This window comes from Candidatus Limnocylindria bacterium (assembly GCA_036523395.1).
Taxonomy (GTDB): Bacteria; Chloroflexota; Limnocylindria; order P2-11E; family P2-11E; genus CF-39.
Window position 1 is genome coordinate 1 of the sequence record DATDEH010000046.1, and the last position, 55,208, is coordinate 55,208.

63 protein-coding genes are annotated in these 55,208 nt (G+C 66.9%); 18 read left to right on the forward strand and 45 right to left on the reverse strand.

Going from position 1 to position 55,208, the window contains the following annotated elements; all coding sequences use genetic code 11:
* Together VI056_05870 and VI056_05875 are read right to left on the reverse strand one after the other, a co-directional pair.
* On the reverse strand, positions 1-930 hold a 930-nt coding region (locus VI056_05870; GenBank protein HEY6202551.1), incomplete at its 3' end, for an NAD(P)H-binding protein.
* The gene (locus tag VI056_05875; GenBank protein HEY6202552.1) at positions 927-1,298 is read right to left on the reverse strand and encodes a pyrimidine dimer DNA glycosylase/endonuclease V; all 372 of its coding nucleotides are present in this window, start codon (positions 1,296-1,298) and stop codon (positions 927-929) included. The genes VI056_05875 and VI056_05870, both read right to left, overlap by 4 nt.
* Positions 1,299-1,404: 106 nt before the next feature.
* Here VI056_05875 and VI056_05880 point away from each other — a divergent pair, with 106 nt between their 5' ends.
* Positions 1,405-2,277 (forward strand): cobalamin B12-binding domain-containing protein, encoded by an 873-nt coding sequence (locus VI056_05880; protein ID HEY6202553.1) that lies wholly within the window; start codon positions 1,405-1,407, stop codon positions 2,275-2,277.
* A gap of 82 nt (positions 2,278-2,359) precedes the next feature.
* Here the strand turns inward: VI056_05880 and VI056_05885 are convergent, their stop codons facing one another.
* The 10 genes from VI056_05885 to VI056_05930 form a co-directional block, all read right to left on the reverse strand.
* Positions 2,360-3,301 (reverse strand): fasciclin domain-containing protein, encoded by a 942-nt coding sequence (locus VI056_05885; protein HEY6202554.1) that lies wholly within the window; start codon positions 3,299-3,301, stop codon positions 2,360-2,362.
* A 244-nt stretch (positions 3,302-3,545) separates the two neighbouring features.
* On the reverse strand, positions 3,546-5,195 hold the full coding sequence (locus tag VI056_05890) for a DHA2 family efflux MFS transporter permease subunit (GenBank protein ID HEY6202555.1): 1,650 nt from the start codon (positions 5,193-5,195) through the stop codon (positions 3,546-3,548).
* Positions 5,196-5,258: 63 nt separating this feature from the next.
* The gene (locus VI056_05895; protein HEY6202556.1) at positions 5,259-5,483 is read right to left on the reverse strand and encodes a DUF378 domain-containing protein; all 225 of its coding nucleotides are present in this window, start codon (positions 5,481-5,483) and stop codon (positions 5,259-5,261) included.
* 100 nt (positions 5,484-5,583) lie between these two features.
* A complete protein-coding gene (locus VI056_05900; protein HEY6202557.1) occupies positions 5,584-5,835 on the reverse strand; it encodes a hypothetical protein in 252 nt (83 codons plus the stop codon).
* Between the two features lie 216 nt (positions 5,836-6,051).
* On the reverse strand, positions 6,052-6,489 hold the full coding sequence (locus tag VI056_05905) for an OsmC family protein (protein HEY6202558.1): 438 nt from the start codon (positions 6,487-6,489) through the stop codon (positions 6,052-6,054).
* 3 nt (positions 6,490-6,492) lie between these two features.
* Entirely contained in the window at positions 6,493-7,032 is a 540-nt protein-coding gene (locus tag VI056_05910; protein HEY6202559.1) for a DsrE/DsrF/DrsH-like family protein, read from the reverse strand.
* Positions 7,029-7,274: a sulfurtransferase TusA family protein gene (locus VI056_05915; protein HEY6202560.1), complete on the reverse strand. Its 246-nt coding sequence runs from the start codon at positions 7,272-7,274 to the stop codon at positions 7,029-7,031. Before VI056_05915 ends, VI056_05910 begins: the two co-directional genes overlap by 4 nt.
* A gap of 10 nt (positions 7,275-7,284) precedes the next feature.
* Entirely contained in the window at positions 7,285-8,418 is a 1,134-nt protein-coding gene (locus VI056_05920) for an FAD/NAD(P)-binding oxidoreductase (GenBank protein HEY6202561.1), read from the reverse strand.
* Positions 8,418-8,663, reverse strand: coding sequence for a sulfurtransferase TusA family protein (locus tag VI056_05925; GenBank protein ID HEY6202562.1), 246 nt, complete (start codon positions 8,661-8,663; stop codon positions 8,418-8,420). The genes VI056_05920 and VI056_05925 overlap by 1 nt, the downstream gene beginning before the upstream one ends.
* Positions 8,664-8,674: 11 nt before the next feature.
* Positions 8,675-9,088, reverse strand: coding sequence for a DsrE/DsrF/DrsH-like family protein (locus VI056_05930; protein ID HEY6202563.1), 414 nt, complete (start codon positions 9,086-9,088; stop codon positions 8,675-8,677).
* Positions 9,089-9,209: 121 nt separating this feature from the next.
* On the opposite strand from VI056_05930, the gene VI056_05935 reads away from it, so the two are divergent.
* Complete coding sequence (locus VI056_05935; protein ID HEY6202564.1) at positions 9,210-9,575, forward strand: metalloregulator ArsR/SmtB family transcription factor; 366 nt, start codon at positions 9,210-9,212, stop codon at positions 9,573-9,575.
* A gap of 204 nt (positions 9,576-9,779) precedes the next feature.
* Here the strand turns inward: VI056_05935 and VI056_05940 are convergent, their stop codons facing one another.
* The 7 genes from VI056_05940 to VI056_05970 form a co-directional block, all read right to left on the reverse strand.
* Positions 9,780-12,104 (reverse strand): copper-translocating P-type ATPase, encoded by a 2,325-nt coding sequence (locus VI056_05940; protein HEY6202565.1) that lies wholly within the window; start codon positions 12,102-12,104, stop codon positions 9,780-9,782.
* Between the two features lie 25 nt (positions 12,105-12,129).
* Positions 12,130-12,531, reverse strand: coding sequence for a hypothetical protein (locus VI056_05945; GenBank protein HEY6202566.1), 402 nt, complete (start codon positions 12,529-12,531; stop codon positions 12,130-12,132).
* A gap of 15 nt (positions 12,532-12,546) precedes the next feature.
* On the reverse strand, positions 12,547-14,841 hold the full coding sequence (locus VI056_05950) for a heavy metal translocating P-type ATPase (protein ID HEY6202567.1): 2,295 nt from the start codon (positions 14,839-14,841) through the stop codon (positions 12,547-12,549).
* Positions 14,838-15,101 carry a metal-sensitive transcriptional regulator gene (locus tag VI056_05955; protein HEY6202568.1) on the reverse strand — a complete coding sequence of 88 codons (264 nt, stop codon included), beginning with the start codon at positions 15,099-15,101 and terminating at the stop codon, positions 14,838-14,840. The genes VI056_05950 and VI056_05955 overlap by 4 nt, the downstream gene beginning before the upstream one ends.
* A gap of 126 nt (positions 15,102-15,227) precedes the next feature.
* Positions 15,228-15,365, reverse strand: a complete 138-nt coding sequence (locus VI056_05960) for a hypothetical protein (protein ID HEY6202569.1) — start codon at positions 15,363-15,365, stop codon at positions 15,228-15,230.
* 92 nt (positions 15,366-15,457) lie between these two features.
* Complete coding sequence (locus VI056_05965) at positions 15,458-16,585, reverse strand: hypothetical protein (protein ID HEY6202570.1); 1,128 nt, start codon at positions 16,583-16,585, stop codon at positions 15,458-15,460.
* Between the two features lie 168 nt (positions 16,586-16,753).
* On the reverse strand, positions 16,754-17,131 hold the full coding sequence (locus VI056_05970) for a hypothetical protein (GenBank protein HEY6202571.1): 378 nt from the start codon (positions 17,129-17,131) through the stop codon (positions 16,754-16,756).
* 64 nt (positions 17,132-17,195) lie between these two features.
* Here VI056_05970 and VI056_05975 point away from each other — a divergent pair, with 64 nt between their 5' ends.
* The gene (locus tag VI056_05975; GenBank protein HEY6202572.1) at positions 17,196-17,603 is read left to right on the forward strand and encodes a nitroreductase family deazaflavin-dependent oxidoreductase; all 408 of its coding nucleotides are present in this window, start codon (positions 17,196-17,198) and stop codon (positions 17,601-17,603) included.
* 9 nt (positions 17,604-17,612) lie between these two features.
* Here the strand turns inward: VI056_05975 and VI056_05980 are convergent, their stop codons facing one another.
* Positions 17,613-18,542: a Ku protein gene (locus VI056_05980; protein HEY6202573.1), complete on the reverse strand. Its 930-nt coding sequence runs from the start codon at positions 18,540-18,542 to the stop codon at positions 17,613-17,615.
* 37 nt (positions 18,543-18,579) lie between these two features.
* The gene (locus VI056_05985) at positions 18,580-19,119 is read right to left on the reverse strand and encodes a hypothetical protein (protein HEY6202574.1); all 540 of its coding nucleotides are present in this window, start codon (positions 19,117-19,119) and stop codon (positions 18,580-18,582) included.
* Positions 19,120-19,131: 12 nt separating this feature from the next.
* On the opposite strand from VI056_05985, the gene VI056_05990 reads away from it, so the two are divergent.
* Positions 19,132-19,581, forward strand: a complete 450-nt coding sequence (locus VI056_05990; protein ID HEY6202575.1) for a CoA-binding protein — start codon at positions 19,132-19,134, stop codon at positions 19,579-19,581.
* Positions 19,582-19,584: 3 nt separating this feature from the next.
* On the opposite strand, the gene VI056_05995 is transcribed toward VI056_05990, so the two are convergent.
* Genes VI056_05995 through VI056_06005 form a run of 3 tightly spaced genes read right to left on the reverse strand, consistent with a single transcriptional unit; the run spans position 19,585 to position 22,316 of the window.
* The gene (locus tag VI056_05995) at positions 19,585-20,292 is read right to left on the reverse strand and encodes an FHA domain-containing protein (GenBank protein HEY6202576.1); all 708 of its coding nucleotides are present in this window, start codon (positions 20,290-20,292) and stop codon (positions 19,585-19,587) included.
* Positions 20,293-20,339: 47 nt separating this feature from the next.
* Positions 20,340-21,002: an endonuclease III gene (gene nth, locus VI056_06000; protein ID HEY6202577.1), complete on the reverse strand. Its 663-nt coding sequence runs from the start codon at positions 21,000-21,002 to the stop codon at positions 20,340-20,342.
* Between the two features lie 18 nt (positions 21,003-21,020).
* Complete coding sequence (locus VI056_06005; GenBank protein HEY6202578.1) at positions 21,021-22,316, reverse strand: hypothetical protein; 1,296 nt, start codon at positions 22,314-22,316, stop codon at positions 21,021-21,023.
* Positions 22,317-22,481: 165 nt separating this feature from the next.
* Here VI056_06005 and VI056_06010 point away from each other — a divergent pair, with 165 nt between their 5' ends.
* From VI056_06010 to VI056_06020, 3 genes are all read left to right on the forward strand, one after another.
* The gene (locus VI056_06010; protein HEY6202579.1) at positions 22,482-23,651 is read left to right on the forward strand and encodes an ABC transporter substrate-binding protein; all 1,170 of its coding nucleotides are present in this window, start codon (positions 22,482-22,484) and stop codon (positions 23,649-23,651) included.
* 74 nt (positions 23,652-23,725) lie between these two features.
* Positions 23,726-24,703, forward strand: a complete 978-nt coding sequence (locus VI056_06015) for a sugar ABC transporter permease (protein HEY6202580.1) — start codon at positions 23,726-23,728, stop codon at positions 24,701-24,703.
* The gene (locus tag VI056_06020) at positions 24,700-25,593 is read left to right on the forward strand and encodes a carbohydrate ABC transporter permease (protein HEY6202581.1); all 894 of its coding nucleotides are present in this window, start codon (positions 24,700-24,702) and stop codon (positions 25,591-25,593) included. The genes VI056_06015 and VI056_06020 overlap by 4 nt, the downstream gene beginning before the upstream one ends.
* A 50-nt stretch (positions 25,594-25,643) precedes the next feature.
* Here the strand turns inward: VI056_06020 and VI056_06025 are convergent, their stop codons facing one another.
* Both VI056_06025 and VI056_06030 read right to left on the reverse strand, forming a co-directional pair.
* The gene (locus VI056_06025; GenBank protein HEY6202582.1) at positions 25,644-26,534 is read right to left on the reverse strand and encodes a hypothetical protein; all 891 of its coding nucleotides are present in this window, start codon (positions 26,532-26,534) and stop codon (positions 25,644-25,646) included.
* Complete coding sequence (locus VI056_06030; protein HEY6202583.1) at positions 26,521-27,150, reverse strand: metallophosphoesterase; 630 nt, start codon at positions 27,148-27,150, stop codon at positions 26,521-26,523. Before VI056_06030 ends, VI056_06025 begins: the two co-directional genes overlap by 14 nt.
* A gap of 9 nt (positions 27,151-27,159) precedes the next feature.
* Between VI056_06030 and VI056_06035 the strand changes: the two genes are divergently transcribed.
* Positions 27,160-27,360 (forward strand): hypothetical protein, encoded by a 201-nt coding sequence (locus VI056_06035; GenBank protein ID HEY6202584.1) that lies wholly within the window; start codon positions 27,160-27,162, stop codon positions 27,358-27,360.
* 55 nt (positions 27,361-27,415) lie between these two features.
* Here the strand turns inward: VI056_06035 and VI056_06040 are convergent, their stop codons facing one another.
* Positions 27,416-27,856: a hypothetical protein gene (locus tag VI056_06040; GenBank protein HEY6202585.1), complete on the reverse strand. Its 441-nt coding sequence runs from the start codon at positions 27,854-27,856 to the stop codon at positions 27,416-27,418.
* A 57-nt stretch (positions 27,857-27,913) separates the two neighbouring features.
* Here VI056_06040 and VI056_06045 point away from each other — a divergent pair, with 57 nt between their 5' ends.
* Both VI056_06045 and rsrA read left to right on the forward strand, forming a co-directional pair.
* On the forward strand, positions 27,914-28,489 hold the full coding sequence (locus VI056_06045; GenBank protein HEY6202586.1) for a sigma-70 family RNA polymerase sigma factor: 576 nt from the start codon (positions 27,914-27,916) through the stop codon (positions 28,487-28,489).
* Between the two features lie 9 nt (positions 28,490-28,498).
* A complete protein-coding gene (gene rsrA, locus VI056_06050) occupies positions 28,499-28,738 on the forward strand; it encodes a mycothiol system anti-sigma-R factor (GenBank protein ID HEY6202587.1) in 240 nt (79 codons plus the stop codon).
* 571 nt (positions 28,739-29,309) lie between these two features.
* Here the strand turns inward: rsrA and nth (VI056_06055) are convergent.
* Together nth (VI056_06055) and VI056_06060 are read right to left on the reverse strand one after the other, a co-directional pair.
* Complete coding sequence (gene nth / locus VI056_06055; protein ID HEY6202588.1) at positions 29,310-30,020, reverse strand: endonuclease III; 711 nt, start codon at positions 30,018-30,020, stop codon at positions 29,310-29,312.
* A gap of 28 nt (positions 30,021-30,048) precedes the next feature.
* A complete protein-coding gene (locus VI056_06060; protein ID HEY6202589.1) occupies positions 30,049-31,230 on the reverse strand; it encodes a hypothetical protein in 1,182 nt (393 codons plus the stop codon).
* Between the two features lie 148 nt (positions 31,231-31,378).
* On the opposite strand from VI056_06060, the gene VI056_06065 reads away from it, so the two are divergent.
* From VI056_06065 to VI056_06095, 7 genes are all read left to right on the forward strand, one after another.
* A complete protein-coding gene (locus VI056_06065) occupies positions 31,379-32,611 on the forward strand; it encodes a branched-chain amino acid ABC transporter substrate-binding protein (protein ID HEY6202590.1) in 1,233 nt (410 codons plus the stop codon).
* 109 nt (positions 32,612-32,720) lie between these two features.
* Positions 32,721-33,629 carry a branched-chain amino acid ABC transporter permease gene (locus tag VI056_06070; GenBank protein ID HEY6202591.1) on the forward strand — a complete coding sequence of 303 codons (909 nt, stop codon included), beginning with the start codon at positions 32,721-32,723 and terminating at the stop codon, positions 33,627-33,629.
* The gene (locus tag VI056_06075; GenBank protein ID HEY6202592.1) at positions 33,626-34,807 is read left to right on the forward strand and encodes a branched-chain amino acid ABC transporter permease; all 1,182 of its coding nucleotides are present in this window, start codon (positions 33,626-33,628) and stop codon (positions 34,805-34,807) included. Before VI056_06070 ends, VI056_06075 begins: the two co-directional genes overlap by 4 nt.
* Positions 34,804-35,580 (forward strand): ABC transporter ATP-binding protein, encoded by a 777-nt coding sequence (locus VI056_06080; GenBank protein HEY6202593.1) that lies wholly within the window; start codon positions 34,804-34,806, stop codon positions 35,578-35,580. Before VI056_06075 ends, VI056_06080 begins: the two co-directional genes overlap by 4 nt.
* Positions 35,580-36,296, forward strand: a complete 717-nt coding sequence (locus VI056_06085; GenBank protein HEY6202594.1) for an ABC transporter ATP-binding protein — start codon at positions 35,580-35,582, stop codon at positions 36,294-36,296. The genes VI056_06080 and VI056_06085 overlap by 1 nt, the downstream gene beginning before the upstream one ends.
* 22 nt (positions 36,297-36,318) lie before the next feature.
* Positions 36,319-37,662 carry a CCA tRNA nucleotidyltransferase gene (locus VI056_06090; protein HEY6202595.1) on the forward strand — a complete coding sequence of 448 codons (1,344 nt, stop codon included), beginning with the start codon at positions 36,319-36,321 and terminating at the stop codon, positions 37,660-37,662.
* Between the two features lie 4 nt (positions 37,663-37,666).
* Complete coding sequence (locus VI056_06095; GenBank protein ID HEY6202596.1) at positions 37,667-38,152, forward strand: DUF6624 domain-containing protein; 486 nt, start codon at positions 37,667-37,669, stop codon at positions 38,150-38,152.
* Here VI056_06095 and VI056_06100 read toward each other — a convergent pair.
* From VI056_06100 to VI056_06125, 6 genes are all read right to left on the reverse strand, one after another.
* Positions 38,149-38,544: a YtxH domain-containing protein gene (locus VI056_06100; GenBank protein HEY6202597.1), complete on the reverse strand. Its 396-nt coding sequence runs from the start codon at positions 38,542-38,544 to the stop codon at positions 38,149-38,151. The two genes, VI056_06095 and VI056_06100, sit on opposite strands and share 4 nt — an antisense overlap.
* A 52-nt stretch (positions 38,545-38,596) precedes the next feature.
* Positions 38,597-39,650 (reverse strand): peptide chain release factor 2 gene (prfB, locus tag VI056_06105; GenBank protein HEY6202598.1). Its coding sequence is split into 2 segments (ribosomal slippage): positions 38,597-39,634 and positions 39,636-39,650, totalling 1,053 coding nucleotides; the frame shifts between segments, so codons are not numbered across the junction.
* A 300-nt stretch (positions 39,651-39,950) separates the two neighbouring features.
* Positions 39,951-40,904: a prolipoprotein diacylglyceryl transferase family protein gene (locus tag VI056_06110; GenBank protein HEY6202599.1), complete on the reverse strand. Its 954-nt coding sequence runs from the start codon at positions 40,902-40,904 to the stop codon at positions 39,951-39,953.
* Positions 40,787-41,575, reverse strand: coding sequence for a prolipoprotein diacylglyceryl transferase (locus VI056_06115; GenBank protein HEY6202600.1), 789 nt, complete (start codon positions 41,573-41,575; stop codon positions 40,787-40,789). The genes VI056_06110 and VI056_06115 overlap by 118 nt, the downstream gene beginning before the upstream one ends.
* Before the next feature lie 165 nt (positions 41,576-41,740).
* Positions 41,741-44,371: a preprotein translocase subunit SecA gene (secA, locus tag VI056_06120; protein HEY6202601.1), complete on the reverse strand. Its 2,631-nt coding sequence runs from the start codon at positions 44,369-44,371 to the stop codon at positions 41,741-41,743.
* Positions 44,372-44,380: 9 nt separating this feature from the next.
* Positions 44,381-45,370, reverse strand: coding sequence for a ribose-phosphate diphosphokinase (locus tag VI056_06125; protein ID HEY6202602.1), 990 nt, complete (start codon positions 45,368-45,370; stop codon positions 44,381-44,383).
* 72 nt (positions 45,371-45,442) lie between these two features.
* On the opposite strand from VI056_06125, the gene VI056_06130 reads away from it, so the two are divergent.
* Complete coding sequence (locus VI056_06130) at positions 45,443-45,610, forward strand: hypothetical protein (GenBank protein ID HEY6202603.1); 168 nt, start codon at positions 45,443-45,445, stop codon at positions 45,608-45,610.
* A gap of 10 nt (positions 45,611-45,620) precedes the next feature.
* On the opposite strand, the gene VI056_06135 is transcribed toward VI056_06130, so the two are convergent.
* From VI056_06135 to VI056_06180, 10 genes are all read right to left on the reverse strand, one after another.
* Complete coding sequence (locus tag VI056_06135; GenBank protein HEY6202604.1) at positions 45,621-46,385, reverse strand: hypothetical protein; 765 nt, start codon at positions 46,383-46,385, stop codon at positions 45,621-45,623.
* The gene (locus VI056_06140; protein ID HEY6202605.1) at positions 46,382-47,488 is read right to left on the reverse strand and encodes a hypothetical protein; all 1,107 of its coding nucleotides are present in this window, start codon (positions 47,486-47,488) and stop codon (positions 46,382-46,384) included. The genes VI056_06135 and VI056_06140 overlap by 4 nt, the downstream gene beginning before the upstream one ends.
* Positions 47,485-48,936, reverse strand: a complete 1,452-nt coding sequence (locus VI056_06145) for a hypothetical protein (GenBank protein ID HEY6202606.1) — start codon at positions 48,934-48,936, stop codon at positions 47,485-47,487. Before VI056_06145 ends, VI056_06140 begins: the two co-directional genes overlap by 4 nt.
* Positions 48,933-49,553 carry a phosphoribosyltransferase family protein gene (locus VI056_06150; GenBank protein HEY6202607.1) on the reverse strand — a complete coding sequence of 207 codons (621 nt, stop codon included), beginning with the start codon at positions 49,551-49,553 and terminating at the stop codon, positions 48,933-48,935. The genes VI056_06145 and VI056_06150 overlap by 4 nt, the downstream gene beginning before the upstream one ends.
* Positions 49,550-49,846, reverse strand: a complete 297-nt coding sequence (locus VI056_06155; protein ID HEY6202608.1) for a DUF192 domain-containing protein — start codon at positions 49,844-49,846, stop codon at positions 49,550-49,552. Before VI056_06155 ends, VI056_06150 begins: the two co-directional genes overlap by 4 nt.
* A 66-nt stretch (positions 49,847-49,912) precedes the next feature.
* Positions 49,913-50,827 carry a type II secretion system F family protein gene (locus tag VI056_06160; protein HEY6202609.1) on the reverse strand — a complete coding sequence of 305 codons (915 nt, stop codon included), beginning with the start codon at positions 50,825-50,827 and terminating at the stop codon, positions 49,913-49,915.
* Positions 50,828-50,830: 3 nt separating this feature from the next.
* Positions 50,831-51,799: a type II secretion system F family protein gene (locus VI056_06165; GenBank protein ID HEY6202610.1), complete on the reverse strand. Its 969-nt coding sequence runs from the start codon at positions 51,797-51,799 to the stop codon at positions 50,831-50,833.
* Positions 51,800-53,215 (reverse strand): CpaF family protein, encoded by a 1,416-nt coding sequence (locus tag VI056_06170; protein ID HEY6202611.1) that lies wholly within the window; start codon positions 53,213-53,215, stop codon positions 51,800-51,802.
* Between the two features lie 140 nt (positions 53,216-53,355).
* Positions 53,356-54,621, reverse strand: a complete 1,266-nt coding sequence (locus VI056_06175) for a response regulator (protein HEY6202612.1) — start codon at positions 54,619-54,621, stop codon at positions 53,356-53,358.
* 35 nt (positions 54,622-54,656) lie between these two features.
* Entirely contained in the window at positions 54,657-55,181 is a 525-nt protein-coding gene (locus VI056_06180; protein HEY6202613.1) for a prepilin peptidase, read from the reverse strand.
* Positions 55,182-55,208 lie beyond the last annotated feature (27 nt).

Below are 55,208 nucleotides of genomic sequence, written 5' to 3' on the forward strand. Positions count from 1 at the left end.
GATGATCGTGTACGCGATGCCCGACTCGCGCACGGCCCGCTCGGCGCGCCACTTGGCGCGAAACCACGAGCGCGGCGAGTCGGAAGCGGCGCCGGCGCCCGAGATGTAGACGATCCGGCGCACGCCGGCAGCGGCTGCCGCGGCGACGAGCCGCTCGGTCCCCGCAGCGTCGACCGCCTCGAAGGTGTGTCCCAGGCGCGGCGACTCCATCGGGGAATTGGGGAACGCGAGGCTGATCACGAGCGCGTCGACCCCATCGAGCGCGCGCTCGAGGGAGCGAGGGTCGGCCACGTCGGCCCTCCGCGTCTCGACACCGTCGGGCTGCTCGGCAGCGGCGCGATCGGGACGGTGCGACAGGACGATGACCCTCTCGCCCCGCATGTGGAGCTCGCGCGCGATCGCACCGCCAACGAAACCGGAGCCTCCGACGACCGCGATGCGGAGCGGTGCGTCCTGTGCCCGGACCAGCGGGAGGAGACGCTCAATGGCTCGACGCCGGTGTTCGAAGATCGCGGCGAGCCGGCGCCGGACCACGAGTGCGTTCACGAGATCGCCGAGCGGTCCGAAGGGCAGCTCGTACGTGACCGAGTCGGTGATGCGCGTCCCGATCACGTCGCCGATGCGCGCCGCGTCGAACGTGTGGGTGTGCTCCCACCGCGCGTATGGTCCACGCACCTGCACGTCCACAAAAGCGTCTGGCGCGTCGTAACGCGTGATCTCACTGACCCACGTCGTGGGGATGGCGAGCAGCGTACGGAGGCGATACGCCACACGCAGGCCTGCGCGCATGACACGGTCCGGGCTGGTGAGCTCGAAGCGCATATCGGCCGGCGTGATGCGCCCCAGGTTTTCGGGTCGAGAGAAGAATGCGAAGACCTCGGCTTTGGAGCTCGGGACGAACTGCTCAGCCGAGAGTTGATGCACGCTCATCGCGGGCTCCCCGTTCGCATCGCCGCCTTCGTTCGCGAGCCGCTCAGCTGCGGACACTGACAGGGCTTCGCGGCCAAGCGCGCGGACTGCGCGTCGAGCGACAGAAGCCGCGCACGCTGGATCCGCGATCCGCGCCAGGCTCGCATCGGGCTGGCGTGACGGTAGCCACGCCGGCGCATCTCGTCCACGACACGCTGGTGCCGGGTCGCCAGCGCCGGAAGCTTCCCCACCCAGCGCTTCGTCTCCGGATGCTCCCGGTAGCCGGCGCTGCCGCGAGCGATCACCGCGAACACCGCGTGGCCCTCGCGATGCTCGCCCAGCAGATGAGAGCGACACAGCGTTTGCGGCGCCACATCCCAGATACGCATTTCCCTCGGTGCCCTCCCTCATTTCCCCGCTGTCGAGACTCTGTAGAGAGTCTTGCAGAGGCCCACCCGACTTGTCAAGAGTCTGTATAAGATGTCTACTCACGACGTGAATGAGCCAGGGCCAGCACTTCTGCGCATCGGCGAGCTGAGCCGGCGCAGCGGCGTGAGCGTCGAGCTCCTCCGCGCCTGGGAGGCACGCTACCGGCTGTTGCGACCGCGGCGCACCTCGGGACACTTCCGCCTGTACTCCGACCTCGACGCGGCGCGCATCCGCCGCATGCGGTCGCTCCTCGAGTCCGGGTTGTCGGCGGCTCAGGCGGCGCGCGCGGTCCTCCAGGAGGAGGCCGCCGGCGCGCACGCGACTACGGTCCCCGTCGGTCTGGTGGAGGAGCTCGACCGGGTCCTCTTGGCATTCGACGAGCCGGGTTCCCATGCGACGCTGGACCGACTCTTCTCCAGCGTCGTCCTGGAGACGGCGCTCGTCGAGGCGATCCTGCCAGAGCTCCGCTCGATCGGCGATCGCTGGGCCGCCGGAACGGTCACGGTGGCGCAGGAGCACTTCGCCTCGACGCTCATCCGCGGCCGGCTGCTGGGGCTCGCGCGGGGGTGGGACGAAGGACGCGGCCGTCGGGTCGTGCTCGCCTGCGTGCCGGGGGAACTCCATGACATCGGACTCGTCTGTTTCGGACTCGTGCTGCGCCGAAAGGGATGGCGGATCCTCTATCTCGGCCAGGACACGCCGATCGAGACCGCCGCCTCGGCGCTCAAACGCTCGCGCGCCGGCGTGTTCGTCGCCCTGTCGACAGACCGGCGGCGCTTCACCGCCGTCGCCGACGAGCTCGCCGACCTCGCCCATCGCGTGACGCTCGCCATCGGCGGAGCAGGCGCGACCGATGAGCACGCGCGGCGGATGCGCGCCACGCTCCTGGGTCCCGACCTGATCACCGGTGCGACGCAGCTCACCACCAAAGCACGCTGATCGACGACGCTCTAGACAGCCGAACGCCGGGCGATGCACGCATCGCCCGGCGTCGTCGGGCTAGACCGAAGGCGGGCCTGCCCTAGAGCTTGGGGAGGAGGACGGTGTCGATGACGTGGATGACGCCATTCGAGGCGAGCACGTCGGTCTTGATGACCTTGGCGTTGTTGACCATCACCACCCCACCCTGGGTGGCGATGGTGATCGGCTGATCGGCAACGGTCTGGGCCGCTCCTGCCTTGACGTCAGCGGCGAGCACGCGGCCGGCGATGACGTGATAGGTGAGTACGGCCTTGAGCTTCGCGGGATCGCCCGCGATGGCGTCGAGGGTCGCCTTGTCGATCTTGGAAAAGGCCTCGTCCGTCGGTGCGAAGACCGTGAATGGGCCGGCGCCCTTGAGCGTGTTGATAAGACCCGCGGAGGTGAGCAGCTTGGCGAGGGTCGTGAATCCGCCGGCGGCGACCGCCGTGTCGACGATGTCCTTCTGAGACAGTGACGCGGGGATGAGGACGCTGTCGATCACGTGGATGACGCCGTTCGAGGCCAGCACGTCGGTCTTGATGAGCTTCGCGTTGTCGATCATGACCGAGGTCCCGTTGATCGAGACGGTGAACGGTGAGCCGGCGACCGTCTGAACCAGGCCGGACTTCACGTCAGCGGCGAGCACCTTGCCCGACACGACGTGATATGTGAGCACGGCCTTCAGTTTCGCCGGGTCCATGGCGAGCGAGTCGAGGGTTGCCTTGTCCAGCTTGGCGAACGCGTCGTCCGTCGGCGCGAACACGGTGAACGGCCCAGTGCCCTTGAGCGTTGCGACCAGGCCAGCCGAGCCGAGGAGCTTCGCGAGCGTCGTGAACGACCCGTTTGCGACGGCCGTGTCCACGATGTCCATCTGGGCACGGGCGGTCGCCGTCGGCGCCGCGGGACTCGCGGTCGTCGTGCTTGCCGCGGGGGTGGTCGAGCAGCCCACGAGCAGGGCTGCCGTGATGCCGAGCGATACGAGGAGTGAGATGCGACGATCCATGCAGGTGTGTCCTTTCGGTCATCTTCGATGACGAGGTTCTTACTGCCGACTGTATAGATATCGTCTAGAGATTGTCAATAGTCTGTACGAGTAGAGCCAAAAAAAGGCTCTCTCCAGGTCGAGAGGGATCATCGGCGGACAGCAGGGGATGAGCAGCTTCAAGCGGGCGATCTGACGGGGTCCCAGGCGCGGTCGGGCTCGTTGGCCTGACGCGATGGTGTCAGCGACGGTCGGTCTGTCTTGTCTAGATCCGCCCTGAGGCTGGCCCGGCCGTCGCGGCCCCATCGGCGGCGATGGCCGCCCTTGCCGGTTCGGCCACGGGAATGAGGAACGACATGAAAAGACCGAGCATCACGAACGCGAACGCGACCTCTCCCGCCCCGCGGGCAGCCGCGACGAACGCGTCCTCGACGGCCGGCACGATAGCGAAGCCGCGCGGATCCTCGCGGAGAGCGACGAGGGCCTGGCCGGCTGATGCGTCGAGGGCCTGGACGATGGCGTCGCGCGCCGGCGCGGGGACGCTCCCTGTGACGGCGAGCCGTTCGCGGGTGCCGTCCGCCAGACCGCTGAACAGGACGGTGCCGAGGATCGCGATGCCCAGCGCCGATCCGAGCTGGCGCATCGTCGAGTTGGTCCCCGAGGCGAGGCCGGAGCGGGCCTGCGGGATATCAGACAGGACGATGTTGGTCAGCTGAGCCGTCGCGAAACCGACACCCACGCCGTACACGAAGAGCGGCGCGGCGAGGGTCAGTCCGGCAACGGAGGGCGAGATCAGCAGTGTCGTGGCGAGGATGCCGACCGCTTCGAGGGCCATGCCGATGCTGACGACACGGCGCGGGCCGAACCGCGCGGTGAGCACGCTCGCCGCGCCGGCCGAGGCGAATGAGCCCAGCGCGAGCGCGAGGAAGGTCAGGCCCGTCTCGAACGCGGAGTAGCCGACGACCGCCTGTAAGAAGAGCGGGAGGACGAAGAGCAGACCGAATTCTCCCAGCGACACGATCGTGCCAGCGAGGTTGCCGAAGCGGAACGCCGGGTAGCGCCACAGGTCGAAGTCGAAGAGGAAGAAGCGACCGGCGCGCTGGCGCCGGAGCTCGACCCACGCGAACGCGACCACGGCAAGCAGCCCGCCGACGATCGCGACCGGGATGATCGAGATCTCGGTCGAGGGCCAGGTCCAACCGAACGCTGCGAAGGGCTTCGTTGGAGCGAGCCAGCCGTAGAGGCGTCCTTCAACGAGCCCGAACACGAAGGACGAAAGCCCGAGCGTGACGAGCACGAAGCCGAGCGGATCCCACCCGCGCCGAGCGTTCTCATCGCGCGACTCCTTCACATAGAGGAGCGTGCCGGCGATCGCGACGAGCGCGATCGGCAGATTGACGTAGAAGGCCCAGCGCCAGGAGAGGTTCGTCGTGAGCCAGCCTCCGAGGAGCGGACCCACTGCGGCCACTCCTCCGATCGTCGCGCCCCAGATGCCGAACGCCAGAGCTCGGTCACGGCCGCGGAAGGTCGTGTTGATGATCGACTGCGTCGCCGGCAGGATCGCGGCGCCGGCCAGACCCTGGCCGAGGCGAGCCGCGATCAGCAGCTCCCCCGTCGGCGCCACACCTGCGGCGACGGATGCAAGGGCGAAAAGCGCAGTGCCCGCCAGGTACGTGACGCGGCGGCCGATGAGATCACCGGCGCGGCCGAGGGTGACCAAGAAGGCGGCGAAGACCAACGCGTAAGTGGTGTTCACCCACTCCGCCTGCGTGCTGTCCAACCCCAGGTCCTTCACGAGCGACGGTACGGCGACGTTCACGATCGTGGCGTCGACGATGATCATGGCGACCCCGAGGCTGAGCGCGGATAGGCCGAGCCAGCGCGAGCGTCCCTCTTGTGCCTGTGCGTAGGTCACTTCGGCTCCTTTGGAAGTTCGGCGCGGCCGGCCGGCTGCCGGCCGCGCCGTGGTCGGAAGGGGCTAGGCGAGCGCGGTACGGGCGCTGCGCACGGTGACGAGCCGGACCGCTTCGAAGACCGCCGCGGCGCCGACCATGCCATAGATGACACGAGTGATCGCGTTCGTGTTGCCGAAGGTGAGGCCAACGAGTGCGGCGACGAGATCGAAGTTGGCGATGGCTACGAGGCCCCAGTTGAGTCCGCCGACGATGAGCAGGATCGACGCGAGGATCTGAGCTGCGCGCATGACATTCCTCCGGTGCCAGGTCTCTTGTAGAGACTCTGTATAGATTATGTGCCGAAGGTAGCTCAGCCACGGAGGCTTGTCAAGAGTCTGTATAAGGTGTCTACTTCGCGAGATGGATGCGGCGCTTTTTCGCATCGGCGAGGTAAGCTGACGCACCGGCGTGAGCGTCGAGCTCCTTCGCGCCTGAGAGGCGCGCTACCGGCTCCTCCGACCCAAGCGCACCGATGTGGCGGTGATCGATCCGTTCACCGCCCCGTTTAACGGTGACCTGGCGGCCGAAGACCACCAGATCCCCGTCGACGGTCCCATCCACCGTGGCGGTACGAGCGAAGATGTACAGGTCACCGCGCACGGTTTCGCCGTAAGCAACACCACAGCGTCGCCGGTGCGCACCTTTCCCCCGAGGTAGTCGGTGCCCTGCGCGAGCGCGGCTCCCCCGAGAACCACGATGGCCACCACCAGTGTGACAATCATCTCGAGGAACAGTTTCCTCCGCGCATCAAGCCGGCGGCGATTCACAGAAGTCGTTCCTTCAACCGGGTCGCGACCGACCCAAGCACGCAACGTCTTACAAGGCTAAGCGGCTCAGAACGCCCGCGCCACGAGCGACTCGCGTGCCGAGCTCGATCCGCACGTCGGGCGCCGCGGCGATCGAGTTGTGCACCGTGCAGTGCTGGGCGACGGCAAGGAGCGGCGCGCGCAGCGCGTCGGGTAGCTCACCTCCGAGCTCGATGGTGATCTCGACCACATCGACGCGCGAAGGATGCTGCGCCATCGAGAAGTCGGCAGCGACGGAGAGCCCGTCCGCGGACAGGCCGTGGCGCTCGAGGAACCGCTCGACGTAGTACGCAGCGCAGCCCGCCAGGCTCGCGACGAACGACTCGGTCGGCGTTGGCCCCGCGTCGGTTCCGCCGGCCTCGATCGGCTGGTCGTACGTGACACGGTGCCCGCGGACATCCGCGGTGAAGCGCACGCCTGCTTCGCGCACGACCAAGATCCGTCCCATGCTCTAGATGAAGAGGGTCGTCGCGCCATCGGCGGCGGCGAGCGCGGTCGCGGCGCCGGCGGGCTCCTCGATGCCCTCGATGAGGTCGTCCTTCGTGAGACCCATCAGGTCCATGGTCATCTGGCAGGGCACGAGCCGGACGCCCATGTCGCGTGCTGTCTCGAGGAGCTCCTGCGGACTCGCGACGTTGTACTGCTTGGCGAGCGTCCGCATCATCGCCGAGCCCATGCCTGCGAAGTTCAGCTTCGACAGCTTCATGTGCGCGGTCCCGCCCTTGTTCATGACCGAGAGCATCTTCTGCATCCACTTCTTGCCGGTGATGCCGCGGTCGTTGCGCACGAGTGGGAAGAGTCCCCAGAAGGTGAAGAACACCGTTACGGGCTTTCCGAGCGCGGCCGCACTGTTCGCGAGGATGAGCGTCGGCCACACGCGGTCGAGGTCGCCGCTCCAGGCGAAGATGACGAGGCCACCCGTCTCTTTCGCCGTCGTTTCGTCGGGCGCGGGGAGCGGAAGCGCGGTCGGTCGATCGAGCGTGAGCGTCATGGGGTCACCCCTTTCTTCATGAGCACGAAGCGCAAGACGCCAGCGTCGCTCGTCGCTTCGACGAGCGGGTTACCGGTGGCCTTCGCCCACGCGGCGAAGTCCTTCGTGGCGCCCGGATCGGTGGCGAGTACCTCGATGACGTCGCCGGCACCGAGGAGCTTCATCGCCTGCGCCGTCTTCACGATCGGCAGCGGACACGCAAGGCCTTTGCAGTCGAGTGTCTTCGCGATCACGAGCGTCACGTGCGCCTCCTCATCCGATCCGTCCCTGCGGAACGGTCACCCAGTACGCGCGGTTGAAGACCCATTTCGCCCAGTGCCAGAGGCGCGAGGGCTTCGGTGGGGCAGGCGGATGCGTGTAGTCGAAGCGCAAGGATGTCGCCCGCCCTCCACCAGTCTCGAGGAAGCACATCACGCGGCCGCCGTACGCGACCCTCGGAGCGGTGCCTCGGACGAACGACGCGATGCGGCTCGCGACGATCGGCGCCTCGAAGTGCGCGGTCGAGCCACTCTTCGAGATGGGCAAGTCGGTCGCGTCGCCGATGGCGAAGATGCGCTGGTATTCCTTGTGCGCGAGTGTGCTTCGGTCGGTCGGCATCCAGCCGCCGGCGTCGCCGAGCCCGGAGTCGATCACCACGGCCGAGCCCTTGTGCGGCGGGACGAGCACGAGGAGGTCGTACTCGGCGGTCTCGCCCTCGATCGAGGACACCGTGCGCTTTTCCGCGTCGACCGATTCGACGTTGAAGAACGTGCCGAGCCCGATGCCGCGCTGGTCGAAGATCGGTTGCACGAGCTTCGATGCGGATTCGATGGTGAACGCGCGGTTCAGTGGCGAGAGCAGCGTGACCGAGCTCTTCTCGCGGATGCCACGCTTTCGCAGGTACTCCTCGGTCATCAGGACGAATTCGACCGGCGCCGGCGGGCACTTGTACGGGATGCCGGCGACGCCGAGGACGATGCGCCCGCCCTTGAAGCGACGCAGCTCTTCACGGAGGCGCAGCGCGCCCTCGACCGAGTAGAAGTCGTGCGTGTCGCCATAGCCGGGAACTGCCGAGCGGTCCAGCCGTGAGCCCGTCGCGACGACAAGGTAATCGAATGCGAGCGAGCCGCTCCGCGCGAGCGTCACGGTCTGCGCGACCGGGTCGATCCTCGTCGCCTGATCGACGACGAGCGCGACCTCCTTGCGCAGCAGCGTGCGCTCGTCGCGCGCGAGCCAGAGCGCGTTCGCCTGGTCGAGCGCGACGTAGAGGAAGCCGGGCTGATAGATGTGCATGCCCGTGCCATCGACGACGGTGACTGCGGCCTCGCGGCCGAGCTCCTTCGCGATGAGGTTCGCCACGAGCGTCCCGCCGACACCGCCGCCGAGCACGACGACCCGGGCGGGCATCAGCGCGCCTTCCGTACGATGAAGCGCGCGAAGCCAGGCTCCTCGAGGACGCCGACGATCTCGTGCTTCGCCTTCGCGACCCACGCCGGGATGTCGGTACGCGAGCCAGCGTCGCTCGAGATGACCTCGAACGTGTCGCCGATCTGCCCCTGGCGGATCGCGCCGATGAGCGCGAGGAGCGGCCCGGGGCAGGCCATGCCGCGCGCGTCGATCGACTTCGTCAGCTGCGTTTCGGTGAGCGTCATCGCGATCTCCTTTAGATGAACGTGATCGGGCCCTGCGCGTCAGCCATGAACGCGGCGACGCCCTCGATGTCGTCGACGATCGGATCCAGGTCCTTCTGTGCGAGGCCGAACATCTCCGTCGACAGCGCGCAGGCGTGGATGCGGACGTCGCCGAGTTCCTTCGCCTGGCGGAGCAGGTCGGACCAGTGCGCGCCCGGGTGCGCCACCACGACGGACCTCTGCGCGGCTGTCGCCTCGGGCGAGAGACCGTGGTCCTTCGCGATCCGGTCGGACCGGAACGCGTCGACGGCGTAGTACTGGAGGAAGAGGTTGACCGGGCGACCCATCGCCGCCGCTCCGACCGCGAGGACCGCGGCCGCGCTGAGCTTGTCATCGGTGCCTGAAAAGAGGACGAGTGAGAGCGGGGTTTCGAGCCGTTCTTCCATCGTCTTCGCCTCCGTCGACAACTCTCGCCGGAAGGTCCCGCCGGAGCGAGAGTCAAGCGGCCCGAAGCACTCGGGACCTTCGACTCTGTAATCACGCAGTCACATATCCGACGGTCGTGTCATGAGCTTGACTGACGGTCTCATCGAGGGCGCCGCGCGGCGATTCGCGCTGCTCGGTGATCCGACCCGCCTGCGCATCCTCCACGTGCTCATGGTGGAGGGCGAGATGGCGGTCGGAGTGCTCGCAAAGGCCGCCGGAACGTCACGCTTCAACGCATCGGCGCACCTCACGCGGCTGCTCGAGTCCGGGTTTGTCGCGCGCCGCCGTGAAGGCACCGCGATCTACTACCGCGTCGACGACAAGAACCTGCCGCGCGTCTGCGAGTGGATGTGCGACTCTCTGCGGACGCGTGCGCGGACGCTGGCCCGCGCAGCGGAGCGCACGGCGACGTCCGGGTTGCCGCGGCTGGCGTTGAAGAAGAGATAGGCCGTCGCCGACCATCTCGAGGATGTGCCGCCGCTCGTGTCCACGGAACCGCATCCAGGCGGCCATCGGCAACGACAAAGTCAGGGTGACCACGAACGCGGAGAGCTCGGGCCCCGGCGCACATGACCACACACATCTCGAGGGCGATCGGCATATGAACGAGCCGGTCGACCGTCGCGAGCCAGAGAGAAAGGAGACGAGATCCTAGAGCTCGCGCTCCGTTCGCCTGAGCAGCAGAGCGTTGGTCACGACCGTGATCGAGCTCGCGCTCATCGCCAGCGCCCCGAACTCCGGACGCAGCAGCAGTCCGAGCGTTGGATATAGCGCGCCGGCGGCGACCGGGATGGCGATGAGGTTGTAGATCGCGGCCCAGAAGAGGTTCTGCTTCATCTTGCGCACGGTCGCCTTCGACAGCGTGATCGCGCCGAGTACGTCTCGTGGATCCGAGCGCATGAGCACGATGTCGCCGGTCTCGACGGCCACATCCGTCCCCGCGCCGATCGCGATCCCCAGGTCAGCTTGGGCGAGCGCGGGCGCATCGTTGATGCCGTCGCCGACCATCGCCACGAACTTTCCCTCCGACTGCAGCCGCTTGACCTCGTCCGCCTTGTGCTCGGGCAGTACTTCCGCCAGCACCCGCTCGATCCCGATCTCACGCGCGACGGCTTCGCCGGTCTGACGGTTGTCTCCTGTCAGCATCGCCACCTCGATGCCAAGAGCGCGCAGGCCCGAGACCGCCGCCTTCGCGCTCGCTCGCGGGGTGTCCTGGACGGCGGCAACTCCCGCCAGCCGCCCGTCGATCGCGACGACGGTGAGCGTTTTGCCCTCATGCAAGAGCTCATCGATCTTCGGAGCGATCGGGTCGAGCGATATCCCGCGGTCCGCCATGAGCCGTTGGGTGCCGACCAGCACCTCGCGGCCCTCCACACGGGCTCGGACGCCGCGTCCGGCGAGCGCTTCGAAGTCCTCGATGCGTTCCGGCACGGCGATACCCCGGCGCTGCGCTTCGTCGAGCAGCGCCTTGGACAGCGGGTGGCCGGAGCGGACCTCGGCTCCGGCTTCAAGACGCAGCAACTCGTTCTCGTCGAGTGGCGGAAGCGCGACGAGATCGGTGACGTGCGGCTTGCCTTCGGTGAGGGTTCCGGTCTTGTCGAAGATGACGACCTGGATCTTCGACGCGAGCTCGAGACTCGTTGCCTCTTTGAACAGGATCCCGTGCTTCGCGCCGATGTCGGTCCCGACCATGATCGCGGTCGGCGTCGCCAGGCCCAGCGCGTCCGGGCAGGCGATGACGATCGCTGTGACGGCGAGGGTGAGCGCGAACATCACGGGTTCCTTGGCGATGAACGACCAATAGAGAAAGGTGAGCACACCGGAGGCGACGGCGGCGATGACGAGGTAGTGCGCGGCGCGGTCCGCGAGCCGCTGCGCCGGTGGCTTCGAAGCCTGGGCGCGCTCGACCATCTGCGCGATCCGCGCGAGCGTGGTGTCCGATCCCACCTGTGTGGCACGGAAACGGATCGAGCCGGTCTGGTTGACGGTCCCGGCGATGACCTTCGCCCCCGCCTCCTTCTCGATAGGGATCGACTCGCCCGTCACCATCGACTCGTCGATCGCCGTGTGCCCGTCCAGCACCACGCCGTCGACGGGCAGGCGGTCCCCGGGCTGCAGCACGATCACATCACCGACACGGACCTCGGAGACCGGGACACGCACGATCTTGCCGCTGCGCTCGACGTTCGCCTCGCCCGGCGCGAGCTCGAGCAGCTTGCGCACCGCATCGGACGAACCGCGCCGGGCCTTCATCTCCATCCAGTGGCCGAAGAGCAGGAAGGTGGCGAGCATCACCGACGCCTCGTAGAACGTGTCGCCACCGGTCGTGAGGGTGAGGCCGACGCTGAAGAGATAGCTCACGAGGATCCCCAGCGAGACGAGCACGCTCATGTTGAGCACACCGGAGCGGATCGATCGCCATGCGCCGGTGTGGAACACGCTCGAAGCCCACAGCGCGACGGGCGTCGAGAAGGCAAAGAGGATCCAGTTCCTGTCGATGGGCGCCGGGAGCTCGCGACCCCCCAGGAGGAGCGTCCCGAGCGAGGAGTACGCGACCACGGGGAGCGACAGCACGAGCGCGACGACGAATCGCCGGCGCATGTCCGCTTCCATTGCGGCGGCCATGCGCGGATCGGACATGTCGTGACCCATCGCCTCGTGGCCGCTGTGCGCCGCGGTCTTGGACGCCGCGTGGTGCATCGCCTCGTGCGAGCTGACCTGCGCCCTCGGCAACGGCACCGGGTTGCGGAAGTTGCAGCCCTCGATCTGCTTTCGCAGCGTCAAGGCGTCGGTCATGCCCGAGTGGATCGTGACGCTGGCGACTCTATGTTCGAGGTCGACATGCGCGCCGACGACGTGCGGAAGATGTTCGATCGCCGCGCTGAGATCGTCCTGACAACACGGGCAGAAGACGTCGTCGAGCGAGACCGCGATCGTCTCGGTCGTCGTACTGGCGTGCTGCGTGGCGTGCCGCATCAGATGTTCGAGGCGCTGATCGCCGTCACGGAGAGCCGGGCTGTTGCGCTTCCGCCGTCTCGCAGATGCCTGCGTCGCTGGGCGCCTGCGCCATCGCCGCGCGCTCGGCGTCGAGCTGCTCGACGACGGCCGGATACGCGTCGTGCATACAGCAACGGCACGCCTTGTACCACTCGCGCATGCCGGCGTCGATCATCGGAAGCTCGTCGGCGTGCGCATGCGTTTGGGAATGTTCGTCACGCGCGCCAGCGGCCAGCCAGGTATCCACCTTCGACTTGTAGGTCTCCGGCGACTTCGCGAACTTCGTCAGGCAACCGTGCCCGCAAAAGGCGTACTCGCGATCCGGCAACTCCAACGTCAGGCCGTGCTCGCGCGCGTCCTCCAGGTCGACCACCATGTCGCACACCGGGTCCAGCAGCTTGGTCATCTCAGGCACCTTCCTTCATCGATCGATGGTCGCGCCACGCAGGCGCAGAGAGTTGGTCACCACGGTCACGGACGAGATCGCCATCGCGCCGGCGGCGAAGATCGGCGACAGCAGCACGCCCAGGAACGGATAGAGGACGCCCGCCGCCAGCGGGATGAGCGCGACGTTGTAGAAGAACGCCCAGAACAGGTTCATGCGGATCGTCCCCACCGTCTTGCGGGAGAGCCGGAGCGCCCGGGCGACGCCGCGGGGATCGGCACCGACGAGGATCATGCCCGCCGACGCGATCGCGACATCCGTGCCGCTGCCGATGGCGATGCCGAGGTCGGCCTGTGCGAGCGCGGGCGCGTCGTTCACGCCGTCGCCCACCATCGCGACCCTGCGACCGGCTTTCTGCAGCTCGGCTACGAGTGCAGCTTTGCCGTCCGGGCGAACCTCAGCGCGGACCTCTTCGATCCCGAGACTGCGGCCGATCGCCTCCGCCGTACGTCGCGTGTCGCCCGAGACGAGGATCGTCCGCAGTCCCATACGCCGCAGCTCACGGATCGCCTCCGCCGCGGCCGCGCGTGGCACGTCGGCGAGTGCGAGGATCGCGAGCGGCTTGCCGTCGATGGTCGCGATGAGCGGCGTCTTGCCCTGCGACTCGTGGTGCGCGAGCAGGCCGTCACCGAGATCGGCGAAGCCATGCGCCACCGCGAATCTCCGGTTGCCGACGTACACCTCGTGGCCATCGACGACGGCGTGCACACCCTGGCCCGGGAACGACTCGAAGCGCGCGGGTTCGCTCATCACAAGCCCCTTCGCGCGCGCCGCCTCGAGCACGGCACCGGCAAGCGGATGCTCAGAGCGCAGCTCGGCGCTCGCGATGAGCCGGAGGGCTTCGTCCTCACCGTAGTCGGAACAGCTCAGGAGGTCCGTGACTTCAGGCCGTCCGACGGTGAGGGTCCCGGTCTTGTCGAAGGCGACGGTGTCGATCCGCTGGGCGGCCTCGAGGGCGATCGCGCTCTTGATGAGGATCCCGCGCGATGCGCCGCGGCCGGTGCCGACCATGATCGCCGTCGGTGTCGCAAGCCCGAGCGCGCATGGGCACGCGATGATGAGAACGGCGATGAACACCGTGAGTGCGTAGGTCAGCTTCGGCTCGGGACCCAGCAATATCCACGCGACGAACGCAAGACCAGCGAGGACGAAGACGATCGGCACGAAGACGGCAGCGATCTGGTCGACCAGGCGCTGGATAGGGGCCTTCGAGGCCTGTGCGTCTTCGACCAGCCGGACGATCTGCGCGAGCGTCGTGTTCTCGCCCACCCGCGTCGCGCGGAGACGCAGCGCGCCGGTGGTATTGAGCGTTCCGCCGGTGACCTCGTCACCGGGATTCTTCTCGACCGGGATCGACTCACCGGTAAGCATCGACTCGTCGACCGCGGACGCCCCGGCGAGGAGCAGACCGTCGGTGGCGATGGTCTCGCCCGGACGGACGAGCACGACATCGCCGATCTTGAGCTGCTCGATCGGCACGTCCTCCTCGAGGCCACCGGGTCGGCGGACCCGCGCGGTCTTGGCGCCGAGCGCGAGGAGGGCGCGGATGGCGTCGCCGGTGTGCGCCCGAGCGCGTGCTTCCATGAAACGACCGGCCAGGACCAGCGCGATGATCGCGCTCGAGGTCTCGTAGTAGAGGTTCTGGGTCGGCGCGAGGCCGTTGGCCCGGAAGAGGTCGGGCAGGAACGTCGCCGCGACGGACAGGCCGTAGGCGGCAGTCGTCCCGACCGCGATGAGCGTGTTCATGTTGCTTGTGCCATGCCGCGCGGCGTTCCACGCCGCGCGGTAGAACGGCGCCGCCGCCCAGAGCTGCACGGGCGTGGCGAACAAGAACAGCGCGTAGGGCCGCCAGGGTGCCTCCTCGAGTTCAGGGACCACGAGGGGCGCGATCATCGACAGGAGGATCGCGAGCCCCGCGAGCACGCCTGCCACCACCAGGCGGCGGCGAAGTGAATCCACGTACCGCAGGCGCAGGGCGCGCTCGTCCTCGATGGCCGCGCTGCGCGCGGCGTCGCCCTCGGGAATGACGAGAGCGCCGTACCCCGCACGCTCGACGGCCCTCACCAGTGCGGCCAGCTCGGCGTGCGCCGGATCGAGCCGGACCGTCGCGCGCTCGTTCGCGAGATTGACCTCTGCCGAGGCGACACCGGGCACGCTCGCGAGCGCCGTCTCCACGGAATGGACGCATGACGCGCAGGTCATGCCGGTGATCGCGAGTTCGCGCTTGGCCGCGGGCATCGCCGCCGTCATCGCCGCAGTGGTCGTTGTCACTTGCGTGCCAGGGCGAAGAGGTCGGTCAGCTCTTCGATCATCTTGTCGTTCCGACCTTCCTTGAAGCCGGCGGGGACGCAGGTCGCGAGGTGGCCGCGGAGCACCTCGGTCTCGAACTTCTGGACCGCGCGCTCCACGGCGAACGTCTGCTTGAGCACGTCAACGCAGTACGTGTCGTCCTGGACCATCCTCCGGATACCCTTGATGTGCCCTTCGATCGACGCGAGGCGCGCGTCGAGCTCGCTCTTGTCTGCCTGCATGTGGTGCCTCCGTCCTGCACGTATACCCACCCCCTATGGGGAGGGGGTAGACCTGTCCATCGTACCAGCCGGGCAGCTGGGCGCCGCGCGTCAGCGTCTCGCCTAACCCCGCCGCGCCGTGGCGGGTCACGGAGTGCGGAGCTCGACGAGGAAGACGGCGAGACCGGAGACGCCGACGATCGGTAGGACGTCGACGACGTGATGTGCGCAGCAGGCGACCATCGGATGCTCGAGGTCGCGGTGCCCCGCGCCGGTAAGCGCCACCGAGTCGCGCGTGAGCGCGCGCTGCCCGATCTACCTCGCGCTGATCAAGCCGCAGTCCGTCACATTTGACGATCGCGGGGGTGCGAGCTGAGTTAACGCACCGTCACGAGCGCGTAGATCCCGAGGTTGGGGAGCTCGCCGCGCCCGTCGATACGCGGGAACAGCGGAACTGCGTGTGCGCCGGGCGCGGCTGGAGCGCGGAAGTGCGCGATGAACCAGCCGACCTGTCCTGGCGCGACGTACGGGGTCGTCTGGACCGCGACCTCGGTCCCGTCCGTGAGCGCGAGCGCCGCCTGCGCTCCGGCCACGCCGCGATACCAACCGGCCGAACCGGTGTTGCGGAGCGCGACGACCCACTCGACCGTGGCGTTCGGCGGGACCGTCGGGTACGTGGCCTGCGTTTCGAACACGGCGCGATACGCGTTGAGCGGCGGCAGCTCGAACTGGGCCGGCGCGAGCTTGGGCGGAGCGGTCGTCTCCGGCTTCGAGAACTGGAACGCCGGGATCTCGATGTTCGGGATCTGGAACGTCGGCAGGTCGACGGTCGGGAGCTGGATCGTCGGGAGCTCGATCGTCTGGACGACGGACCGCGTCCAGTTCACCTCGTCGACCATCGCATCGCGCAGCTGCTCATTGCTCACAACGAAGACGATCAGGCCGATCGCCACCGTGCGGAACGCCCAGCGGCCGGGCCGAAGGCGTCGGGCCAGTGAACGCACTGCCGCACCCATCCGCAGAGACGGCATGCGCACGACCGGCGACGCGATACGGGGTGCGTGGATCGTCGGCATGGAAAGGCTTGGTCCCGCAGACGGGAGCGTCGGACGGCTACTCGCAAGACGCCGTGCGCTCGTGCCTGCGAGCCGGCCGGCACTCACGACCGGACCTCGGTAGAACCGCCCCGCGAGTCGCGCTGTTGCGGCGCTCACTACGGGGAGGCGCTCGCTCAGTTGCGCCCGCCAGTCCTGCACGACGGGACGGAGGTCGTTGATGATCGGACCGATCTCATCGGAGACCGGAAGCATCACGTCCGCCCAGCGACGTGCTCGCTCGACGAGCGGCTCCGCGCGGTCGACGACAGCAGCCACGCCGTGTTCGACGATGGGACGCACGTCACCCGCCAGCTGCTTGGTGATCTCCTTGAGACGAGCGGCGTCCAACTCCGTGGTGGTGGTCTCTGCGGCAGGCTCGACGGGCGGCATTTCGGAGGGTGTGTTCATGCAGCCAGTTAACGCCAGATATCGCGACTTCTTGCGCCCCGTGACCTGCCGAGCGAAGTACGACAGTACCGGTGCTTAAGTTCTGTCGAGGGATTTCAGCTCTTTGGCCATCGCGACCTGAACGCAGATGAACGCCCGGCTCCTCTTGGGCCAGTACTTCCGTGCCCGCTAGTCCTCTTCCAACGCGAACGCTCGCCGCACCAACCGACGCACGGCGGGCCGCGCAGCGTCGGCGGGAGTGCGGAGCCTGGTGAAGCGCGCGTCTTTCCCGCTGCCTTCGAGCAGTCCGCTCGCGTCGTCGATCTCGCGGCCGCGGTAGAAGAACAAGGTCGCGTACGTCGCGAATGTCCCGATCCCGACGACAGGCTCAGCGCCGAGCGCGTACCGGACGATCTTCCACATCGCGCTCTTCGAGCGCGGCGGCTCGCTCTGGTACGCGATCTCCTTCGCTTTCGGCGCGAGGGCCTTCACCGTACGACGTGCCGCTTGCACGGTCGGCCGCACCGCGGACGGTATCCGCCTTATCTGTCCGGCGACTGTGCTCATCGGTTTCTCATAGTAGGAACTCCACGCGGGGAATAACGGCGACATCGAATGGATTGGGGTGGGTATGGCCGATTGGAACAAGAGCGTCATCGACGATTTCCACGCGCGCGCCGGCAAGGGCATTGGTCACTTCGGCGACAAGCTCCTGCTGCTCACGACGCGTGGCGCGAAGAGCGGAGAGGTCCGGACCACGCCGCTCGTGTATCACCGCGACGGTGACCGCTACGTGATCGCGGCGTCGAAGGGCGGCGCGCCGGCGCACCCCAGCTGGTACCACAACCTCGTCAAGCATCGCGAGGCCGAGATCGAGGTCGGGAACGAGAAGTTCAAGGTGCGCGCGACGCCGATCGCGAAGGGGCCGGAGCGCGACCGTTTGTACAAGGCGCACGGTGACAACTTCGCGGCCTTCCGCGACTACCCGAGCAAGACCACGAGGATCATTCCGGTCGTCGTGTTGGAGCGCGTCTCCTAGCGCTACCGATCACCCAGCCCGCTTCGAGCTGGATGGTTTGTTCTTCTGCCTCTGCTTGGCGGCCTCGACGCTGCTCCTCAGCGCTTCCATCAGATCGCCGATATCTGTTGCGGCCGTCGCCTCGGTGATCGGGGCCGGAGCCGCGGGCGATTTGCTCCTGAGCAAGGCCAGGAGCTCTTCGCGGTACGCGTCGGCGTGACTGGATGGCGACCACTCGGCCGCCATCGCACTGATGAGCTGACGGGCCGTCTTCACCTCGCGATCCGAGACCGAAACGTCAGTCGACGCTACGAACTCTTCGGGGCTCCGCACCTCATCGCCGAAGAACAGCGTTTCGAGCGCGAGCGTCTTCTCGAGCGGACGGACCGCGACGAGGTGCGGCTTGGTGCGAAGGACGAAGCGCCCGATGCCGACCATGCGCTCTTCCTGCAGCGCCTGGAGCAGGAGGACGTACGGCTTCTCGGCACCCATCCTGCGAGCCGGCGCGACGTGGTAGCTCTTCTCGTAGAACACCGGATCGATCTCGGCCAGATCGACGAACTCCTCGAGATCGATCGTTCGGCTTCGCTCGGGCGCGAGCGAGACGAATTCTTCGTCGGTCACCGTCACGAGGTCACCTTCCGGTAGCTCCACTCCCCTCACGAGATCTTCGGCCTCGACCGGTCGTACCGCAGGCGTCGATTCGCGGACCCACTCCGGCTCGGATCCTCGCTCCGCGCGCAGCTCAGTCGGGGGCTCGTAGGACGGGGGAAGCGTCGGATCAGGCGCGAACGTGGCCGCCTCCTCCGCTCGCGTGACGCGCTCGTACCGCACCCGCTTACCGGTGCGCCGGTCATAGAGATGGAAGCGAACGTCCTTTGGCTGCGTGGCTGGATAAAGCCGCACCGGAATGTTCACGAGGCCGAAGCTGATGCTGCCGGTCCATATCGCTTGAGCCATTGGCGCCACGCTCCCCACTTGAATTGTTGATTCAAGGTTACGCGCGCGGATTGTCGCTGTGGATGATCACTCCGTCCGGCGTCAGCAGACGCCGCTCCTGGCGCGCGATCTCGGCCTTCACGCGCTCGTGATCGCGTTTGCGGGGGTACGCCTTACGGAACTCGGGCGAGCCGAACAGGCGGCTGTCCTGTACACCGTCGAAGGACGCCGCGGGCAGGAAGTCGAGCGCGCCAGGTCTGCCGAGATCGACGCGGTGGTGCTCGAAACGCTCGCCATCGAGATCTCCGGCGTCGAGCGCGACCGGCGCACCGCCAAGCTCGAGAACGAGCCGCGCGAACCATGGCTCGAACAGAGCCGTGCGTTTTCCCGTCGTGGGCGAGCGGCTTGAATTCGAGCCTGAGGCGATGTCGAGGATCCGCTTGTCCCGAACGCCTTCGAGCGATCCAAACGCGCGCTCGAGGCGACCAATGAACTCATCGATGATCGCGGCAAGCTCAGGCTCGCGCGCGATCTTGCCGGCGAGGTCGTAGCGACCCCTCAGCTGCTCGATCAGCCGATCGCGAAACGCGCTCTCCATTAACGTTGGCTCATGGTGAATTCTCGGGTGAAACAGCCGACGCACGAGGAGCTGCTGAGCATCTTTGCGCCGCCGAAGACGATCGCCGTCGTCGGCGCATCGAACGCGACCGGCAAGCCCGGGCATGACATCCCGCGCTACCTCCAGTCGCAGGGCTACCGCATCGTCCCGGTGAATCCGCGCGGCGGCGAGATCCTCGGTGAGCGTGCATTCGAGTCACTGCGCGAGATCGATGTGCCGATCGATGTCGTCGACGTGTTCCGCCCGCCGGAGGAGGCCGCGACCGTGGCGCAAGACGCTATCGCGATCGGCGCGAAGGTCCTGTGGTTCCAGCAAGGTACGGACAGCGACGAGGCCGTCGCCCTGGCGGCGGACGCGGACCTGATGGTGGTCACGAGGCGCTGCATGGGTGTGACACATGGCCTGCTAGGCCTCGGGCCGGGACCGCACCGCCGCGCCTGACGGTCAGCGCCGGCGACGGACCGGTGCAGCGACTTCGGTCCGCGGTTTGCGCTCCTTCTTATCCGCGCTCGCCACTGCGAAGCTGACCGTCAGCCGACATAACCCGATGTCGATGATCTGACCGGGCCCGACCCGGTACGGCGCGTTGAGCCTCGTTCCGTCGACCCACGTGCCGCCCATGCTCCCCGTGTCGCTGAGCCAGTAGCCGCCCTGCTTGTACGCGATGCGCGCATGCCGGCGCGACACCGAGAGGTCATCCAACCGGATCGTGTTCTCCTGACCACGCCCGATGGTCGCCGCCGCTTTCGCCACGGTGAAGGTCGCGGGCGGCGTGGCGAGCGTGAGCACGAGCGCATCGCCGACGCGGGCGGGTGCTGCGCTGGGGACGTCGACGACCTCTTCGGTCGACTCTTGGAAGAGCGTTGGCGTCGGCTCCGGAGGCGGAGTCGGCGCAGGAGCCTCAGCGACGGACTCGGCGGGCTCGGGTGCTTCGGCGACGGCCTCGAGAAGTGCTCGGACCTCTGACACATCGGATGTCTCGGCGACGGTGGGGATGACGTCCGGGGACGCGGGTTCACGCAGGAGCTCTGGTTCCGGGAGCGGCTCCGGTTCGCGAGGAGGTGGCCGATCCGCGGTCGGGGCTCCGACCGTCTCGACCGGGGGTCGCGCGCGCGGCTCGAGGAGTCGCTTGAGGCTCTCGAAGAGCTTCATTTCGTAGGCACCTTCTGCGCGACGGACCTCATCGCCTAAATCCTAGGTCAGCGCGCATCGATGACGCCGATGCGCGGACACAGGGACGAGAGCACGCACTGCGAGCAGTGCGGCCGGCGCGCGATGCACACCTCGCGACCGTGGCGGATGAGATGCATGTGTAACGCGTACATCTCGTTCGGCGGCACGGTCGCCTGCAACACCTCCTGCGCGGCGACCGCGTCAGCGCGCTCGTCGACGAGCCCGAGCCTTCGCGCGACGCGGTACACGTGCGTATCGACCGGGAAGTACGGCCGACCGAGCGAGAAGAGCAGCACACACGCGGCGGTCTTCGGGCCGACGCCCGTGAGAGAGACGAGCAGATCCCACAGAGGCTTCGACCGCAGCCCCATCAGCGCCTGGTCGTCGAGCGCGATGCCATGGTCCCGGAGCTCCCTGAGGATCCCGCGGATGCGCACCGCTTTGGTGGGACCGAGCCCGCCGCGGTAGATCGCCTTCGCGAGCGCCGGCAGCGGGGCATCGGCGACGTCATCCCACGATGGAAAGCGCGACCGCAGGTCCGCGTATGCGCGGTCGCGGTTCGTGTCGCTCGTGTGCTGTGACAGCACCGTGAGGATCAGCTCATCGAGTGGTGGCAGTCGCCGCGGGGCAGGCGGCGCCCCGTAGACCTTCCGCAGACGAAGCGCGATCGCGCGCAGGCGTCTCCGCACCTGGACGAGTATCGGTCTCTAGCCGGCGTTCTCCGCCGCGATGAGATCCAGGCTGAGACAGGACCAGCCGAAGTCGGTCGCGCCATAGCCCTCGGCCGTGAACGGGTCGTAGAACTCACGGATCCCGCCGCGGGCCTGCATCGCGATGGTGCGGCGGGCGAGCTCAGTCGCGACTTCGTCGAAGCCGTGCGCGCGAAGGCCCCAGTAGAGGTACCAGTTCACGTTGACCCAGGTGGGGCCGCGCCAGGTCGTCTTCGTCTGCCATGCCGGATCGAATGTCACCTCGTTCGCCGCAACGCTCGGGACGGGGTACGGCAACCAGAACTCCTTCTCGTTCAAGAGATGCTCGTGGACGAGGCGCTTCGCGACCGCGGCATCGAGATCGGGAAGGATCAGGGGGAACAGCGAGGTGAACGTGAGCACGCGGGCCTGCTCCTCCGCCGCGCCCGAGAGGTCCCAGAAGAGACCCGCGCTCGGGTCCCAGCATTTGGCCATCAGCGCACCCAGAGTTCGCTTCGACGCGCGCTCGAAGCGCTCTGGGTGTGGCGCGCCGACCGCACGCGACAGCTTCGCCAGAACGCGAAGGCCGTCCGTGTAGATCGAGTTCACCATGACGTCCTCGAACAGGAACACATCAAGGAGTGGCTGCGCCTCGTGCGTCGCGCCCTTGTACGCGTCGAAGAGCCGCTGCATCGACCGCTGCAGCGAAGGCAGCGTGTCGGTCGGTGGGTCGTACGGGATCCCCATCGCCTTGTCGTACTTGGGACTCGCGTCGAGACCGGATTCGTCGGGCTGGATGATCGCGACGAGTCCGTCGTCATCGGGATCTCGTACTCGAGCGAGCCAGTCGAAGAACCGGACCATCGGAGGGAGCATCTCGCGCACGAAGTTCTTGTCGCCGGTCACTTCGAAGATGCGCTCCACCGCGCGCGCCACGACCGGCGGCTGGATCGTCGCCGTGTAGAAGGGGTGCGCGAGGCGGATGGAGTACTCCTCGTTCAGCCAACGCTTATGCGCGTCCCGCTCCCACAGCAGCATGTGCCCCTGGAAACCGTCGGGCTGGGCGCCCTGCATCAGGCAGCGCAGCTCCTGCTTGGAGAGCTCGGGGTCGACGTGCAGAAGCGCGATGGCGTGGAACGCGCTGTCCCAGAACCACTGGAACGGGTAGTGCGTCGGGGATGGGCACACGAAGTCGTAGCGCATGCCGTCCCAGTCCGAGATGCCGGACTGGCGGTTGCCTTTCAGCACGCGCCGCGCCTCGGCCGCCACCCGCTCCGCCTCAGCCCGGTCGATGCGGGTGTCCGTGGTGGCCACGATTAGCGGTACTGTACGAGTCCGCATGGGAGGTGTGCCGTGATGCGATCCACTCGGTCGTTAGCCGCGATTGCGTTCATTGCCTCGATCGTGATTACCGCCTGCGGAGGGAGCGGGACCCCGACGCCGGTCGGAACTGCGGCAGCCGGTAGCACGATCACCGTCATGTCGCTCTGGGGCGGAAGCGAGCAGGCATCGTTCCAAAAAGTGCTCGACGCCTTCAAGGCGAAGTCCGGGGTCACCGCCAACTACGAATCGATCCGCGATAACTACTCGACGATCCTGCAGACGCGAATCTCTGGCGGCAATCCGCCGGACGTCGCGATCATTCCGGGCATCGGGTTCCTGCGCCAGTTCGCGCGGCAGGGATCCCTGAAGAAGGTCGCCGACCTCGGCATCGACGTGAATGCGCTGAAGTCGAACTACCCACCGGGGATCCTCGAGATCGGTCAGGTCGATGGGACGCAGTACGCGATCATGGTGAAGTTCAACAGCAAGAGCACCATGTGGTTCCGACCTGACAAGTTCAAGACGCTTGGTGTCAGCGCCCCGAGTGACTTCGCCGGTTTCACGAAGCTGCTCGGCGACATCAAGGCCAAGGGCACGGCGCCGATGGGTCTCGGGGCGGCTGACTCGTGGACGCTGACTGACTGGTTCGAGAACATCTACGCGAAGCAGGCCGGTCCGGAGAAGTACGACCAGCTCTTCAGCGGCAAGCTGCCCTGGACCGACGCGTCCGTCGCCGCCGCGGTGGACACGATGAAGTCGGCGATCAAAGAGGACTACGTCGCGGGCGGCATTACCGCCGCTCTCGGACGGAGCTTTACCGACGCCATCGGTCAGACGTTCGCCGCGAACGGCACGGCCGTCATCTACTACGAGGGTGGGTTCGTTGGCGGCATCGCGACAGGTCAGACGAACACCGCGCTCAAGGTCGGCGAGACGATCGACTGGTTCGACTTTCCGGCCGTCGGCAGCGGCAAGACGGTGACCATCGGCGGCGACGTGATCGCCGCATTCACCAACAAGCCGGGCGTGAAAGAGTTCCTGGCCTACATGACCACAGCGGATTCGGGGTCCGTGTGGGCCGGAACGGGCGCGGTCATCTCGCCCGTCAAGTCCGTCCCCGCGACCGCGTATCCGAACGACCTCGCCAAGCGAGAGGCCGCACAGGTCGCGAACGCCAGCGCGGTCCGTTTCGACGGCTCCGACCTGTTGCCCTCCGGTGGCGGAGACAACCTCGGCGCGGCGCTCCAGAACGCGATCCAAGGCAAGACCGTCGACTGGGCGGCGTTCGAAACAGCGATGGCCGCGAAGTGGAAAGCGGAAAAGTAAGCAGCGCCTCGAGCTGAATCCAGGGGCGGGCGGGTGCAGGACTGCCCGCCCGCTCCTCGAACGAACGGAGACAGATGGCCCTCGCGCCGACGCCGGTAGCACCGACCCAGTACCCCGCGCGAGCGGGTGGCCGCACGGCTGCGCGCCGCGCGCGTGGGCCCGAGAGCCCCAAGTGGGGCGCAACGCTCCTCTTCCTGGCGCCAGCGGCTCTCCTGCTCGTTGTGTTCCTCATCTACCCCGCCATCTACACAGTGCTGCTCAGCTTCAACCGCGGCCGTAATGGCGTATTTGAGCAATGGATCGGCCTCGACAACTACACCCGCCTCCTCTCCGACCCGGACTTCATCAATCTCTCGACGTTCCCGCCGTCAGGTGCGCTCTGGAACAACGTGCTCTGGATCGCCTTCTACGTGAGCATCGTCATCTTCCTCGGCCTCATCATCGCGGTGGTCGCGGCTCGTGTGCGCTACGAGTCGGTCGTCAAGGCGATCGTGTTCATTCCCATGGCGATCGCGGCCACGGCCCTCGCCGTCATCTGGAAGTTCGTCTACTCACCTGATGCGAACATCGGGTTCCTCAACGCGATCCTCGGCGCTCTCGGCGTGGCCCCTGTTTCCTGGTTGGGCGATCCGGGGATCGTCAATTTCGCGCTCATCGCGGTCGGGATCTGGGGTTCCGTCGGGTTCGCGACGGTCATCCTGTCGGCGGCGGTGAAAAGCATCCCGGCGGAAGTCATCGAGTCGGCCCGCGTCGAAGGCGCCACCGAGCGGCAGATCTTCTTCCGGATGATCCTGCCGATGGTCAGCCTGCCGATGTCCGTGCTGGCGGTCACGCTCGTCGTCAACGTCATCAAGCTCTTCGATCTCATCTACGTGATGACTCGCGGCGGGCCGGGCAAGGCGAGTCAGGTCATCGCGTTCACGATGTTCCAGCAGGCCTTCGAGGCGGGGCAGTACGGCTACGGGTCGGCGGTCGCGGTCGTGATGCTCGTCCTTCTCGTCCCGATCATGATCTTCAACGTGCGGCGCTTCCGCACGTCATCCGTTACATGAGCATCCTCGCCGGCAGCGTGGTCCAAGGGAGGATGACGCCCGCCGGGCGGATCGTCGCAGCGCTCAACCGCACGGTCATCCATGTCGCCCTGGCGCTCATCGGCCTCATCTGGCTGGTCCCGACGCTCGGGCTACTCGTGACATCCTTCCGGCCGCGCTCGGACATCCAGTCCACAGGATGGTGGGACATCTCCAACTTGCACCTCACCGTCGACAACTACCGACAGGTGCTCGAGGCGCAGGGGATGCTCCAGGCGTTCGCGAACACGGTCTTCATCGCGGTCCCCTCGACGCTGCTCCCGCTGGGCATCTGCGCACTGGCCGCCTATGCCTTCTCGTGGATGCGCTTCCCGTTCCGCGACACGCTCTTTCTCATCGTGGTGGGCCTCCTCATGGTGCCGGTGCAGGTCGCCTTCATTCCGCTGCTCACGGCCTTCCGGGAGCTGGTCCCTGGCCTCGAGCTCACGCGTGGCTACGGCGCGGTGTGGCTCGCGCACACGGCCTTCGCACTACCCTTCGGGATCTTCCTCCTCCGCAACTTCTTCATCACGCTGCCGCCAGACATGATCGAAGCCGCGCGGATCGACGGTGCGTCAGATGTCTGGATCTTCCGAAAGATCGTCGTGCCCGTGTCCGTACCTGCCATCGCCGCGTACGGCATCTTCCAGTTCCTCTGGGTCTGGAACGATCTGCTCATGGCGCTCATCTTCGTGCAGGACTCGAGCAAGTTTCCGATGACCCGGGCGATCCAGAACCTGCTCAGCCAGTACGGCACCGAGTGGCATCTGCTCGCGGCGGGGGCCTTCCTGCTGATGATCGTTCCGCTGATCGTCTTCTTCAGCCTGCAGCGCTACTTCGTCCAGGGTCTGCTCGCCGGCTCGATCAAGTAGGGGGCTGTTCATCGCAGGGGGAGAACCCCCTGCAGCCCCCATGGCCGCGGCTAGGGCCGCGGCCCCCGTATCCTCCGGGTGATCCGCTTCAGCGGAAGCTCGCTGTGATGCTCGACGTACTCGTCGACGACGCCCGGCAAGCCGTGGCCCTTCGCGAGACCAGCTTCATGCAGATACCAATGGTGTTCGGTTATCCACAGGTAGAGATCCGCCTCGGTGTGGTCGGGAAAATCTCGCAGCGCGTCGGCGCTGCGGATCGCCTCGACGGTCGGGAGATAGACGCGGTCGTACCAGCTCGCGACGGCGTCCGGATAGGCGACTTCGCTCTTCCGCTCGAGCCCGAGGTACCAGCGATGCGTCTGGATGTGCTCGAGAAGCTTCTCGTATTGACCCGGCAGAGTGAGCTCGATCCGCGCGCCAGGTCGCAGTCGACTGATGCCTGTCGTCTCGTGAAAGGACACGGCGTCCTCGTCGCGGATCCAGTCGAGGATGTCCTCGACCGACGAGACAGGAGCAGGCGAATCGAACTCGATGACCTTCGCATCGACGAATACCTGTCCGGTCTCGCGCGCCACAGAGACGCGCTGGTTGCCATCCTTGACGAAGTAGGCCTCGCCGACCTTGTACAGCTCCACCGGTGGCAGCACGACCCCGGTGCGAAGTGCGCGATCGACGCTCTCCCAGCGCCCACGCGTCCAAACGTTGCGCGGCAGGAACGCGCGGTCGAAGTCCCGATAGCGACTGACGCTTCCCACGATCTGGTCGACCCGGACCTCGCGGAACCCGACCTCATGCTGGCCGCGCACGTGCAGCTGTCTCCGCACCTCGTCGAACGAGAGGAGCGCGTCGTCGGCGCGCGTGAACCACTTCGCGACTCGCCGCCAGAACGCCCTGCGCCGCGCGCGCTCGAAGTCGGCGCGCGCGGCACTAGCGATCGCCATTGAGCTCGATCTTCTGCGCGCCGTAGGCGTTCACGACGAGGGTGTCGTGGAACTGCGTCCGCGTGACCGTTCTCTGGTCGTAAATGTGTGAGTGGCCGTGGAGGTGGTAGCGCGGACGAAAGGCTCGGAGGAACCAGCGGAAGGCGGTGAAGCCCCAGTGCGCGCGGTCGGGTAGATCATGGATCCCGCGTGGCGGCGAGTGCGTCACGAGCACGTCAAGGTACCGGCCATGCGCGACCCGATTCGCGAGGAGTGCGGGGACCAACCGCAGCGTTGCGAGCCACATCTCGCCCTCGGTCAGCTGATACGGCCCGTCGTTGTAGCGGCGCGACCCGCCGAGCCCGGCGACCAGGAGACCGTCCACCGCGACGACGCGGCCGTGGAGGTTGATGCCCTTCCACCAGAGGCCGATGGTCGGATCCTCGAGGGCCTCGGGCGGTGTGTCGTGGTTCCCGTGAACGGCGAAGAGCGGCACGCCGAGCTCGGTCGCGACGTAATCGAGATAGTCGTAGGGCAGATCGCCGCAGCCCAAGATCAGATCGACCGGCCCGACGGACGACCCGAGCGACGCGTACGCGCGCTCGTCGACGACGTCGCTCAGCGCCAGGATGCGCATTCGGCCAGTTTGGCACCGACATCGGATCGCGTCGGGCGGCACGGCGAGAGGCTCGAACTGCACACGTTCAAGCTGCAGGGCGGGACGATCATCGGCAGTGGCACCGCCGGACAGCTCGAGGGCACGTTCGCGATCCTGGGCGGCACCGGCAGCTACGAGCGCGCGCGGCACGTACGTCGCGCGCCAGCGCCACCAGGACTTCGGAGGTGATGGGTCGGCTGAGTTCGTGCTGAAGTTGACGCGGTAGTCGCCTACCGAGCGGATCTCATCCGCGCCGGCGCATCACGCCCATGAATTTCGGCTGCTCGTTCTCCGAGATGACCTGAACGATCTTGAGCTCGTCGTTGAATCGCGCCAGCGTGTAGGTCGCCTCGAACTGGTAGAGCGCCTCGTCTCCCTCGCCGTGGAGATCCCACGTGAGCTGTGCCTGCGCGATCTGCGGCGAGAGGGTGACGATGCGTAGATCGATCATCGCCGCGCGGCGAACCCCCATCGCCCGGTACATCTGGAGGATCCGCTCGATCACGGCTGACCACGCCTCGCGCGACGGGACCGGCACGAGCGCGACGCCACCGTCGTGCGTCACGACATGTGCGGGATAGGCGTAGCGATCGGCGACGGAGTCCTTGTCCTGGCGCTGGAAATCGGCGGCATATGCCTCGAGGAACGCCTTCGCCTGATCGGTGCTGATGCCAGCCGCGGACACCGGCCGAGCCTATCGGGAATGCTTCGGACCCGCGCGGGCGTTCGGTAGAGTGGGCAGGTGGCCAGCGACGAGTTCGAAGCCGAGGCGCTCCGTCACCTGGACGCGCTCTACCGGACCGCGCTGCGTATGACGCGGTCGGAGGCCGATGCGGAGGACCTCGTGCAGGAGACCTATATCCGAGCCTTCCGGTTCCGAGACCAGTTCACGCTTGGCACGAACATGAAGGCCTGGCTGTTCCGCATCCTTACGAACACGTTCATCAACACCTATCGCCGCAAGACAACGCAGCCAGAGGTGACGGACCTCGAAGGCATCGACGAGTTCTCGCTCTACCGGCGGATGGCCGACGACCGTGCGGCCTCAACCTCGCCTGATCCGGAGGCGGAGCTCCTCAACAGCGTTGTCGATACCGAAGTGACCGACGCGCTCGAGGAGCTGCCCGAGAAATTCCGGACGACCGTCCTCCTCGACGTCGAGGGCTTCTCCTATAAGGAGATCGCCGAGATGCTCGGGATCCCGATCGGGACCGTCATGTCGCGGCTCCACCGGGGGCGTAAGTTCCTCCAGAAGCGGCTCTATGACCTGGCGCGTGAGCGCGGCATCGCGGCCGTGCGCACGCCGCAGAAGAGTTAGGAGGACGGGGTGGACTGCAACGACTGCGTGGAGCGGCTCTACGCCTTCCTCGACCTCGAGCTCGACGAGAAGGAGCTCGCCTCGGTCCGCGCGCACGTCTCCGGGTGCGACGACTGCGGCGATGAGTTGGGCCTCGAGGCCCGCTTCCTCGACCGTCTTCGCGACTGCTGCACCTCTGAGATCGCTCCGGCGCTGCTCCGCGAGCGCGTCATCCAGAAGCTCCGAGGCACAAGTCCTCCGACCACCTAGCGAGGACGATGCGCGACCTGAGACCACTCATGTGTTGACATTTGCGACGTGAATGTGTCTATATAACGAACAATGCGTGGCCAAGAGGAGGTGATTCACTAATGCCAGCAAAGAAGAAGGCTGCAAAGAAGTCCAAGAAAGCGAAGAAGAAGTAAGTTTTGAGAGCGACGAGCGATCGTCGCACTTGTTAATTCCGATCTGGCACCTTTCGCGAACCCACCGATCCGCGTAGGCCTCGCGGATCGGTTTCTTTTTAGGACACACACGTCCTACATTCGCGTGATCGACTCCAAGCGCCGGGTGCCCCGCCCCCGTTGGCCCGCGATCCTCGCGGGTGTCGCGCTTGCGGTCGCGATCGCACTCCTGACCGCCGCCCTGCTGCCCCCGATCCCGGCAGCGGTCGCGTCCTTTTTCGGTCTCTTCATTTCCGGCTTTTTGGCCGGAATACTGGCCCCCGAAGCCCGCGTATATCACGGTGCGCTGGTCGGCGCGGGCTTTGTCGTCTGCGAAGCGTTCGGCATCGTGCCGGGCAGCGGCTACTCGGGGGACGCCCTGTCTGACACGGTGGCCGTCATCGCTTCCGACGCGCTACTGATAGCGGCAGCCGCGTTCGGGGCTTGGTGCTCGCGGCTTTGGTCTTCTTCGGATAGGGGCAGAGCTCGATGATCGGACAGATCGGACACTTCGGTGTCGGCGTGCAGATGCGACGACCGTGCAGCACGAAGTTCCACGTCGCCTTCACCCAGTCCTTCTTCGGATAGAGCGAGCGCAGCTCCTGCTCGATACCATCGGCGCCCTTCCGGGTGAAGCCGAGGCGGGTGGCGACTCGCTCGACGTGGCGGTCCACGGCGACCGCCGGCACCCCGAAGGCGTTCCCGAGGACGATCGATGCGGTCTTGCGACCGACGCCGCGGAGGCTCACCAGCGAGTCCATGTCGCCCGGGACCTCGCCGCCGAACTCGGCGAGGATCTGCTCGGAGACGCCGCGGACCGCCCGCGTCTTCATCCGGAAGAAGCCCGTGGCGTGGAGGTCGCGCTCGAGCTCCTCGACCGGGACCTTCAGGTAGTCGGCGGGGCCGCGGTACTTCACGAAGAGCGCGCGCGTCACCTGGTTGATGTGCGCGTCCTGCGCCTGCGCGGCGAGGATCGTCGCAACGAGGAGCTCGAACGGACTGGTGAACAGGAGCGTCGGTCCCCAGTCGGGATTGGCTTTGGCCAGCCGCGTCAGGACCGCCCGCGCCCGGCGGCGACGCCCGACGGGATCTTCGCGACCACGGTTCATCGCAGGGGGAGAACCCCCTGCAACCCCCCTACGCGCGCGGGGCACAGCGGCACCAGTCGGGTCGCCAACCGCCGGGCGTCACGCGGCCGATCGGACCGGCCCTGTCGGGACGGAAGTACAGCCATTCATCACCGTCGTCGACCTGGACGAGGAGCACCGCTCCGTCCGGCGACCAGGTGTAGTCGAGGAAATGCTTCGTCGAGTCGTAGAGCTCGCGGCGCTGCCCGGTGCCGGGATCGATCACGGCGAGCCAGTGGTGATGTGGCTGCGCGTTGATGATCGAGTACACGAGCAGCGGCGCGGTCGGCGACCAGCGCAGGTCGGCGACGTGATGGATCGCGCCTGTCTTCCCGATCACCCAGAGCTTCGGCGGCGCGCCCACGACCGGCTCCTGCGTGTAGACGATCTGCTCCGCCTCGAGGATCGGACCCCTCTCGATCGCGGCGTACGCCATGAGCTTCCCATCCGCCGAGAACTGCGGGCCGCCGATGAGCCCCATCCCCTTCGGCGCGATGTTCGTCGAGTAGCGCGTGAGCTCGTTGAGCGTCACGAGCATCTGCGTCGGGAACTCCTTTGGCCTGCCTGACGCGAGGCCGCGGAGGTCGGCCAGCGCGATCGCGCCGGTGACGTGCGCGTATCCAAGGTGCGTGCCGTCCGGCGTGAACGCCGGATGCGTCCCCGGTCCCACGACCATGTCGGTCGACGTGGTCACGTCATAGAGGTGAACGTCACCCACCGCACCCGCGAGCGATCCGCCCGCCGCCGCCGTGCCGCCCGAGATCACCTCGCCGTACGTGAGGTACCGGCCGTCGGGCGACCACGCGTAGCCGTCGAGGAAGGTGTCGGGCCTCGTGAGCCGCAGCGGTGCGAGGCCCGTGCGGATCAGGAAGAGCGAGCTTCCACCCTCGCCGGGCACCGCGCGCTCCGCGGCGATGAGCGTGCCGTCCGGCGAGAGTCGACCGCCCAGGTAGCCGCCGCCCGCGGTGCCGTCGGTCGTGACGGCGACCCGGCCGCTCCCGTCGGGGACGGCGGTCCAGAGGTCCAGCCCACCCTTGCTAAAGAGGACTTTCCCGGCAGGAAGGCCCTCGGGAGCCCGATCCGGAGGAGTCGTGGAGACCGGCGTCGCTCGCGAGGTCGGCGGTGCCGGCGCGGCGCATGCCGTTCCGATGAACAGGAGCGCGATGAGCGCGGTAGCGCGGCGGAGCGGCATCCACCGAGCCTAGCAAGGGTGGTCTTTTGTCTTCGTTGACGCACGGCGCGGTCGCCCGCAGACTTGCCCGATTACGCGGCTGTCGGCGCAGGGAGGCGGCCCGCCAGGGTCGAGGCCATATCCGATTAGACCGCTAGGGAGGGTTCGCATGCAGAGACGATGGATATCCGCCGCCGCGGCCATCACCGCTCTCGCGCTCGTCATGGGCGCGTGTGGCGGTGCTGGAACGGGCGGCACCACAGGTGCGTCGACGGCCAAGACGGTCAAGATCATCTCGAGCTTGCCCATGACCGGGGCGTCGCGCACGCAGACGGTCGAGATCGTGAACTCGATCAAGATGGCGATCGACGAGACCAAGATCACGAACGTGACGGTCCTGTACGACGCGCTTGACGACGCCACGGCGGCGAAGGGTTCATGGGACGCGGCGCAGGAGGCGGAGAACGCCCGCAAGGCCATCAACGACAAGCAGGTCGTGGCCTACATCGGGACATACAACTCTGGCGCAGCGAAGGTCTCGATCCCGCTGCTCAACCAGGCCGGCATGGTCATGGTCTCGCCGGCCAACACGTACCCGGGTCTGACGAAGGGTCCTGAGAAGGGCGCCGAGGCGGACGAGCCGGGCAAGTACTACCCGAACGGCAAGCGCAACTACGCGCGCGTCGTTCCCGCCGACGACATCCAGGGCGCCGTGGGCGCGACCTGGGCACAGGAGCTCGGCTCGAAGAAGGTCTACATCGTCCACGACACCGAGCTGTACGGAAAGGGCATCGCCGATGTCTTCCGCGCGAAGGCGAAGGCGCTCGGCCTGACCGAAGCCGGCTACGAGGGCGCGCAGAAGGCGGACAACTACCGCGCGCTCGCGAACAAGATCAAGGACTCCGGTGCCGATCTCGTCTACTACGGCGGCATCGTGGACAACAACCCCGCGGTCCTGTTGAAGGACCTGCGCGCGGTCGCTCCGACCGTCAAGTTCATGGGACCGGACGGCATCAACTGCTCGGAGTTCCTGAAGCAAGCCGGCCCAGCCGCGACCGAGACGTACTCGACCTTCGGTGGCGTTCCGCCGGAGAAGTACACCGGCAAGGCGGCCGAGTGGCTCAAGAACTACAACGCCAAGTTCAACAACAACAACCCGAACCCGTACGCGATCTACGGCTACGAGGCAGCGAAGGTCGTCCTCGCAGCGATCGCCAAGTCGGGCGACAAGGCCGACGACCGGGCGACCGTCCAGACCAACGTCATGGGGACGAAGGACTACGACGGAGTGCTCGGTAAGTGGTCATTCGACGCGGGCGGCGACACCACCCTGACCCAGTTCTCAGGCTCCACCGCCAAGAGCGGCGCCTGGGCATTCGTCAAGGAGCTCGCAGCCAAGTAGCCCAGCACCAGCCGTAGTGCAGAATCGGGGCGGGAAGCCGGAGGGATCCGGCTCCCGCCCCGTTTTCGTGTGAGGGAGGGAACGGATAGACCTCTTTCTGGCCGCGGTGATGATCGGCATCACGAATGGCGCGTTCATCGCGCTCATCGCCCTTGGCTACACGCTGGTCTACGGGATCATCGAACTGATCAACTTCGCGCACGGCGATCTGTTCATGCTCGGCACGTTCGTCTGCCTCAGCACGCTCACGCTTCTCGGCTTCAGCACCGAGGTCGGGATCAGCGGGACGCCGTGGCTCGCTCTTCTCCTGGCGATGGTCGCCGCGATGGCCTTCTGCGGGATCCTCAATGTGCTGGCGGAGCGGATCGCGTACCGCCCGCTCCGTCGTGCCCCCCGTCTCGCGCCCCTCATCTCGGCGATCGGCGTGTCGTTCATCTTCGTCAACATCGGCCTCTTCTGGCAGGGCCCGACCCCCCGGCGCTTCCCCGACCTCCTTCCGCAGTACGACGTTGTAAGCCAGTTCTTCGGACTGACGTCGCTGGTGCGCTTCACGTTCAAGGACTTCTTCGTCCTGGCGCTCGCGATCCCGCTGATGCTGGGGCTGGCGTGGGTGATCCGCAGCACGCGGATGGGGAAGGCCATGCGAGCGGTGGCGCAGGACAGCGAGATGGCACAGCAAATGGGCATCGATGTGAACCGCGTCATCGCGTTCACGTTCCTGCTCGGCGGCATCCTCGCCGGTGCGGCGTCTCTCATGTACGGCCTTTACAACAACAACACCGTGTTCACGCTCGGCTTCACCGCTGGCCTCAAGGCCTTCACCGCCGCGGTGCTCGGCGGCATCGGGAACGTGAACGGCGCAGCGCTCGGTGGGTTCGCTCTGGGGCTGCTTTCCGCACTCACGGTGACGTACTTCGGCGGTCAGTGGGAGAACGTCGGCGTCTTCTCGCTGCTGGTGATCATCCTCGTGTTCAAGCCGACCGGCCTCCTGGGTCAGGAGACCGGCGAGAAGGCATGAAGCCCAAGCCTCCCGTCGCCAAGCCGCCGACGCGCGCGCGCTCGACATTGGGCTGGTGGTACACGGCGACCGGCAGGGCGCGCCAGCAGAAGATGCTGGGAACGATCGTCGGCATCGGCGCGGCGCTGCTGTTCCCCCTCATCAACAACCTGCTCGGACTGGGCTGGGAGGCGAAGTCCGTCCCGATCACGCTGTTCATCATCCTCGCCCTCGGCCTGAACGTCGTGGTCGGCTTCGCCGGGCTGCTCGACCTGGGGTACGCGGCGTTCTTCGCGATCGGCGCGTACACGATGGCGTTCTTGACGTCGACAGTCAGCCCGATCCCCTTCGTCCGCGAGGGGAACCACGTGAACTTCTTCCTGGCGATGTTCATCAGCGCCGGGGTCGCGGCGGTCTTCGGTGTCCTCCTCGGCGCGCCAACGCTCCGCCTGCGCGGCGACTACCTCGCGATCGTCACGCTCGGCTTCGGCGAGATCGTGCCACTGGTGATCAAGAACACGCCTGAGATCACCAAGGGCACTCAGGGCATGAACCCGATCGGTTACCCGGAGATCCCGGGCCTGCAGTTCGCCGTCGACCCGATCCCCTGGTACTACCTGATCGTCGCGGTCCTCATGCTGTCGGTGCTCATCACCGGGCGGCTGCGGACCTCGCGGATCGGCCGCGCCTGGGCGGCGATGCGCGAGGACGAGGTCGCGGCCGCGTCAATGGGCGTCAATCTGGTCACGACGAAGCTGTTCGCCTTCGCCATGGGCGCGAGCTTCTCCGGATTCGCCGGATCGCTCTGGGCCAGCTACCTGCAGGTCATCGCACCCGAGCAGTTCGACTTCTCGGTCTCGATCTTCGTGCTCTGCATGATCATTCTGGGCGGCCTGGGCAACATCGGAGGCGTCATCGCCGGCGGCCTCATGCTCGGCTTCGTCGATCGCGTGCTCTTCGATTGGATCAACGGTTTCGTGCACGGATTCGGCAGCGCGATCGGCAATCAGGATCTGGCCATCATGGACGTGAGCCGCTCGCGCCAGCTCATCTTCGGCGTGGCGCTGGTCGTCCTGATGCTCGTTCGGCCGGAGGGCCTCTTCCCGAGCGCCCGCGTGAGAGCCGAGCTGCACGCTGCGGACGAGGATGAGGTCGCGCTCGAGCAAGAGCGCGCTGTCCTGGTGGACGTCGAACGATGAGCGGGAACGTTCTCGAGGCACGCGCGATCACCAAACAGTTCGGTGGGCTCGTTGCCGTCGGCGGCGTCGATTTCGTGATCCCAGAGGGCTCGATCGTGAGCCTCATCGGTCCGAACGGCGCCGGCAAGACGACCTTCTTCAATGTCATCGCCGGCCTGTACCGTCCGACGAGCGGCACGATCATGTTCGGCGGCGCGAACATCTCCGGTCTACCGCCACACCGCATCACGCGGCTGGGCATCGCGCGCACCTTTCAGAACATCCGGCTGTTCCACAACATGAGTGCGCTCGAGAACGTCATGGTCGGTCACCATTCGCGCATGAAGGCCACTCCGTTCGAGGCGATCCTGCGGCTGCCAAGAGAGCGGCGCGAGGAGCGCGCGACGCGGGAGCTCTGCCGCGAGCTGCTGAAGTACGTCGGCCTGGAGGGGCGCGACGACGTGACCGCGAAGAACCTGCCGTACGGCGACCAGCGCCGGCTCGAGATGGCGCGAGCCCTCGCGACGGAGCCGAAGCTGCTCCTGCTCGACGAGCCGACCGCCGGCATGGACCCGAACGAGACCGGCCGTATGACGCACTTCATCCGGCGGCTGCGCGACGAGCGCAAGATCACGATCCTGCTCATCGAGCACGACATGAAGGTCGTCATGGGCATCTCGCAGCGGGTCACCGTGCTCGACCACGGCACCAAGATCGCCGAGGGGGCGCCGGAAGAGGTGCAGCGCGATCCGCGGGTCATCGAGGCGTATCTCGGAAAGGCGAAGGTCGCCTGATGCCCATCCTCGAGGTGCAGCAGGTCCACACCTACTACGGGAACATCCAGGCGCTCAAGGGGATTTCGCTCACGGTGGAGAAGGGCGAGATCGTCACGCTCATCGGCAGCAACGGCGCCGGGAAGACCACGACGCTGCGCACGATCGCCGGCGTGCTGCGCCCGCGGAAGGGCACCGTCCGCATGGGCGACCGCGACCTCACCAAGGTGCCCGCGAACGAGATCGTCCGCCTCGGCCTCGCGCATTCCCCCGAAGGCCGGCGGATCTTCTCCCGCATGTCGGTGAAAGAGAACCTCGAGATGGGTGCCTACGCCCGGAACGATCCGCCCGCCGAGCTCGCGAAGGACTTCGAGCGCGTGTACGAGCTCTTCCCGCGCCTCAAGGAGCGCCTCACGCAGCGTGCCGGAACGCTCTCCGGCGGCGAGCAGCAGATGCTCGCGATCGGACGCGCCCTCATGGCACGACCGACGGTACTGCTGCTCGACGAGCCTTCGATGGGGCTCGCGCCCGTGCTGGTGGAGCTCGTCTTCAAGACGATCCAGGACATCAACAAGCAGGGCATGACCGTCCTGCTGGTCGAGCAGAACGCGCACATGGCGCTTTCGATCGCGCACCGTGGCTACGTGCTTCAGACCGGAAAGATCGTCCTCTCGGACAGCGCGAAGAACCTCGCGGCGAACGAGATGGTCCGGAAGGCTTATCTCGGCGAGGAGTAACCGCCGCCGCGATACTCAGACCATGTCCATCACCGATCTGAAGGTCCCGAAGGACGTCGAGCGCGTGGTCGAGATGCTGATCGCGGCCGGCCACGCCGCCTATGTCGTCGGCGGCTGCGTGCGCGACGCGATCCGCGGCGTCGACCCGCAGGATTGGGACGTCGCGACCGATGCGACGCCCGACGAGATCCAGAAGCTGTTCGCCCGCTCGCTTTACACGAACCGCTTCGGCACGGTCATCGTGCGGTCGGGCGAACACGAGGTCGAGGTCACGACCTACCGGATCGAGGCCGAGTACTCGGACCACCGCCGACCCGATCGGGTCGCGTTCACCGACTCGCTCCACGAGGATCTCTCGCGCCGTGACTTCACGATGAACGCAATGGCGTGGCGACCCTCACGCAACGGCACGCCCGGTGAGCTCATCGATCCATTCGGGGGCCAGCGCGACCTGGCCGCACGCGTTCTGCGCGCCGTCGGTGATCCGGAGGAGCGCTTCCGCGAGGACGCGCTGCGAATGCTGCGCGCCGTGCGCTTCGCCACCCTGTTCGAGATGCGCATCGATGACCGCACCGCGGCGGCGATCCGCGCGTGCGCGCCACTGGTCGAGACGCTCTCAGGAGAGCGCATCAATCAGGAGATGACCAAGATCATGGGCGCGCAGACGCCGTCGGTCGCCTTTCGCATGCTCTCGGATGTCGGCCTCCTCGCGGTGCTCTGTCCCGAGCTCGAGGAGTGCAAGAAGACCCCGCAGGACAAGGTCGCCGCGCAGGACGTGTTCGAGCACTCGCTCGCGACCGTCGACGCGACGCCGGCGAACGACCTCGTGCTGCGCCTGGCCGGTCTCTTCCACGACATCGGGAAGCCGGAGACGTTCGCCGACGGGCATTTTCACCAGCACGAGTTCGTGGGCGAGTTCAAGGCACGTCAGATCCTGCGGCGCTGGAAGTTCGACAAGGAGACCGTCGCCGAGGTCACCCACCTCATCCGCAACCACATGTTCTGGTATGAGACGCACTGGACCGACTCGGCCGTCCGGCGCTTCATCCGGAAGATCGGGCTCGACTACATCCCCGCGCTCTTCGCCCTGCGACGTGCTGACAACATCGGCAGCGGTGCGCGCTCGCCGCGGATGTACGCGCTCGAGGCGCTCTGGCAACGCGTGCAGGAGCAGATCGCCGCCGCGAACGCGTTCTCGCTGCACGACCTCAAGATCGACGGGAACGACATCATGCGCGAGCTTGGTATCCCGCCAAGCCCGGACGTCGGCCGCATCCTGAACGCCCTCTTCGAGCGCGTGCTCGACGAGCCCGCCCTCAACACGCGGGAGAAGCTCATCGAGCTCGCCAAGGCGATGCGCGCTTAGAGCGATGGCCAACGAGGCGATCGCAGCGGAGATCCTCGCGATGGCCGACGAGGATCAGCGCCTGCGCAGCGAGGCCTCGGCCAACACGCGGTCATGGGATCCAGAGGTGGACAAGCGGAACGCTCGCCGCATGCGCGAGATCGTCAGTGAGATCGGCTGGCCGACCACATCGAAAGTCGGTGCTCAGGCCGAGCACGCCGCGTGGCTGCTCTCGCAGCACGCCGAACTCGAGTTCCAGAAGGAGAGCTTTGCGCTGATGGCGCGCGAGCCGGGGCACGAGGTGTGCGCGCGTCATCTGGCCTATCTCCAGGATCGCATCCGCGTGCGGGAGGGACTCCCGCAGCGCTTTGGCACTCAGTTGCAGGAAAACGACGGCGGCTGGGAGCCGCTACCGACGCTGGATCCCGAAGACCTTGACGCGCGCCGCCGAGCCGTCGGCCTCGAGCCGATCGCCGAGTACCTGGACGGCGCGCGCCGGAATCTTCGCTAGCTGCTGCTGCGCTCGTACGCGGTCGTCGGCGTCGTGTACGCGCCGCCGTTGACGCCGCTCGCGCTCTTCGAGGGCTTGACCTGCTCGATCTGGTCCTCGCTCTGACGCTTCATCTTGTCGACCTGCCGCACCAGGCGACGCCGTGTCTCCTGCCCGGGATACGGTGCCGCGATGAGCGCGATCGCCATACCGACGACAGCGCCGAGCACCAGACCCAGGCCCAGCCATACGATCCCCGGCGTGTCGTCGCGCCGGCTGATCTCGAGCTTGCTCAGGTCCCGCACCTTGCTCATGTCGGGCATCTTGGCGTCGCTCACAAAGTCCGACGCCCGCTTGCCCGCTTCGCTACGGATGTCTTCGAATAGATCCCTCAGATCCTTTGCGTTGACCATGAAACACCTCCACGCGGGTACGCCCTCGGGCGCCCAAGGCGATACAGGGCCCTTACTGAGCAGTCGGTGTGCCACCGGTCGGCTTTGAGAGCGCTGCCTCAATGAATACGTCGATATCGCCGTCGAGGACCCGGGTCGGGTCGCCCACTTCGACGCCAGTTCGATGGTCTTTCACCAGCGTGTAAGGGTGGAGGACGTAGGAGCGGATCTGACTTCCCCAGTCCGCCGAGCGCATCTCGCCACGCTCGCGTGCCTGCTCGGCCTCCTGTTCGAGCACGCGCTTCTCCAGAAGCCGCGCCTTGAGGATGCGCATCGCGGTCTCACGGTTCTGCAGCTGCGAGCGCTCGTTCTGGCAAGACACGACGATGCCGCTCGGAAGATGCGTGATGCGTATCGCGGTCTCCGTCTTGTTGACGTTCTGGCCACCCGCGCCGGTCGCGCGATATGTGTCGATCTTCAGCTCTTCCGGCCGGATCTCGATCTCGGCATCGTCCTCGACCTGTGGGGTCGGATCCACGAGGGCGAACGAAGTCTGACGTCGTCTCTGGAAATCGAACGGCGAGATGCGCACCAGCCGGTGCGTCCCGCGCTCGGTCTTGAGATACCCGTACGCGTACGGCCCTTCCACTGTGATCGTCGCGCTGCGGATGCCTGCTTCTTCTCCTGGCGTCGACTCGACGATCTCGGCCTTGAAGCCGTGCCGCTCGGCCCAGCGCAGGTACATGCGCACGAGCATCTGCGCCCAGTCCGCGGCGTCAGTTCCCCCGACGCCGGCGGAGATCGCTACGACCGCATCGCGCTCGTCATACGGTCCGCCGAGCTGCGCTTCGAGGCTCGCCGTGTCGACCTCGGTGGTGAGCTCCCGCAGTTCGCGCTCGAGGTCCGCGCTGAGCGCCGGGTCTTCGGACATCGACGCCAGCTCCGCGAGGTCTGCGGCGCGCTGGCGGAATGAGTCCCAGCGCTCGACGCGCGCGCGTATCAGCCCGAGGCGCTTCATGACCTGCTGAGCATGCTTGCGGTCGTTCCAGAGGTCGGACGCGGAGGACTCGACCTCTAGACGAGCGACCTCGCTACGGAGGGCGGGGAGGTCAAAGGAACACCGCCATGCGGTCGATGCGCTCGCGCAGAGCGGCGAGGGCCGCCGGGTCCAGCGTCACGACGCTTCAGCGCTTGCGGGGTCGTTCGAAGGTCGTCGTAACGGGCTGGGCGACGGGGGCCAGCTTGCCCGCGGCGAAACTGACGAAGGTCACGCAGGGGCAGTAGGTGTTACGCGGGCAGCGAGGGCAGTCGCCATCGCAGTCCAGGGTCGCGCCGTAGGAACACTTGAGGCAGTTGTCCTCGCAGACGATCCACTCTTTCATGACGCTCCCCACAGGCGGGCTTTGTGCCGCTTTGCGTACGCGAGTTTACCGGTCTGACACCCGCTTGAGAAGGGGTTTTTCCCCATTTTGTGCTCGTCCGTCCCGCGCGAGCCGGCGCGCCCGCCTGGCCAAAATGGGCAGAGTGACCGCTCCAGCGCCCAAATAAAGGAGGCCGAGCACCTGCGCCTGCTGGAGCCCGCCGAGGAACAGGGGGTCGGTCCGCAGGAAGGACAGAAGGAACCTGCCAGCGCCTAGAAGGAGCAGGTAACCAAGCCAGACCCGGCCCTCGGGCGGCTGTCCCCGGACGCGGCGCCAATAGAGATACAGGACGAGGAAGATCCCGACCATCAGGAGCCCGTCGTATACGCCGATCGGGTGGACGGACGTGCTCTGACCGAGCGTGTTCGGATGCGTGTAGCGCACGCACCAGGGAAGATCCAGACACGGAACGGAGTGGTGCTCACCGTTGACGATGTCGCCGATGCGCCCGATGGCCTCGCCGAGCGCGATCCCGATCACCGTGATGTCGAACATGAAGCCGACCGGGAGCCGCAGCCACCGCGCGGCCAGATAGCCGGTGATCGTCGACCCGATCGGCGCGCCCATCGTGCCGATGCCGCCGCTCCAGAACTGGAGCGCTCGGAGAGGATCGTCCGCGTAGAGCGCCGCCCAGTTGTCGGTGACGTGGGCGATGCGCGCGCCGATGAGACCACCGATGACGACCGCGATCGCGAATGGGTAGACCCGCTCGTCACGCACGAGATAACGCGCGCAGCGGATCGAGACGAAGGCGCCGACGAGCATGCCGACGAACGCGAAGACCGAGTGCCATGCGATGCGGAAGGACCCGATCGCCAGGTCCGGGTCGAAGGGGAGCTCGATCAGGTGGCTGCGGGCTCCCGTGCGCCCTTGAACGTGGTCAACCGGACGATCATCGGGATCGCGGCCGCGAGTACGAACACCGAGATCACCTGGTCCTCGCGAAGGCCGAAGACATATGTGGGGTCAGCGATCCGCAGCGACCCGAGCAGCAGGCGGCCGATCGCGTACCACGCGGCCGAGAGCCAGAAGATGAGTCCATCAGGGAGTCCGCGGCCGCGCAGCGCGAGCGAACCAACGACGCTGACCAGATTCCAGACAAGGTCGTAGCCGACGACGAGGTGCACCGGGCCTGACTGGCCGAGCGTGTCTGGATGCGTGTAGCCGACGCATAGGCCCTGCGGGGGCTCGCACGCGACCGCATGATGCTCGCCGTTGATCACGTCGCCGATCCGCCCGATCGCGAAGCCGAGCGCGATCCCAGGGGCCGCGGCGTCAGCGCCGAACCCGATCGGGAGCCCGCGTCGGATGCCGACAAAGAGCCCCGAAAGCACACCCCCGATGGCACCACCCCATATCGCGATGCCGCCGGTCCAGATGAGAAGGACCTGGAGCGGATTGGCGAGGTAGTACTGCCACTGGTCGATCACATGAACGATCCGGGCGCCGATGATGCCGCCGACAACACCCCATGTGGCAACGGCAGTGGCGTCCTCTTCAGAGATGCGTGGCTGGATGAGCCGCAGCGGAAGCCACACGCCGAACAAGATGCCGACCGCAGTGAAGATGCCGTGCCACGCGATGGCCACCGGACCGATGTGAACGTTCGGATCGAACGGAATAGTGATCACGGCGCTGGTCGCGCTGCGCCGCGGGTCCTGCCGCGGCTGGGGGTCCTCGCTCGCGAGTTGGCCTCCCCGCCTGTACCGCTCGTTCGCCGTCCCTCTGCCGGCGGGGCCCCTCCACTCTCGCTCGCGAGAGGCCCCGCTCGCCGCGTCACCCGCGGCGCCGCAGTACTAACGGCCATGACACTTCTTGAATTTCTTCCCTGATCCGCACCAGCAGGGATCATTTCGCCCCAGCTTCTTTCCCGAGCTCGTGGTCGGCGTGTGTTCGTCTCTGTTGGTCCGCAAATCAGCACGTCCCGTGGCCGTCGTTCCGTTCCCTGATGTGGACGTCTGCTGTGGCGCAGCCCCCTGTTGCTGCTCCTCTTGCTCGGCTTGTTCGGCGGTACGGACCGAGACGCGCAGGATCGTCTGCGCGACACCCGTTGCGACACGCGCCTGCATCTGCTCGAAGTAGTCGTGCGCCTCGTGCTTGTAAGCGACAAGCGGGTCCTGCTGGCCGTAGCCACGGAGGTAGATCCCTTCGCGGAGCTCCTCCATAGCGGTGAGGTGCTCGATCCAGTGCGTGTCGATCGTGCGGAGCATCACCCAGCGCTCCACGGCACGCATGACCGGCGTCGACTCGCCATCCGCCTCGACGTTCCCGAGCTCCGCTTCCTTCGCCTCGTAGACGTCGTCGACGAGGTTCTCGACCGTCTCGCGCAGCTCCTCGAGATTCGCCGGTTCACCGAACTCTGATGCCGCGACCTCGCGGCCAAGAAGGGCACCGAGCGCCAGGGCGAGCTTCTCGCGATCCCAGTCCTCGGGATCGGGCGACGCCGCCTCGGCCTCGACGATGTTGGAAGCCTCGTCGTGCAGGAAGTCGAGGACGGTCTCGCGCACGTCGCCCTTCTCCAGGATCTTGCGGCGGTCCTTGTAGATCTCGTTGCGCTGGTTGTTCAGGACGTCGTCGAACTCGAGCGCGCGCTTGCGCATGTCGAAGTTGCGCGTCTCGACCTTGATCTGCGCCTGCGTGATCGCGCCCGTGACCATCCGGGACTCGATGGGCGCCTCGTCGTTCATACCCATCTTTCCCAGCAGCCCGGCGACGCCCTCCGACGCGAAGATGCGGATCAGGTCGTCCTCGAGCGAGTTGAAGAAGCGCGTCGTTCCCGGATCGCCCTGCCGGCCGGCGCGGCCCCGAAGCTGGTTGTCGATACGGCGCGCCTCGTGCCGCTCCGTCCCGATGACGTGCAGACCCCCGCGGTCGACGACGCCGGGGCCGAGGAGGATGTCGACACCGCGGCCGGCCATGTTCGTGGAGAGCGTGACCGCGCCCTCCTGACCGGCGTCGGCGATGATCAGGGCCTCGCGCTCGTGGTTCTTCGCGTTGAGGACCTCGTGCTTGATGCCATGCCGGCGCAGCTCGTCGGACAGCCGCTGGCTCTTGTCGACCGAGGTCGTGCCGATGAGCACAGGCTGGCCGCGCTGGTTGCGCTCCTTCACGTCCTTGATGACCGCGTTCCATTTCCCCTGCTCGGTCGCGTAAACCAGATCCGGGTCGTCCTTTCGGATCATCGGCCGGTGCGTCGGGATCTGCGTGACCTCCAGCTTGTAGACCTTGAAGAGCTCCTCGGCCTCGGTCGCCGCGGTACCGGTCATGCCGGCGAGCTTCTCGTACATGCGGAAGTAGTTCTGGATCGTGATCGTCGCGAAGGTGCGCGTCTCCCGCTGGATCTTGACGCCTTCCTTCGCCTCGACCGCCTGATGCAGGCCGTCGCTCCACCTGCGACCGGGCATGAGGCGTCCGGTGAACTCGTCGACGATGACGACCTCGCCGTCCTTGACGACGTACTCCTTGTCCTTCCGGTACATCGACACGGCCTTCACGGCGTTGTCGAGGAAATGCACCGCGGAGACGTCGCCCTCGTACATGTTCTGCAGTCCGAGCATCTTCTCGGCTTTCGCGATGCCGTCCTCGGTCAGCGATACGGCGTGGTGCTTCTCCTCGACGATGTAGTCCTTGTCCGGCTGCAGCTTCTTCGCGACCGACGCGAAGCGGTAGTACTGCTCGGAGACGTCCTCGGCGGGCGAGCTGATGATGAGCGGTGTGCGCGCCTCGTCGATGAGGATCGAGTCGGCCTCGTCGACGATCGCGTAGTAGAGATCGCGCTGCACCATCCGCGCGAGGTCGTCGACCATGTTGTCGCGGAGATAGTCGAACCCGAACTCGCTGTTCTGGCCGTAGGTGATGTCGGCTAGGTATGCCTCACGCCGGGTGACGTCGCGCCAGTGGCGGTGGCGCTCGTCGACCGCCTCGAGCACGACACTGGGGTCGTAGATCGCGGACTTCTCGTGGGCGATGTACGCCACGCTCAGGCCGAGGAGGTGGTAGATCGGCGCCATCCAGCCGGCACCGGTCTTGGCGAGGTAGTCGTTCGTCGTGACGAGGTGCGCGCCCCTACCCGCGAGCGCGTTGAGATACAGGGCCGCGGAGGCGACAAGCGTCTTGCCCTCGCCCGTCTTCATCTCCGCGATGTGGCCCTTGTGCAGCGCCATCGCGCCCATGAGCTGGACGTCGAAGGGGCGCTGGCCGATCGTCCGTTGCGCCGCTTCGCGCACCGCGGCGAACGCCTCCGGCAGGACGTCGTCCAGCGTGTCGCCCTTCGCAAGGCGGTCGCGAAAATCCGACGTTCGCTTACGCAGCGCGTCGTCGGTCAGGGCCTTCGTTCCGGCTTCGAGCGCGTTGACCCTCTCGACGACCTTCTTCAGTCGTCGGAGCTCACCCTCGTTGGAATCGAAGATCCGGGTTAGAACGCTCAAACTTCGATGCTAGGTCACCGGCAGCGGCATCTGCGACCCGGGCGGATTGAAGAGCGCTCCGACTGACTCGCCCTCGTGGATCCGCCTGATCGCCTCAGCGAACAGAGACGCCACGGTGAGGACGCGCACCCTGTCGTTATTGCGCACCGACGGTGGCATCGGACAGGTGTCCGTGGTGATGAGCTCGACGATGCCGCTCGCGGTCAGACGCTCCGCGGCGTTGTCGCTGAACACGCCGTGCGTGCACGCGGCCCAGATCTCGTTGACGCCGCGCTCCTGCAGGACCTTGATGGTATTGAGCATCGTCGTGCCGCGATCGATCTCGTCATCGATGACGATCGCGCGCTTGCGGTCGATGTCGCCGATCACGCCGACGATCTCGCTCCGGCCGCTGTTGTCTCGGTGGGTCTTCTGCATGAACACGAGCGGGATACCCAGCATCTCGCCGATGCGCCGCGCCTGGTTCGCGTAGCCAAGGTCCGGCACGATGAGCACGCACTGGTCGGGCGCGGGTTCGACGATCGTTCGCAGGTATTCGACCAGGAGATTGCGCGCGGACAGCTCGTCACCGGGGATGCTGAAGAAGCCCTGGATCTGCATCTGGTGCATGTCCATGGTGAGAAAGCGATTCGCGCCGGCGACCGCGATGAGGTCGGCGAGGAGGCGCGCCGTGATCGGCACGCGGGGCTGGTCCTTTTTGTCACTGCGGCCGTAGGCGTAGTACGGCATGACGGCGGTGATGCGTCCGGCCGACGCGCGCTTGAACGCGTCGAGCATGATGAGGAGCTCCATGATCGCGTCGCTGACCGACGTGCCGGTGAGCGACTGAACGACGAAGACGTCGTGCTCGCGCACGTTCTCGTTGACCTTCACGAAGATGTTGTCGTTCGCGAACTTGAAGACCTCGGCGGCGCCGAGCGGGATCTCCAGGGCACGACAGATGTCGCGCGCGAAGGTGGGATGAGCGTTGCCGGTGTAGACGGACAGGCCCCCGTACACGGCTCCCCTCCCGCTTGGTGGTTAGCAGGAGCGCCCCCTGCAACGAAAGTATACGGACGATACCCTCCCCTCGTGAGCGCTGCGACGGGCCACCGCATCCGCTGGATACTCGTCTGCGTGCTCGTCGCGGCATGGTTCGTCGCGCTCGCGCTGAGCATCGCCGGGAACCTCGTGCATCTCCTGCTGCTTGGCTCGATCGGGATCCTTGTCTACGAGCTCCTCGTGGAGGACGCGGCCTGACCGAGCCTGTCTAGCGGGCGGCGTGCACCCTCTCGCCCACCAGGAATCGCTCGTGGGGCAGCGAAGCGGCGTCGATCATCGCCGCGGTCTTGTCGAGCGGCGAGAGCGGCCCATGCGTGTCCGACCCGACCGAGAATCGCGCCCCCATCCGTTTCGCACGCTCGAGGAACTGGCGGTGCGGGACGCCGTACGCCTCGTTGACCTCGATCGCCACGTCGGCGTCGACGCAGAGCTGGATGAGGCGCTCCTGCCACTCCGCGGGATAGGCGCGCTCCGGGTCGCCGAGGGCCGCGAGCGGCGACATCGTGCCGTGGCCGAGGATGTCGATCCCATCGCGCTCGAAGCCTTCGCGCACCACCTCGAGCATGCGTTCGCGGATGCGGCCGGCGAGCGCACTGTCGCCGAAGCGCTCGCGCTCCGAGAATGACGCGAGCTTCCCTTTGAGGAAGGCCCCCGCTTCATCGAACGGGATGCGCACGCCGTCGACCTCGAGCTGGTGCAGCGCACCGATCATGTAGTGGACCGACGCGCGCGTCGTCGCGCGGAGCGGCGGCGCGACGCCGAGATCGTATTCGAGGCCGACGCGCAGTCCGAGACGCGCGGCGTCGTCGAGATAGCGGAGCACATCGTCGTCGTCACGCATCTTCCCCGGCCATGGGAAGTGGTCGGATATGCCGTGCGGGCGCACGGACACCGTGCTCGCGCGCTCCGCCAGCGAGACCGTGCCGTCGGAGCGCTCGGTGTGGATGTGGTGGTCGAACAGCTTGAGCGTCAAGGCTCGGGGTGGCCGGCCCACGCGGCCTCGACGAGCGTCCAGAGCACGCCCGACACGAGGGTATGGCCGCCGAGCAGCAGCGGGAATGGCGCGCCCCGCGCGGCAGCGGTGAACTCGCGCAGCTCGCCCCGGGCGAGTGACTCCGCGCGGAAGAGGTCCGACGCGAACCGGTCCTGAGCGGAAGGCTGCCAGCCTAGGTGCGCGAACAGCACTCGCGTGTCGAAGAGCATCCCGTCACCGAGCTCACCCAGACGCGCGAAGAACGCCTCCGGTCCGATCTCGCGATAGAGGAAGCCGAGCGCGGTGCGCGCCTCGCCCGAGGTGTCGCGTGCAGCGGCCTGCATGCCCCGCTCCTCGGCAAGCATGCGCACACGGCAGGCGGTCTGCGACTCGAGATACGACCACACCGGCGCACCCACACGACCCGCGACGATGAGCTCGCGCTCCGGTGTCGTCACCAGCCGCATAAGGGAGTCGATCCGCGCCCCGAGCTCGCTGTCCCACGTGTCGAGCGCCTGCAGCTGCGGCGGGCATGCGGGGTGTCGCTTCAGGACGGCGGCATCGGCGGGGGTATCGACATCGAGCAGCGTCGCCGCGGAGCGTTCCAGCTGACGTGATGAGAGGCCACCCTGCTGGTGCAGCCGGCGCGGCAGAGGATTGTCGGTCGCCGGCAGATCGATGACGGTCAGCGCGGACGCCGGCGTGAACGCGACGAGATCCGCGGAGTAGTAATTGTTCGAGAGGACCAGCGCCTCGCCGGCGTCGATCTCCTCGCGCAGCCGCGTGAGCTCCGCAGCGCTCATGAGCGCGCCGGCGCCCGCGCCGATCGTCGCCATCCGCTCCAGAGCGCGTGCGCGAGACAGCCCGAGGAGCTCTTCACCGAAATGGAACGGATCGGCGCGCGGTGGAACGACGGCCGCACCCGCGCGTCCGAAGGCGGCGCGCGCCTCGGCATCGGCGGTCACCGCGAGGAGCGGCGCGAAGCCCGCGTCGCCCGCGCGCGTCAGGACCACGGCGCCGATCGCGATCTTGATCGAATCGAGCCGCTGCTCGATCTCCGATGTGCCGCCGCGGCCGAAGAAGACGATGAACGCCGTCGTCACCGACGGGACGGTAACACCGACTCCACCCGCAGCAGGAAGAGCAGGGCAAGAGCGCTGAGTCCGGCCGCGACGATCACCTTCACGCCGCCCTCGGGCACGCTGCGCAGGACGAAGAGCCACTGCGGATCGCTCCAGTCCAGCAGGCGCGCCGGGTCGACGTTGATGTTCGTCGGGTGCAGATCCCAGGTGTTCTGGTCGTACACGAACGCCGCGGCCTGAAAGATGATCAGCGACCACGCAGCGCAGATCCAGAACACGATGCGCGCGGGCCAACGCGCGAGGAGACCGTGTCCGATCCCCCACGCGATCAACAGGAACAATACGGGTGCGAGATCGTCGAGGAAGCGCGGACCGAACACCCGCCCACCCCACCACTCCGCGTAGGTCGAGTACAGGATGGCCGTCGCGGCCCAGGCGTACGCGAGGGAGAGCAGCCGCAGCTCGAGGCGATCGCGACCGGGCTTGAGCAGCGCGATCGTCGCGAACGCGAAGAGGATGAACGGCTCGTATACGAAAAGTCCGCGGCTCGGCGAGAGCAGGATCCCGTACAACCCGATGAGCGGTGACGTATCGAATGGTTTGGTGCCGTAGCCTTGTTCGAGCGGGTTGCCGAACGCATAGGCGTTGTACACGAGGAGCGGGACCACGCCGATCGCCGCGCCGATGACCGCGACGACGGTCGCTCGGATGCGCGCGGCCGGGACGAAAGGGACGAGCATCGCCGTCGTCTGCCGGACGACGCTGCCAAGGCCAAGCGCCACGCCTGCGGCGAACTCGCGCCAGAGCGCGACCGGTCGCGCCAGGAATACGAGCCACAGCGCGATCGCGACGGCGAGGTGCACGCCGGCGTGCTGCCAGAGCGCCTGCGACGCGATGGTGCGCACGCTGGTTCCGAAGAAATAGAGCAGCACGAGCGCGAGCGACCAGCGCTCGCTCGCGAATCGACGCATCACCGCCCACAGGAACAGCGCCGCGATCACCTCGACCGCGGCGGCGGCGACATGACCAACGCGCACGAGGAGCCCGAGGTTCAGCGGATCCGCACCAGCGAGGACGAACGGCAGGAAGAACGGGAACGCGAGGAACGCGATGCCCGGCGGGAAGATCGAACACACACGGTCGTTCGGCCCAGGCGCCGGCGGTCCACCCGGGCTGCGCGCCGTCCCGGGCGCCTCGGTCGCGGTGGACGCCCCGCACGCGCGGAAGAAGTACGCCTCGGAGTCGAGCTTGTTGCTGGCCGCCGCCGATGGGTCAAGGGGTGGTCTGCGTTCCGCGGGCCGGAACACGAACTCGTCGTAGTCGAGGTCGCCTTCCTGCACGACGGTCCACGCGAACAGCGCGTTCGGCAGGACATCGGGAGACCAGATGTCGTTCAGATTCGCGAAGGCGAGGACGAATAGGAGCAAAGCGCGCATTTGCCACCGCGCGACGCCGACGCGCTCGTTCATGCGTCGAGCGCTACGACGTAGGGCCGCACGACGCGGGCGCCCGCCGCGCGCAGCGCACCCGTCGCGGCGGCGAGTGTCGCGCCGGTCGTCGCGACGTCGTCGACCAGCGCGACGCGCGCACCGCGGAGCGCACCGGCCTCGGCGACGTACGCGCCGCGCAGGTTCTCGGCGCGCTGGGCACGGTCGAGCGAGATCTGCGGCACTGCGGGGCGGATTCTGCGGAGCGGCACCCGCAGCGGTAAAGCGATGCGCCTCGCGACGACGTCCGCGAGCAGCCAGGCCTGGTCGTAGCCGCGCGAGCGCGCGCGGTCGCGGTGGAGCACGGCCGGCACGACGACGTCGATCGCGACGCCGGTCGCGAGATCGCTGGCGACGCATGCCGCGACCAGCTCGCCGAGCTCGTTCGCAAGCGCGCGCTCACCGCGGTACTTGAAGCGGTGGATGGCCTCGCGCAGCGCGCCGCCGTACGTGCCTGCGGCGCTGACGCGGCCCTGGCGGACAGGCTCGCAGAGCTCGCGGCAGGCGAGGCACAGCCAGCTGCCGGCCGCGCCGCACCCGGCGCACCGCGCTGCGAGCAGTAGGTCGAGCGCGGCGTCCGCAGCCGCTTTGGAGATCACGCGGGCTCGAAGACGAGTTCGTCGCCGACTTGCGTGCGTGTCTCGGACGCGGTGCCGGCGGGCAGCTCGATGACCTCCGCGGCGCCCCGCGCAACGATCGCGGGTCGCCAGGGACCGATACGCTCGGCGACGCGCACGACGCGGCCGTCGCGGTCGACGAACACGGCATCGATCGCGAAGCGCATGAAGAACATGGTGATCGAGGATGTCTTGGTGATCCGGAGGCCCTCGCCCGCCTTGAGGCTAGACCGCGGGAGGAGTCCAAGTCCGCGCGAGAGGAACGAATCGGCCACACCGCAGTCCGAGGCGAGGACGGTTCCCTTGGTGGTGTTCCGGACGCGGAGGCGCGAGGCTCGGACCTAGATCTGCGAGCAGGACGACATCGCGGACAGGGCGGCCGGCGCCAAGATGACGATGAACAGCGACGGGAAGATACAGCCGACCGTGGGGAGCATGATCAGGATCGGGGCGCGCGCGGCCTTCTGCTCGGCGCGCTGGCGCCGGTCCTGACGCATCTGCTCGGACTGGATCCGCAGCACCTTCGACATCGAAACACCGAGCTGGTCGGCCTGGATGATGGCGGAGATGAAGTTCTGGAGCGCCTTCACCTCGACGCGCTCGTTGATGCCGCGCAGCGCTTCCTGACGTGACTTACCGACCCGCTGCTCGCCGGAGGCACGCTTGAACTCCTCGGTGAGCGGACCCTTCATCTTCTCGGTGACCTTGACAAGGGCTGCGTCGAAGCCGAGACCGGCCTCGACCGAGATCGTGAGCAGGTCGAGCGCATCCGGGAGCTGCTCGACGATGGCGTTCGCACGGCTACCGGCGCGGCTCGACAGGTAGAAGTCAGGGAGCAGGAATCCGAGGACGATGCCGACGACGAGCCCGATGAGCGTCTGCAGCGGATCGCCCGTGATGGCGTTCACCAGGCCAGAGGCGAGAACGCCAACGACGATCGACGCGAAGCCCTTCACGCCGAGGAAGAACTCTGTGCTCGTGGTCTCCATGCCCGCTCGCTTCAGGCGAAGCGAGAGGCTGCGGACGGTGTTCTGCGGATAGAAGCGGCCGACCAGACCGGCGAAGCCATCGATGATCGGCTTCAGCATCCGCTCTGAGAGCGGGCGCTGCAGCTCGAGTTCCTCGAGGGTGCGCGGGCGTACCGCGATCTGCTGCAGACGCGCCCGCACCGGGTCGAGCTGGGCTCCGATGATCATCGAAACGAAGACCACCAGGATCCCGAAGAACATGAGCCCGGCGAAGACGAGAGGTTCCACCGCTTACACCTTGATGTTCGTGATCTTTTGGATCGCGATGAAGCCGATGACCATCATCACGGCGCCGACGCCGAGGAGGATCTGACCGAGGAGCTGCGTGAAGAGCGGCTGCATGAACTCGGGGTTGATGAAGTTCAGGGTGATCATGATGCCGATGGGCAGGAACGCCACCAGGTAACCCGAGTAGCGACCCTGGGCGGTCAGCGTGTTGATCTCACCCTTGATGCGCACGCGCTCGCGGATGGTGAAGGCGATCGTGTCGAGGATCTCCGCGAGGTTTCCACCGACCTGCTGCTGCACGCCGATGGCGGTGACCATGAGGTCGAGGTCGTCGCTGCGGATGCGGCGCACCAAGTTGGAAAGCGCCTCCTCCATACCGAGGCCGAGGTTCACCTCCCGCACGACGCGGCCCATCTCCTCGCCCATCGGATCGGGCGTCTCGCGCGAGACGAGCTCGATCGACTGAAGGAAGCTCGAGCCCGCACGCAGCGAGTTCGAGAGGAGCGTGATCGTGTCGGCGAGCTGCTTGTTGAAGGCCGAGAGCCGTCCGCCGATGCGCTGCCCGACCCAGAACCGCGGCACAAAGTAGCCCAGGATCGCTCCGACGACGCCGGAGAGCGGATCGCGCAGCACTCCGAGGAGGAGGCCAAGGCCGACCGCGAGACCGACGCGGATCGAGTAGTACTCAGCGACGCGCAGCTTGAGGTTCGCGCGGGCCAGGTCGCGCTGAACGCGGATCTGGAAGCGCTTGTCCTGGACGTCGCTCGACAGCGTCGCGAACGGGTCGACCAGGTTGCGCTGACGCCCACGCGTCCTGCCGTCGGCCGTCTTGGTGGTCTCCGTCTTGCCGCCGGCGTAGCGTGCCATGCGCTCCTCGACCGAGCCCGCGCCGCCGCCGGAGAGCATCGTCGAGATCCCCCAGAAGAAGAACAGGACACCGGCGAACATCCCAGCGGGAAGGGCGTACTCCATCTACCTGAGTCCGACGGACATATCGCCGAAGACGCCCTGCGGGAGCTTGATGCCGGCCGCCTCGAACTTCTCGCTGAACTTCGGGCGGATGCCGGTCGGACGCAGACGGCCCTGGACCTTGCCTTCGACGTAGCCGGTCTGCTCGAAGACGAAGACATCCTGGAGAACGATCGCCTCGCCCTCCATGCCCTGCACCTCGGTGATGTTCGTGACCTTGCGCGAGCCGTCCTTGAGACGCGAGATCTGCACGATGACGTCGAGCGCGCTCGCGATCTGCTCTTTGATGGCACGCGCCGGTAGGTCGACGCCGGCCATCAGGCACATCGTCTCGAGCCGGGCGAGCATGTCCCGCGGAGAGTTCGCGTGACCCGTCGACAGCGATCCATCGTGACCGGTGTTCATGGCCTGGAGCATCGAGAGCGCCTCACCGCCACGGATCTCACCGACGACGATGCGCTCGGGACGCATACGCAGGGAGTTCTTCACGAGGTCCATGACTGTGACCGCGCCCTTGCCTTCGATGTTCGCGGGGCGCGACTCGAGGCGGACGACGTGATCCTGCACCAGGCGGAGTTCGGCGGCGTCCTCGATCGTGACGATGCGCTCGTCCTCGGGAATGAAGCCAGACATGATGTTGAGGAGCGTCGTCTTACCGGAGCCCGTGCCGCCGGAGATGAACATGTTGAGGCGGGCTTCGACGCAGGCCCGGAGGAACTCCATCATCTCCGCGGTCGCCGTGCCGAACTTGATGTAGTCCTCGACGGTGATCCGGTATTTGGGGAACTTACGGATCGTCACCACGGGACCGTTCAGCGCGAGTGGCGGAATGATGATGTTCACGCGAGAGCCGTCGGGAAGACGTGCATCCTCGTACGGCTTGGATTCGTCGACGCGTCGGCCGATCGGCGCGATGATGCGTTCGACGATACGCATGACGTGCTCGTCGCTCTGGAACGTCACGTCGGAAAGTGAGAGCTTGCCCTTGCGCTCGACGTAGCAGCGGAAGGGGCCGTTGACCATGACTTCTGTGATCGTGTCGTCCTTCAGGAGTGGCTCGATCGGCCCGAACCCTAGGATCTCGTCGAGGATCGACTCGAGCATCTTCTGACGCTCGACACGCGTGACGACCACGCCTTCCTCGTCGATGAACTTGTTGAACATCTCCTCGATGCTCGAGCGGACAGCCTTCGCGTCCGCGAGATCGAGGCGCGGGTCGAGGTTGTTGATGATCCGCGTCTGGAGCTTGATGCGCACGTCGCGGTTGACATCGCGAGCGGGCGAGGTGCTGTGGGTGAGGGGCCCTTCGGACGGCGGCTTCGGGGGACCGCCCGGTGGGGGCGGGGTGCCAGGCGCCTGGGGGGCGGCGGGCTGCTGCCCGGACGGTCGCTGACCTTCGATGCGCCTAAGCAGTGACATCCCTCTAAGAAACCCTCATCTCCGGCTCCCGTTATGGCGGGCGCCTGCTCCCTCGGCTAATGGAGTCTACGTCCACCCCACTGGTTTCTTACCGTCCCTTTGGGGGATCAGACCGGTGACTAATGCCGAGCGCTGCCGCCCTAACGGGCTCCGAAAAGCTTGAGTCCGCCGCGCGCCGACGCTTGCTTGCCCGCCGCTGCGGGAGCGCTCTCGGCCGTCGCGACGCGCTGCGCCAGAGCAAAGATGTCCTTGGCGACCTGGCTGTCCCGGTGGCTGATGACGAACGGAACGCCGCGGTTGACGGCGAGGACCAGGGTGCGACCGTCGGAGACGATCGTGTGCGGGATCTTGCGACCCAGGCTCGCCTCGACATCCGAGGCCTTGATGCCGCCTGAGCTGTCGTTGCGGTTGGCGACCAGCTGCACCTTCGCCTCGTCGTAGCCGAGCTTCTCAACGACCTCCATGAACACGCGGACGTTCTTGAGGCTGGTGATCTCGAGCGTCATGAGTGTCAGGATCACGTCGGCAACGTCGAGCATCGTGATCACCTGCTCCTGGAACGACGGCCACGTGTCAACGACGATGTAGGCGTATCTCTCCCTAAGAAGCTCGAGGACGTGCTTGATGTGCGCGCCGGTGATGAGCTCGGTCGACTCGGGGGTCGGCGGCGCGAGCATCACTTTGATGCCTGTCGAGTGCTGCACGAGGATCGATTCCACGACATCGGAGTCGGCCGTCTCGAACGAGCCGATGAGATCGGCGATCGTCTTCGCCTTCGGGCTCATGTTGAGGATCACGGCGATGTCGCCGAAGGGCAGGCTGCCGTCGACCAGGACCACGGGCTTGCCCGTCAGCTGGTGCAGAGCGACGGCGAGGTTCGTGGCGATCGTGGTCCGGCCGACGCCACCCTTTGGCGAAAAGAACGTGATGATCTTGCCCGTCTCGCGTCCCGGCACCGCAGCGGCTGCGGGAGCGCCGGGCGCGGCCACCGGAGCGACCGGCGCGTAACGTGCGCGGCGCACCTTCTCGAGCTCATGGACGTGACGGATCGAGTTGATGAGCTCGTCGGCTGAGAACGGTTTGACGAGAAACTCGCGCGCGCCGGCGAGCATCGAGCGGCGCAGGTAATCCTGCTCGCCCTGGACGCTCATCATGATGATCGGCGACTCCGGGACGGTGTTCGAGATGATCTCGGTGGCCGTGATCCCATCCATGTCGGGCATGTTTATGTCCATGAGGATCACGTGTGGCCGGTGCTGCTTGGCGAGGTTGACGGCCTCCTGCCCGCCACCGGCGGTGGCAGCGACTTCCATGTCGGGCTCGAACCCGATCAGCTTGGCGAGGTTCTCTCGCGTGTCGGCGATGTCGTCGACGATGAGGATGCGGATCTTTTCGCCGTCAGCCAAGCGTCATCGCTCCCCTTTGCGGTGTTCGCGCGAGTCTAAACCGTCACCTGCACGTAGCCGGCTGCCTCCAGGGCAAGTGCGACCAGTCCGCCTAAACCGAGCGCGACGCCGTACGGGATCGACGATTTCATGATCCCCGCCATCGTCGTCGGGGCGGCGCCGGCCACTGGCCGAGCCAGCCTTCGTCGCAAGATGAATCCGACGGCAAGGACGCCGCCGATAAGAGCACCGTAGACCGCAGCAAAGAGGAGGAAGTTGATTCCGCGCAGCGCGCCGATCGCCATGAGGAGCTTGGCGTCGCCGGCCTTGAGGCCGCCCGCGGAGTAAAAGGGAAAGGCGATCGCGAAGGCGAGGAGGAGCGCCGCGACGTGGTCGACGAGCCCGCCGGTGAAGGGACCACCCGGCAGTCCCTCGAACGCGGCGAAGATGATGCCGGCGGCCATCGCCGGGTAGGTGAACATGTTCGGGATGCGGAGGAAGCGGAAGTCGGTGTACATGACCGCAAAAAGAAGCGCCGTCAGCACAACGTTCTCGACAGCCCTCATGGTCTCGACGCTCACGGTCAAAAATCCTCCGCCCTCTGAAGA

What these genes read in the sequence shown, in the direction of transcription:
- VI056_06010 (HEY6202579.1), top strand. Translation starts at nt 22,482, where the DNA reads ATGTCGCTCTGGGGCGGAAGCGAGCAGGCATCGTTCCAAAAAGTGCTC.
- VI056_05980 (HEY6202573.1), bottom strand. Translation starts at nt 18,542, where the DNA reads ATGGCTCAAGCGATATGGACCGGCAGCATCAGCTTCGGCCTCGTGAAC.
- VI056_06025 (HEY6202582.1), bottom strand. Translation starts at nt 26,534, where the DNA reads ATGGCGATCGCTAGTGCCGCGCGCGCCGACTTCGAGCGCGCGCGGCGC.
- VI056_06060 (HEY6202589.1), bottom strand. Translation starts at nt 31,230, where the DNA reads ATGCCGCTCCGCCGCGCTACCGCGCTCATCGCGCTCCTGTTCATCGGA.
- VI056_06165 (HEY6202610.1), bottom strand. Translation starts at nt 51,799, where the DNA reads ATGGAGTACGCCCTTCCCGCTGGGATGTTCGCCGGTGTCCTGTTCTTC.
- VI056_06030 (HEY6202583.1), bottom strand. Translation starts at nt 27,150, where the DNA reads ATGCGCATCCTGGCGCTGAGCGACGTCGTCGACGAGCGCGCGTACGCG.
- VI056_05940 (HEY6202565.1), bottom strand. Translation starts at nt 12,104, where the DNA reads ATGCGGCACGCCACGCAGCACGCCAGTACGACGACCGAGACGATCGCG.
- VI056_06080 (HEY6202593.1), top strand. Translation starts at nt 34,804, where the DNA reads ATGAGCGGGAACGTTCTCGAGGCACGCGCGATCACCAAACAGTTCGGT.
- VI056_05920 (HEY6202561.1), bottom strand. Translation starts at nt 8,418, where the DNA reads ATGCCCGCCCGGGTCGTCGTGCTCGGCGGCGGTGTCGGCGGGACGCTC.
- VI056_06070 (HEY6202591.1), top strand. Translation starts at nt 32,721, where the DNA reads ATGATCGGCATCACGAATGGCGCGTTCATCGCGCTCATCGCCCTTGGC.
- VI056_05975 (HEY6202572.1), top strand. Translation starts at nt 17,196, where the DNA reads ATGGCCGATTGGAACAAGAGCGTCATCGACGATTTCCACGCGCGCGCC.
- VI056_05985 (HEY6202574.1), bottom strand. Translation starts at nt 19,119, where the DNA reads ATGGAGAGCGCGTTTCGCGATCGGCTGATCGAGCAGCTGAGGGGTCGC.
- VI056_06090 (HEY6202595.1), top strand. Translation starts at nt 36,319, where the DNA reads ATGTCCATCACCGATCTGAAGGTCCCGAAGGACGTCGAGCGCGTGGTC.
- VI056_05905 (HEY6202558.1), bottom strand. Translation starts at nt 6,489, where the DNA reads ATGGGACGGATCTTGGTCGTGCGCGAAGCAGGCGTGCGCTTCACCGCG.
- VI056_05965 (HEY6202570.1), bottom strand. Translation starts at nt 16,585, where the DNA reads ATGAACACACCCTCCGAAATGCCGCCCGTCGAGCCTGCCGCAGAGACC.
- VI056_05875 (HEY6202552.1), bottom strand. Translation starts at nt 1,298, where the DNA reads ATGCGTATCTGGGATGTGGCGCCGCAAACGCTGTGTCGCTCTCATCTG.
- VI056_05990 (HEY6202575.1), top strand. Translation starts at nt 19,132, where the DNA reads ATGGTGAATTCTCGGGTGAAACAGCCGACGCACGAGGAGCTGCTGAGC.
- VI056_06095 (HEY6202596.1), top strand. Translation starts at nt 37,667, where the DNA reads ATGGCCAACGAGGCGATCGCAGCGGAGATCCTCGCGATGGCCGACGAG.
- VI056_05970 (HEY6202571.1), bottom strand. Translation starts at nt 17,131, where the DNA reads ATGAGCACAGTCGCCGGACAGATAAGGCGGATACCGTCCGCGGTGCGG.
- VI056_05925 (HEY6202562.1), bottom strand. Translation starts at nt 8,663, where the DNA reads ATGACGCTCACCGAAACGCAGCTGACGAAGTCGATCGACGCGCGCGGC.
- VI056_05930 (HEY6202563.1), bottom strand. Translation starts at nt 9,088, where the DNA reads ATGGAAGAACGGCTCGAAACCCCGCTCTCACTCGTCCTCTTTTCAGGC.
- VI056_06075 (HEY6202592.1), top strand. Translation starts at nt 33,626, where the DNA reads ATGAAGCCCAAGCCTCCCGTCGCCAAGCCGCCGACGCGCGCGCGCTCG.
- VI056_06145 (HEY6202606.1), bottom strand. Translation starts at nt 48,936, where the DNA reads ATGAACGAGCGCGTCGGCGTCGCGCGGTGGCAAATGCGCGCTTTGCTC.
- VI056_06020 (HEY6202581.1), top strand. Translation starts at nt 24,700, where the DNA reads ATGAGCATCCTCGCCGGCAGCGTGGTCCAAGGGAGGATGACGCCCGCC.
- VI056_05945 (HEY6202566.1), bottom strand. Translation starts at nt 12,531, where the DNA reads ATGACCAAGCTGCTGGACCCGGTGTGCGACATGGTGGTCGACCTGGAG.
- VI056_05995 (HEY6202576.1), bottom strand. Translation starts at nt 20,292, where the DNA reads ATGAAGCTCTTCGAGAGCCTCAAGCGACTCCTCGAGCCGCGCGCGCGA.
- VI056_05910 (HEY6202559.1), bottom strand. Translation starts at nt 7,032, where the DNA reads ATGACGCTCACGCTCGATCGACCGACCGCGCTTCCGCTCCCCGCGCCC.
- VI056_06065 (HEY6202590.1), top strand. Translation starts at nt 31,379, where the DNA reads ATGCAGAGACGATGGATATCCGCCGCCGCGGCCATCACCGCTCTCGCG.
- VI056_06015 (HEY6202580.1), top strand. Translation starts at nt 23,726, where the DNA reads ATGGCCCTCGCGCCGACGCCGGTAGCACCGACCCAGTACCCCGCGCGA.
- VI056_06100 (HEY6202597.1), bottom strand. Translation starts at nt 38,544, where the DNA reads ATGGTCAACGCAAAGGATCTGAGGGATCTATTCGAAGACATCCGTAGC.
- VI056_05895 (HEY6202556.1), bottom strand. Translation starts at nt 5,483, where the DNA reads ATGCGCGCAGCTCAGATCCTCGCGTCGATCCTGCTCATCGTCGGCGGA.
- nth (HEY6202588.1), bottom strand. Translation starts at nt 30,020, where the DNA reads ATGAACCGTGGTCGCGAAGATCCCGTCGGGCGTCGCCGCCGGGCGCGG.
- VI056_06170 (HEY6202611.1), bottom strand. Translation starts at nt 53,215, where the DNA reads ATGTCACTGCTTAGGCGCATCGAAGGTCAGCGACCGTCCGGGCAGCAG.
- VI056_05955 (HEY6202568.1), bottom strand. Translation starts at nt 15,101, where the DNA reads ATGCAGGCAGACAAGAGCGAGCTCGACGCGCGCCTCGCGTCGATCGAA.
- VI056_05885 (HEY6202554.1), bottom strand. Translation starts at nt 3,301, where the DNA reads ATGGATCGTCGCATCTCACTCCTCGTATCGCTCGGCATCACGGCAGCC.
- VI056_06085 (HEY6202594.1), top strand. Translation starts at nt 35,580, where the DNA reads ATGCCCATCCTCGAGGTGCAGCAGGTCCACACCTACTACGGGAACATC.
- VI056_05935 (HEY6202564.1), top strand. Translation starts at nt 9,210, where the DNA reads ATGAGCTTGACTGACGGTCTCATCGAGGGCGCCGCGCGGCGATTCGCG.